The sequence below is a fragment of the Tenacibaculum sediminilitoris genome (assembly GCF_964513795.1).
In the GTDB taxonomy this organism is placed as follows: Bacteria; Bacteroidota; Bacteroidia; order Flavobacteriales; family Flavobacteriaceae; genus Polaribacter; species Polaribacter sediminilitoris.
Map to the genome: position 1 here is coordinate 115344 of NZ_CAZEQR010000011.1, position 57671 is coordinate 173014.

Below are 57671 nucleotides of genomic sequence, written 5' to 3' on the forward strand. Positions count from 1 at the left end.
GTTGTTGCAACTATCGATAACTTACCTATTGGTTATTCTAAAGAAATTTTATATGTTGATGAGTTAACACTAACGGAAGCTGCTGCTGCTGAAGTAAATCCTTATGCGCGTAAACAATTATCTGAAAAAGTACCATATTCTTCTTTTGGTATTAACTTTGGAATCTCTTATAGCTTCGGGAAATAATTTCTTTTTTATAATATAAAACTAAAAGAGCAGCAATTTTTTGCTGCTCTTTTAGTTTTGTTTAAGTTACTGTAAATTTAATTGTAAGCTTTTACATTCCCCATATCTAATGTACCAACCGACATTTCGTGCTTTGTTGGTAATACTGCTCCTGATTCTGTTCTAATCCAATCGCTCCAAGTAGCTTCCATTCCACCAGTTGGGATAATAGACACCCACATTTTATAACTTATAGGCATTCCGGTATCTTCTAAAATCCATAAATAAGAATCTCCTGGAGTTGACCCTCCTGTAGTATAAGTAATTAATAAGGCTTCTTTTCCTTCATACATAACTATTCTTCTTTCAATTCCGCTTTCGAAAACTTTGTATGGTGCTACTAGCCAAAAACTATCATTATTAAAATAATCTATCGCATTTTGAAGTATCTCCTTATTTTCTACTTTTTTTCCATCAACAAGAACAACACTTTTTTCTGGATTCTTAGTGTGCAATGTTACTTTATTAACATTCCAAGATACTTCTACAATATCTTCTTGTTTATCCCATTTATAAAAGTGTTTTCCTCTAAAGCTCCATTCTATAAAGCGTGTGTTTTTATAAGCTTTATAATTTAATGACTTAAGCATTTTTGTCGCTAAATCATCTGCTTTGGGTCCTTGTTTACCCTTAGGTAAACTTTCATTACTCGTAAAATATACTACAGCAAGTGCCACAGCACCAATAAGTAATAATGCTCCTAAAGCTTTGAGTGTTTTTTTCATATTTGAAATATTATTAAATTACATTAAATGGTTAAAAATTTTATTTGTATCAATCAATAAACTCTCCTTTAAGAGCATCAATAATAATTTTATGATCTTCTTCGTCTTTAAGTCCAGAAACTGTTATAACCGCTATCATTCCTGCATCTTTTACAAAAACTGGGATAGCACCTCCTTTAGCAAGGAAGTCTTTTGAATTCAAAGCAAAAGTTTCTTCAAGATTCATGTTTCCGTTAGCTAAGTCATACTTTACACTTAAAGAGCTTTCTTCAAATCGCTTAGCTACATTTGCTTTTCTTCTTAACCAATTTTGGTTGTCTGAAGATAAATTATCATCAACAAATAAAAATACAGTATAATTCAACCTGTCAATAGCTACCGCTATATTTTGATTTCTTTTTTTTGAAAGATTAATTATGGCAAGGGCCATTTTAAATCCTAGTTCATTATTAAACTTATTTAATTCTATCTTTCGTATAGTTTCATTAACCATTTTAAGTCAATTGTTTATTTACTTATTAATTGTTTGATTCCTTTAGCTAATTTATCAGCCGCAGCTGGACAATTTCTAAACCACAATTCAGGTTCTATTAATTCTAACTCTGCAATTGCTAATTTACCATTATTATCAGTAAAAACATCTACTCTAGCATAAATAGGAGGTTCTACACAAGCTTTTACAACATTTTCAGCAAACATAATTTCTTCTTTGGTTGGAGTGTAGTTGTGAACCGAGCCTCCAAAATCATCTTGTACCCTAAAATCTCCTGACTTAGCTTTTTTTAAAACGGAATGTGTAAATTTACCATTTATAACCATTAACGAAATTTCTCCTTTCTCAACGATATTGTATTGGAATGGCTGTATAATCATTGCCTCATTAATTATTAATTTTGAAAAAATAGCTTCATACTCGATAATGCTTTCTAAATGAATTTTATATGTATGCCTTGCAGCTCCTGAAATACAGGGCTTTAAAACAAATTCGGTTAAATTGTAATTTTTCGAAATTTCTTTTAATGTGGTTTGAGTTCCTTTTTCTATAAAGTAAGACTCACAAATATACACACCGTTTTGTTGTAAATCTTGTAAATAGTGTTTATCAATATTCCAACGAATAATTTTTTCTGAATTTAATAGTGTTGTTTGTTTACTTATAGTGTTTAGCCATTTGGAAAACTCAAGAAATCGATCAAAATAATCCCAAGTAGTTCTAAACAAAACATAATGTGTTGTAGACCAATCAAAGTTTTGATCATCCCAAGAAAGACGAGCTACTTTTAAACCTTGATTTTCAAGAGCAACCTTTACATAATTATCTTCATCTAATACATTTTGAATATAATTATTAATCACTTTAGGATTTATATACCTTTTATCTGTAAGGATAATAACATCGTGTTTTTTCATCTATGCAATGTAATATTACTTTTATAGCTATAAAATGTTTATTTATGCATGTTATAATACTTAATTACGTGATTTGGTATCTGAAGCCTCTCTTTTAAATCTTTATCAGAAATAGGAGGGAGTGCTATCTGTTTTAGAGGAACCAAGCCCGCCCAAATAGGTAAATTATAATCTTCTGGTTCATCATTTACACCAACATCTCTAACTTTAGCAGAGGCTGTTTCAATAGTCATTTCTACCACTAATGTTCGTTCTAATTCTTCAGGTTTTATAGGTCTAATACCATCCCAACGACCTTTCATCATATGTTCCATAAAGCAATGTAAAGCTGTTTCTTTTTCTTTAGAGGTTTTTATTTCTTTTACTGAACCAAACACTGTAGCAGAACGGTAATTTACTGAATGGTGTAACCCTGAACGAGCTAACACTAAAGCGTCTAAATGCATTACTGTCATACTCATTTCTCCAGCATCTAAAAGCGATAATAACATTCTATTGGCTTGCGAACTGTGTAAGTATATTTTATCACCATTCCTTCCATAGGCCATAGGTAAAGAGATGGCTTTTTCTTCATATATATAACTTACAAAACCTATAAAACCTGCATCTAAAATGGTGTTGATTTTTTCAACGTCATATACAGCTCTATTATGACCTCTTTTAACTCTGTTTAATTTTGATTTTTGATACTCTTTCATTTGTTATCTGTTTTTAGGTAAAACATCTTTAAACTTCAAGCGTTTTTCTTTTGTTTTATCTATATTCTTTGGGGCATAAACTTTTTTTGTAGATGTGGGATGTCTATCTATAAATTTTTTAGGTCTAATAGGTCTAGGAACAAAATTACCAGAGCATGTTGGACATACATTTTCGAATAGATTTATAGCGCAATCTTTACAGTAAGTACATTCGAAACTACAAATCATTGCTTCGGTAGAAGTATTTGGTAAATCTTTACCGCAATGTTCACAATTAGGTCTAATCTCTAACATTTTAAGTTTTTTATTCAGGCTTATCTTGTAAAGGTTATAAGTAACGCTCTTTAATAATATCCATATGCCAAACACTATGACCTAATAAGATAAAAGCACAAGCTCTTGCTGAAGCAGGAGAATTGTTTGCTACTCCAACATTGCATAAATTTTCATTGGAGATACTGTTTAATAAGTTAATTGAATATGAGCGGGTGGTCTTAAACTCTTCCAATAAAGCTTCTATTGTTTTACTATCAGCTCCTGATGGTTTTATATAAATATCTTGATCAAAACCTTCAATAGGAGTCATATCTTTTCTAGCAATTCGTAGTATACGATACATAAAAACACGTTCAGTATCAATTATGTGTTGTAATACTTCTTTTATACTCCATTTTTCTGGTTGATAACGATATTCTAGCTTGTCTTTTGAAATAGAAGAGAAAAAATTTATTACCTCTTCTTTGTCTTTTTTAAACCCTTCTTTTAAAGTTGTACTATCTAATACTTTAGATAAATATCCTGCATAATAGTCGTTATACTCTGTGGGTTTTAATTCTTGTCTTTTCATCATTTAAGTTATTGTTTTTTCAAATATATTATATTTATGGTCTATAATATTAATCCAGATTTTAAATAATTAGTAGTCCAGATGTTTCCTTATAAAACCTCATTAAAATTTAACAAAAGCATTAAAGAACCTTTATACTTACAATTAGCAAATCAATTTATTCTACTAATTAGAGAAGGAAAGATTATACCAGGAACAAAACTAGTAGGTTCTAGAACTTTGGCTGACTTGCTAAAAGTACATAGAAAAACTATCGTTGCTTGTTATGAAGAATTATTACTACAAGGTTGGGTAGAAAGCGTTCCTAAAAAAGGAACCTTTGTAAATAAAAAGCTACCTATTATTCAAAAAATTACATTAACAAATGCAACTAAAGCTTTTAAAAGACAAAATTCAGGGTTTAGTTTTTATGAAAATAACCATCTTTTAAAGAAAATTACAGAGAAAAGAAATGGATTTATGTATGTTAACGATGGTACCTCAGACACACGACTTACTCCAACAGAAGAAATTGCTAGAATTTATAGGAAAATAGCTTCTAAAAAGAATATTTATACTTTTTTAGATTATAACTCTACACACGGAAATATAAAATTGAGAGAAGTACTAGCTATGTATTTAAATAATTCTCGCGGTTTAAAAATAACCAAGGAAAACATTTTAATCACTCGAGGTAGTCAAATGGGAATGTGGTTATCTTCTCAATTACTCTTGAAAGAAAATGACATTATAGTTGTTGGAGAGACAAATTATTCTTCTGCTGATATAACTTTTCAATATCAAAAGGCACAAATTAAAAGGGTTTCAGTTGATGAAAACGGACTTGTAATTGACCAACTTGAAAAATTCTGTAAAAAACAATCTATAAAAGCAGTTTATATTACTTCTCACCATCATCATCCTACAACTGTTACTTTATCTGCTGAAAGAAGAATTCACTTATTAAATCTAGCTCAGAAATACAATTTTGCCATTATTGAAGATGATTATGACTATGATTTTAATTACAATCATGCTCCAATTTTACCCTTAGCAAGTCACAATATTTCTGGAAATGTAATTTATATAGGTTCTGTTTGTAAAACCGTTGCTCCTGTATTTAGAGTTGGATATTTAGTAGCTTCGGAAAATTTTGTAAATGAAGCAGCTAAACTAAGAGGTTATATTGATAGGCAAGGAGATGCTTTACTTGAACTAACTTTTGCTGAATTTATTAAATCTGGTGATTTAGATAGGCACATACGTAAGTTGATGAAAATATATCTACAACGCCGAGACCTGTTTTGCAAGTTGCTAAAAGAAGAATTAAGTGATTATTTTCAGTTTAATGTACCTAAAGGAGGAATGGCTGTATGGCTGCGTTTGAATAAACAATACTCTTGGACACAGGTGTCAGAAGAGGCAATAAAACATAAGTTAGTAATAGGGGAGTGGCAACGTTACGATCTAGCGAACAAGAAACACAATGGCATACGAATTGGTTTTGCCAGTTATACTAAAGAAGAAATAATACAGTTCATAGAGCGATTAACAGCTACATGTAAAAGCATAAAAAAAGCGCTGTGAAGCACTTTTAATACTATATTTTACAAAATTAGTAGTACCATAGCTTTTAACATGTTAAGTTTATACATGAGTTTTGATAATAAATTGAAGTGTCGAAATAAGGGGAAAAATAAAAATTGATTTCTCTTTTATAGAAATAAATGCATCATTTATTTCGACACTATCATTAGAAAAACATCAAACTCTTATGTTACCCCAATAATTGCTTATTCTTTTTATGGAATATGTTTACCATACCAACATTAGTTTCTTTACTATCTGCTACTATGTGAACAATAAGGTCTTTAGAACCAGAAAGAAAAACAAAATGTGTTTGTTCTTCCAAACTAAAATTTAGGTTTAAGATTTCTTTATTTTCTAGATTATCAATATAATTTAATCCTCTTGTAATCTGTCTCAAAACCTCTACTTGAAAAGAAGCTGCTAATTGGTTGTCTATATTTTGGTCTGTACTAAAATAATCAACCACCATACCATCATCTGCAGTAATTACTGAAATTGATATAATACCAGAAAGTTCTTCGCCAATTGTTTGTGAGTATTTTTTTATATCATCTAAGTTCATAATTTTTTGTTTTTTATTTAATAATTTTTATTCTATTTCTACCAAGAACTAACATCTACTCCTTGATCAGATAGTATTTTTTTAATAAATGAAACGTAGTCTCCTCCTTTGTCAGCTACATATTCATTTAAATACTTTTCACTTTCTTCAATACCTCCTGAAGTTTCAAGTTCAATCAGTTTTTCATATAAAGGCGTGATGGTCTCTACAACTGCATCAGGCACTGAGCTTCTTGCTCCTAGGAAAGAAGTTGGTGTTCCTGAAGAATCTTTGAAGATATCGAAGTTTGTTACAATCCAATAATATTTACCTGTCTTTGTAAGGTTCTTTACCACTGCGTTAAAATTGTTTCCTTTTTTCAGATTATCCCACAGGGTTTTGAATATTACTTTAGGCATATCAGGATGCCTTAGTATGTTATGGGGCTGTCCCATAAGTTCCTCTTTATTGTACTCGCTTACATCAATAAAAACATTATTAACATAATTAATGGTACCTACTTCATCGGTTTTACTTTTGATGATTTTAGTTTTGTCCCAAGCTTTTTCTTCATTGATTGGTACTGGTCTTGTGTTACTCATAATTTACTAATTATTAGGGGGTTAAACATTTAATTTCACAAAATTAGAAGCGAAATAAGGTAACAAAAAAATGTATGAGGAAAATAGTTGCTAAATTTTTGCGACCAAAATTCTCTGCTTAATCTTATTTTTTGAACAATGGTTAAAAGAAACTTCTCATTAAATCTCCCATAGTGCCATATTAGTTGAATAGTCTATTGAAAAGAGATTTTTTATTTTTTCTTTCAGAGGGTACTATATCTGCTTCAGAAAATCTATATTTTCTAAATTCTTTTAGAATTTTGTTTAGGTGTTTTTTCAAAGGTTTATCTATAGATAAATGATTGGTGTTTTTCATAATAAGGTATTTTTTTATAAAGCATTTTTTAACTATACTTTATATTTGTTTAACAAGGCTTAAGTCATACTTAAACTAGCTTTTTTTGAGTCTATGGCTAAATAAATAAAATAAGTACCGCTAGGGGGCTACATTAATAATGTGAAACTGACTTGACAGGTAATTGTAATATCTTGGATTTCTTCAGTCGAGTTCAAAGCTTCAATTGCTTTTAATTTAGCTTTTACAATTTCTAGATTATAAGCTGAAGCTAAACTAGGATCAAAATTTTCATCCGTCGTAAACGAATCAAATGTTTCTCTGGAGCTAACATCTGTAACCGATACAGCAATAAACCTGAGAATGTTGTTTTAAGTTTTTTATAAGATCTTTAAGAATTTCTTTCATAGTAAAAAGTCATAATTAATAAAAAGATTTTGTGTCTTATTGAAGTACTATTTTCCGTAATGATAGTTTTATCATTGCCGCTTTAGAAATGTCATTTGTTAGTAAACAAACAATATGATCGTCATCTAATTTATTTATTATAGCTAATCCCTCATCTGAAGTTAAAACTACTTGCTTCAGGCTTTCTGTCGCTAAGGTATCCTGAAAAAATTCATTAGACATGGTTACAATGACATTTGCCATTGCTGCGGCGTTATTATCCCTAGTCATTCCGTAAGAGTCTATGACATAACCTTCGGAATTAAATATAAGGCCTTTTTCTGCTTTGGTTTCTTGTATAAGTCCTTGTAAATCTGTTTTTTTCATTGACAATGGGGGTTGTTATGTATTTATAGATTTATAATTTAATTTTTAGCTTTTCAATAATACTTCTGGTTGTGATGCATTAATTTTAATGAAAATCTTAATCAAAATTTCAATAGAAATAATTATAATAAATCTGGTAGGTCTTGTAACAAACATATGAAAAAAAAAGGGATAAAAAAAAAGGATAAAAAAATAATGTCGTTTTATTTAAAAATAGTTTTTATCATTCTGTCATTACCGAATAAGTCTTTTTGTAGTTTAACTTGTGTAAAACCCTTGTTTTTAAGCATTTTAACAGTTTCTTTTCCTAGATATTGATTAATTTCAAAGAATAGCATTCCTTTTTCTTTCAAATGAACCTTGGCTAAATAAGCTATTTTTTCATAAAAAACTAAAGGATTATCATTTTCAACGAACAATGCCAAGTGTGGTTCATTATCTAATACATTCTTTTTTATTGCTGCTTTTTCTAATTCACATACATAAGGTGGATTGGAAACAATAACATCGAATTTATCGTTTAACTCTTCAGCTGTTAGAATATCTTGTTGTATGAAAGATATATCAACGTTATTTAGTATTGCATTTTTTTTGGCAACCGTTAGTGCTTCTTTTGAAATGTCAATTGCACTAATAGTTGCATTTGGCAGATGTTTTTTTAAGCTGATAGAAATACAACCCGTACCTGTACCTATATCTAAAATATTAAGTTTGTCATTTATATTGGTCTCTTCTAGAATCCATTCAACAAGTTCTTCAGTTTCAGGGCGAGGAATCAATGTACTTTCATTAACCTCAAAAGGAAGTCCATAAAACTCTGTTTTACCCAGTATATATTGAACAGGTTCTTCTTTTTTTAATTGAACTAAAATTGTATCTAATAATGTTTTCTTCTCAGAAGAAATTTCAAAATCAGGTCGTAATGTAATATCTATACGTTTGAGGTTTACATATTCTTCTATTAATAAATAGAAAAACGAATCAATTTCTGTTTGAGGATAAATTGATTTTAACTGCTCAGAAAAATATGATTTGTATTGTTTTAATTGCATTGTATAATCTTGTTTCTGTAAAATAATTTTACAAATCTTTTAGCATCCATACATTACAAGAGTAATGCCCTGTATTACCTAACGGTTCTTCTAAATCAATAAAACCATTTTTTCTATATAGAGTTGTGGCTGCTTTCATGTATGGTAAAGTTTCTAAATAGCACTGTTTAAATCCTTGTTTTTTAGCTTTATTCATACAAAAATTTATTAGTTTACTACCAATACCTTTACCTCTAGCTATTGGTAAAAAATACATTTTTTGTAGCTCACAAATATTTCCTTCAAAATTATCTAATTGAGCAAAACCTGCACCACCAACAATTATACCTTGATATTCAACAACAAAATATCCTGCTTTATCTTTTTGGTAGTTCTCATACATTGCATCGGTGGCTTTATCTTCATAAGCTGTACCTACTTTAGGAGCGCCAAGTTCAATTAATACCTCCCGAATTACATTAGCCATTTCGGTATTATCTTGTAGTTTTATTTCTCTAATAATAAAATCAGAAGGAGTCATAGGAATATAGTACTTTTGCAGGAGCAAAGTACCCAAAAAACACGAATTTTCATGAAGAAAATCATTTATTTTTTACCTTTTTTATTATTAATAATTAGTTGCTCAGTAAAACAAAAGCCAATCTTTTTAAAAGTTGATGATATTAAACTTTTATCGGCTTCTACTGATACTATAAGAATGGGTGCTAACGCTTATTTTAAAAATCCAAACGATATAGGTGGTAAAATTGCGACTGATAAAATAAAAGTGTTAATTGATGAAGTAGAAGTAGCGCAAGTTTCTTCAAAAGAATTTAAAGTTCCAGCTCGTAAAGAATTTCATATTCCGTTAAAAGTGGTAATTCCTGCTAAAAAAGTATTTGAAAATAATAAAAACGGAATTTTAGGAGGGTTGTTAAACTCGTTGATAAATCAGCGTCTAAAAATTCATTTCAAAGGAGCTTTAAAATATAAATTTTTAGGTTTTTCACATGTATACCCTATTGATAAAGTAGAGGATATAAAAATTAAATTTTAAAGTTGTGAATCACGAAGTTTATATAGTACGTTGTTTAGAGTTAGCTAAAAAAGGAATAGGAACCACAAGGCCAAATCCTTCTGTTGGAGCAGTGATTGTACATAAAAACAAAATAATTGGAGAAGGTTTTACCTCTCCTTATAGTGGATCGCATGCAGAAGTAAATGCTATCAACTCAGTTCAAAATCATGAATTACTAAAAGAGGCAACTATTTATGTTACACTAGAACCTTGTTCACATCATGGAAAAACACCTCCTTGTGCAGATTTAATAATAGAGAAAGGGATACCTAACGTTGTTATAGGTTGTGTAGATACCAATAACTTGGTGGCAGGTAAAGGTATCGAGCGACTTAAACAAGCTGGTAGAAATGTGGTAGTTGGTGTTTGTGAAGAGGCTTGTAAAAAACATCATAAACGTTTTTTTACCGTTCAAAATAAAAAACGCCCATATATCATTTTAAAATGGGCCGAAACTAAAGACGGATTTATAGCTCCACTTACAAAAAATGAACAAAAGCCTGTATGGATTTCTAATAAATATTCTCAACAGCTAGTGCACAAATGGCGTAGTGAGGAGCATGCTATTTTAGTGGGAACTAATACGGTAATTGCAGATAACCCGTCATTGACAGTTCGTAGTTGGAAAGGAAATAATCCTATAAGAGTTGTTATTGATAAAAGCTTAAGAATACCTACAAAATCAACTGTTTTTGATGGAAATATTCAAACAATAGTTGTTACAGAAGTAGAGAAGGAGGCAGATGTCATTTCGAACGATAGTGAGAAATCTCACGCACTCATTTACGAACAAATCGATTTTTCTTCTCGAGTAGCAGAACAAATCTGTGAGGTACTACATAAACACCAAATACAATCGGTAATTATAGAAGGTGGTGCTAAAACATTACAAACATTTATCGATGCAAATTTATGGGATGAAGCTAGGGTTTTTATTGGTGATGTAGTTTTGAGAGGAGGAGTAAAGCATCCAATTTTTAACGCTAGGCTATCTTCAGAAGAAAAAATAGATAACGATATTTTAAGAATATATAGGAATGATTAAAAACATCATTTTTGATTTTGGTGATGTATTCATCAATTTAGACAAAGAAGCAACATATAAAGAATTAGCAAAGTTAGGAGTTACTGAAATTTCTGAAGAGATGATACAGCAATATTATCAGTATGAAATGGGATTAATTTCAACCGATAATTTTGTGTCTTTTTTTCATGATAAATTCAATATTTCAAAAAAAGATTTAATCCGTTCGTGGAATGCAATATTATTAGATTTTCCTAAGCATCGATTGAGCTTTTTGAAAGAATTAGCTACTAGTAATCGATACAGGTTGTTTTTATTGAGTAACACTAACGACTTACATATTTCATGGATTCAGAATGATTGGGGTAAAGAATTATATGATGAATTTAAAAATTGTTTTGAAAAATTCTACTTATCACACGAAATTAACCTTAGAAAACCCAATACAAATATCTTTGAATTTGTATTACAAAAAAACGATTTACAACCTTCTGAAACTTTTTTTATAGATGACACCAAAGAAAATACAGAGGCTGCAAAACAGTTAGGAATTCATGTATGGAATAATTGTCCGAAAACAGAAGATGTAGTTAATTTATTGACTAAAGAAGCTTTTAATTAGTATGGTATACTTACTCCTTAGTGTTTTTTTTTCTACCTCGTTGTTTGTTATTTTTAAATACTTTGAAAAGTATAAAGTAAACACCTTACAGGCTATAGTAGTAAATTATCTTGTAGCATTCGGTTTAGGAATGTTTTCTGCCAACACCTTTAATAAACTAGCAACAATTCCCTCTCAACAATGGGTTTATGGGGCTATGCTTTTGGGGTTGCTCTTTATATTAATTTTCTTTGTTATGGCAATTACTGCTCAAAAAAATGGAGTAGCTGTAGCCTCTGTTGCAGGAAAAATGTCTGTAGTAGTTCCTATTATATTTGGTATTGTATTATACAAAGAAAGTGTTACTACACTTAAAGTTATTGGAATTATTATAGCATTGGTAGCAGTCTATTTATCTTCAGTAAAAGAAGAAAAAGAAAAAACAAGCGCAGGTTTATTATTTCCTACATTACTATTTTTAGGATCTGGAATTATAGATACTACGATAAAATATGTAGAAACCAATTTTGTAAAAGTTAATGATGTAGATTTTTTCTCAGGAAGCTTATTTGGGTTTGCAGCAATTTTTGGAATACTAATTTTATTAGCACAACAATTCTCATCACCTCAAAAATTGGAGTTTAAAAATGTATTAGCAGGTATTGCTTTAGGTATTCCTAATTATTATTCAATAGTATTTTTAATAAAAGCCTTACAAAATAAAGGTATCGAAAGTTCTACTCTATTTACAATTAATAATGTAGGAGTTGTGGTAGTTTCTACCATTGTAGGCTTCTTTTTATTCAAAGAATATTTTAGCATAAAAAATAAAATAGGAGTTGCCTTAGCTATTCTCGGAATTATTTTGGTTACTATTGCATGATGAGTGAAATTAAAGACACCTATAAAACAATAACAAAACCTTCAGAAGAAACCTTATTTAAAGACCGAAATAGTAAATTTTTCGGGTATGCTTTTCCTGTTTTTTCTGAAGAAGATATTAAAGAACGTTTAGAAGAACTTCGAAAACAACATCATACAGCACGTCATCATTGCTATGCATGGCAATTAGGAACTGAAAAAATCCGATTTAGAGCGAATGACGATGGTGAGCCTAGCAATTCTGCAGGTCAGCCAATTTATGGACAAATACAATCTTTTGAGGTTACCAATATTTTAATTGTTTCGGTACGCTATTTTGGTGGAACAAAACTAGGAGTGGGAGGATTAATTAATGCCTATCGATCTTCAGCTCAACTAGCTTTAGAAGCTTCAGAAATTATTGAGAAAACTATAGATATTCACTATAAGTTAAGGTTTGGATATGATATGATGAACAAAGTGCAACGTATTATTAAAGAACGAAATCTAGATATTATCAATCAAAAATTAGAATTAGACTGCGAATACACCATCTCGGTACGAAAAAAAGAAGCTGAGAGTATTTTTGAAGTTTTTGATACCTTGTTTAAGGTAGAAATAAAAGAAGAGGAATAATGTTTAGTTTATCCTTAATTTTTGAATTACTAACCTCACTATCTTGATTATAATATGATTTAATTAAAAAAGAATAATATTTTTTTCTTCGATAGGTACCAATACTTAAGTGATATCTTAAATTCCTTTAACCCTCTAAAAACCAAAACATTTTAGGTTACTTCAAGAATTATTCGTAAATTTGCACGCCTTTTTACGAGTACAGATTTAAAAAGGGTAGAAAATAATATTTATTAAGTTTAATTTCTCTTGGCGTTAGTGTCGTTAAAAATCTGATTAACAAAAAGATACAAATATTTATTTCAGACATGTCTGAAGAAACAAAGAACACAGCAGAAGCTGTAAATCCAGCACAATTTTTAGCAACTTTTAACTGGCATAAATACGAAGAAGGTATTGACGAAGTTGATGAGTCTAAATTACAAGAATTTGAAAAAGCCTTAGAAGGTACTGTAGGGTTCGTAAACGAGCGTGATGTTATCGAAGGTGAAGTAGTACGTATCACAGATCGTGATGCTATTATCGACATCAACTCTAAGTCTGAAGGTGTAATTTCGTTAAACGAATTCCGTTACAACCCAAATTTAGCTGTTGGAGACAAAGTAGAAGTATTAGTTGACAAAAGAGAAGATTCTTCAGGTCAATTAGTATTATCTCACAAAAAAGCACGTGTAATCAAAGCTTGGGATCGTGTTAACAACGCACACGAAACTGGTGAAATTGTTAACGGTTTTGTGAAGTGTAGAACTCGTGGAGGTATGATCGTTGATGTATTTGGTATTGAAGCATTCTTACCAGGTTCTCAAATTGATGTGAAGCCTATCCGTGACTACGATCAATATGTAGAGAAAACTATGGAATTCAAAGTTGTGAAAATCAACCACGAATTTAAAAACGTAGTAGTATCTCATAAAGCGTTAATTGAAGCTGATTTAGAAGATCAAAAACGTGAAATTATCGGTCAATTAGAAAAAGGACAAGTACTAGAAGGTATTGTTAAAAACATTACTTCTTATGGTGTATTTGTTGACTTAGGAGGTGTTGACGGATTAGTTCATATTACTGATTTATCTTGGTCTCGTATCAACCACCCGAACGAAGTTGTAGAGCTAGATCAAAAATTAAACGTTGTAATCTTAGACTTTGACGATAACAAATCTAGAATTCAATTAGGATTAAAACAATTATCTGCTCACCCTTGGGAAGCTTTAAACTCTGAATTAAAAGTAGGAGATAAGGTAAAAGGTAAAGTAGTTGTTTTAGCTGATTATGGTGCGTTTGTAGAGGTTGAAGAAGGAGTAGAAGGATTAATTCACGTATCTGAAATGTCATGGTCAACACACTTACGTTCTGCACAAGATTTCGTAAAAGTTGGTGATGAAGTAGAAGCTCAAATCTTAACATTAGATCGTGAGGAGCGTAAAATGTCTTTAGGTATGAAGCAATTACACCCAGATCCATGGACAGATATTACCACTAAATACCCAGTAGGTTCTAAACACACTGGTACGGTACGTAACTACACTAACTTTGGTGTATTCGTAGAGTTAGAAGAAGGTATTGATGGATTAGTATATATCTCTGATTTATCTTGGACTAAGAAAATTAAGCACCCATCAGATTTCGTAACTGTTGGTGATCAATTAGAAGTTCAAGTATTAGAATTAGACGTAGAGAACCGTAAATTAAACTTAGGTCATAAGCAAACTCAAGATAACCCTTGGGATGCTCATGAAGCTACGTACAAAATCGGATCTATGCACGAAGGTACTATTAAAGAGAAGAATGATAAAGGTGCAACTGTAGTATTTGCTGATGGTGTTGAAGCTTTCGCTCCAACTCGTTTCTTAGAAAAAGAAGACGGAGGTAAATTAGCTAAAGGTGACGAAGCTAAATTTCAGGTAACTGAATTTAGTAAAGAATACCGTAGAATTGTTGTTTCTCATACTTCTATCTTTAGAGAAGAAGAACAAAAGAACATTAAAGCTGCTGCTGCTAAAGCTCAAGATGTAGAAAAAACTACTTTAGGAGATATCGGTGGATTGGCTGAATTAAAGAAGAAAATGGAAGGAAAATAATCCCTTACAACTTCTTAAAAATTAAAAACCGTTAAGCTGTAAAGTTTAACGGTTTTTTTTATGAATTAAAAGCATAATAATCAACTAGTAAAACACAGAGGTTATGTATAAAATGAATTAGCATAGGTAACCATAAAGAATCATGTTTAAACCTTAAATAGCCTAAAAACAAACCAAAAGGAAAAATCCAAATTAAGGATATAAATGAAAAATGTACCAAAGCAAATAACAAAGAAGTTGCTATTATTGTTGATTTAACCGATGTTACTTCGGTTAATAAATTAAATAAAAAACCTCTAAAAGCAAGTTCTTCAAATATCGGTGGAAGTATCGCTATAAACATTAAAGCCCATAAAAATTGGTAATCTAAATATAAATAACTTTCATAAGAATTTAAAGAAACATCATTAATTAAACTATTAACAAACTCAACCCCATAATAAACTAAAAAAGAATTGACTATAGTTACTAAAATATACAGAGATAAAAGGCTCTTATTAATTTTAGGAAATTTATATAATTGTAACATCTCCTTCTTCCTTACTAAAGAAAAACCAATAACTAAAGAGATAAATAAACTCTCTATTAGAATTTCAACCCAAATATTTTCTTTATAACCATCATAAACAAAAAAAGAAACCCCTATAAATACAATTACAGATACATAAAAGGCTATAATAAAATCTATTACATTACTTTTCTTTTCTAACAATTGATTTCCACAAGTAGAACAAAAATTTACATTAGTTTTATATCTTTTTTTACAATTTCTACATTGGTTCATTCTACAAGTTAGAGTTTGCAGTTTTAACCTTTTGTAAATCAAAGGCTGAATATAATCCTTTACCTATGTAAGAAATAATAAGAAATTTCCAAAGTATTCCCTTAACTATTGATGTAGGGTCAATAATAGCTGAAATTATTATTAGTGTTAGGTACAATAATAGTCCTGATAATAAAGCAATGAAAGGTTTTTTTTCAGACCAAAAGGCTAAGGCTAAATAAATTAAAGCTACAAAAAAATTCACTCCTAAATCAAGAATACTTTTTGTAGAAAAATAATAAATAAAACCATATACAATCATAATTCCGCATAGAACAAATAAGGTATTCCTAGCAGACTTAATTTTTTCGCCAGCACCAATATTCTTGCTTTTTTCCATTGCTCTTTTTGCAAAAAACTGAGCTCTCTCTTTGTCTGTCCCATTTTCTGGATGTCCACAATTTGAACAAAAAACAACATCTTTTTCAATTTGCTCTTTACAAAAAGAGCAATTCATAACATCTTTTTCAATTTTATTTTCCATAATACATTTTTATATAACGCTACAAATATATCTTTTTGAAATTAATATTTTGAAGGTATTTAAAAGTTCTTAGCAATCAAGTGAATCATAAATTTTATATTTGCTGTCTAATAAAAAATTAATATGACACTTATTAAATCGATATCAGGTATTAGAGGTACCATAGGCGGAAATACAGGTGATAATTTAACCCCGATAGACGCTGTTAAATTCGCAGCAGCTTACGGAACATTTATAAAAAAGAAAAACTCCGAAGAAGAAAAAATAACTATTGTAATTGGTAGAGATGCTCGTATATCGGGCAAGATGATAAGTAACTTAGTTGCAAATACCTTGGTTGGTTTAGGAATTAATGTAATTGATTTAGGCTTATCTACAACACCTACTGTTGAAGTTGCTGTTCCTTTAGAGAAAGCTGATGGAGGTATTATTTTAACTGCATCACACAACCCAAAGCAATGGAATGCTTTAAAACTTTTAAACAATAAAGGAGAGTTTTTAAATGGTATAGACGGAGCAGAAATTTTACAAATAGCTGAAAATGATACAACTATTGAGTTTGCTGAAGTTGATGATTTAGGATACTATAAGAAAAAGAAAAACTATATAAAGAAACATATTAAAGAAGTTTTAAAACTAGATTTAGTTGATAAAAAAGCTATTAAAAAAGCGAAATTTAAAGTAGTGGTTGATGGAGTTAACTCTACCGGAGGTATTGCTATTCCAGCCTTGCTAAAAGAATTAGGGGTAAAGTGTATTGAATTATATTGTGAGCCTAACGGACACTTTCCACACAATCCAGAACCTTTAAAAGAGCACTTAACAGACATCTCTGAATTAGTAGTGAAGAAAAAAGCCGATTTAGGTATTGTGGTAGATCCAGATGTAGATCGTTTAGCTTTAATTTCGGAAGATGGATCTATGTTTGGAGAAGAATACACTTTAGTAGCTTGTGCCGATTATGTATTGGAACAGTTAGGCGGTGGAAATACAGTTTCTAATCTTTCATCTTCAAGAGCATTACGTGATGTTACTGAAAAACATGGAGGTACATACACAGCGAGTGCAGTAGGAGAGGTGAACGTGGTACAAATGATGAAAGATACCAATACGGTAATCGGAGGAGAAGGAAATGGAGGAATCATTTATCCTGAGTCTCATTATGGAAGAGACTCATTAGTAGGAGTCGCTTTATTTTTATCACATTTAGCACATAAAAAAACATCATGTAAAGAGTTAAGAGATTCGTATCCTAGCTACTTTATGAGTAAAAATAAAATCCAGTTAACACCACAAATTGATGTTGATAAGATTTTAGAAACCATGGCTGCCAACTACAAAAATGAAGATGTAAATACTATTGATGGAGTAAAAATTGATTTTGCTGAAGAGTGGGTGCACTTACGTAAATCTAATACTGAACCAATCATCAGAATTTATACAGAAAGCACTAGTCAAGAAAATGCAGATGCTTTAGCCAAAAGATTTATTACTGAAATACAACAAATAATACAATAGTTCTTTGAAATTAAAAATAGTAAGTTTATTAATGCTGATGGTTTCAGTATCAATAATAGCGCAGGAGAGAAACGAAGAAATCGTTCAAAAGAAAAAAGTAACTAACAAAGGAAAACTCTTCGTTTATTGGGGATGGAACTGGGCTAGTTATTCTAATTCAGATATTCGCTTTAAAGGAGCAAATTACGATTTTACATTGCAAAATGTAAAAGCTCAAGACAGACAAACAAAGTTTTCATTTAATGATTATTTTAATCCAGGAAGAGTAACTATTCCTCAAACTAACTATAGAATAGGATATTTTTTCAAGGAAAACTATACTGTTTCTATTGGAGTAGATCATATGAAATATGTAATGATAGCTGATCAAGATGTAAAAATTAATGGAAACATTAATATAGGAAACGCGAAGTATGATGGAGTATATAATAATGAAACGATCAATTTAGCAGCAGATTTTTTACGTTTTGAACACACTGATGGACTAAATTACCTTAATGTAGAAGTAAAACGGTTTGATGATGTAAGCCACTGGTTTGGTTTAAACTTAGAAAACTTACAAATAAATTTAACAGAAGGAGTAGGGCTTGGTGTTTTATATCCAAGAACAAATACTACTTTATTAGGTATGGAACGACATGATGATTTTCATTTATCAGGATATGGAGCTTCAATTGGAGCTGGTTTGAACATCGCTTTTTTTAAACATTTTTTTATTCAAGCTGATTTAAAAGGAGGAAATATTTATATGCCTAATGTTAAAACTACTAATAATTCTGCCGATAAAGCCTCACAAAGTTTCTATTTTTTTGAAAACACCTTTTTAATAGGTGGTAAGTTTAAACTTTAATAACAAAGTGTTATAAATACGTTAATATTTATAACTATTTTAGGCTAGCTAGTAGCATACTACTAACTTTACGTAACACAACAAACAACAAGAGATTTTTAACTATGGATTTAGAACAATATTTTGATAAGTTCAGGAAAAATATAGTAGGCATAGACCAAACATTTCAAACACCATATGGTGAAAAGAAAATGATTTATACAGATTGGACTGCAAGCGGAAGATTATATCGACCTATAGAAGAACAACTTTTAAATAAGTTTGGGCCTTTTGTAGCCAATACTCATACAGAAACTTCAACTTCAGGAGCAGCTATGACCTTAGCATATCATGAAGCACGAAATATTATCAAACGTCACGTAAATGCATCGACAAATGATGTGTTAATTACGGAAGGATCTGGTATGACGGGAATTGTTAATAAATTTCAGCGTATTTTAGGATTAAAAATAAGTGAAAATTTAAAAGAAAACACACAGGTTCCAGATGAAAAAAGACCTATTGTCTTTGTAAGTCATATGGAGCACCACTCAAACCAAACATCTTGGATTGAAACCATAGCAGATGTTGAAGTTGTTCCTTGTAATGATGAAGGATTAGTGTGTTTAGATAAGTTTGAAGAAACTATAAAAAAACACTTAGATAGACCTATTAAAATTGCCTCTATAGTAGCAGGATCAAATGTAACAGGAATAAAGACAAATTATCATAAAGTAGCTTCATTAATTCATAAATATGGAGGTTTGTGCTTTGTTGATTTTGCCTGTTCTGCACCTTATGTTGATATTGATATGCATCCTGAAAAAGAAGATGAATATTTAGATGCTATTTTCTTTTCTCCACATAAGTTTTTAGGAGGTCCAGGAAGTTCTGGAGTGTTAATTTTTAATAAAAAATTGTATAAAAATATGGTTCCTGATAACCCTGGAGGAGGAACGGTTAGTTATACAAACCCATGGGGGCAACACGATTATTTTGACGATGTAGAAACGCGTGAAGATGGAGGTACACCAGCTTTTTTACAAACAATTAAAATAGCTTTATGTATTCAGATAAAAGATCAAATGGGTACAGATAAAATAAAGGAACGTGAAGATGAAATCAATCCAACTATCTTTAACTGTTTAGAAAATTTAAAAGGAGTTAAAATATTAGCACCAGATCATAAAGATCGTTTGAGTATTTTTTCTTTCTATTTTGAAAAATATCACTTCAACCTTGTTGTAAAATTATTAAACGACCGATTTGGAATTCAAACTAGGGGAGGATGTTCTTGTGCAGGAACCTATGGACACTTCTTATTAAATGTAGATCAAATAAGATCAAATGAGATTAAAGGTCAAATATTAGAAGGGTGTAATACAGAAAAACCAGGTTGGGTGCGTTTATCAGTACACCCAACAATTACAAATGAAGAAGTACAATTTATTTGTGAGTCGTTACAAGCATTAGCTGAAAACATAGAAGAATGGTCTAAAGACTATGAGTACGACATTATTAAAAATGATTATGTACACAAAACTGTTGAACCCATTGAAAAACAGTTGGTAACTGATTGGTTTTCGTTATAATATGACACACTTAAGCAGCTCTTTTTTAGAAGACAATTATTTAAAAATTAAAGAAGACTCTATATCTGGAAGATGGATAACATTATCAGATATAGAGCCTTTATATTTTGGCTTACAAAATTCAGAAATTCAAACAAAAATTATTGGAGAATCAGAAGAAGGGAGAGCCATTTACCAATTAAAGTTGGGAAAAGGGAAAAAAAGGATTCTTATTTGGAGTCAAATGCATGGAAACGAAAGTACAGGAACTAAAGCTGTATTTGACTTTTTAAACTTTATTCAACGCTTTGCTACCCATGAAATAACTAAATCTATTTTAAGCAATTGCAGTATTACGATTATTCCTATGCTAAATCCAGACGGAGCACAAGCCTATACACGCGTCAATGCTAATAATGTTGACTTAAATAGAGATGCAGTAGAGTTAGAGGCCAAAGAAAGTAAGTTTTTACGTAGTATTTTAGAAGAAGTGAATCCTCAATTTTGCTTCAATTTACATGATCAAAGAACTATTTTTGGTGTTGAAGGAACTAAAAATCCAGCAACAATTTCATTTTTAGCACCTTCAGAAGAAGAAAAAAGAACAATTACAGAAGGAAGAAAAGAAACTATGAATGTAATTGTAGCTATGAATGATTTGTTACAAGAAATTATACCTAATCATGTTGGTCGTTATACAGATGAATTTTATTCAACTGCTACAGGAGATAATTTTCAAAAGTTAGGACACAATACAATATTAATTGAAGCTGGTCATTTTCCGAATGATTACGACAGGGAAGAGGTTAGAAAATTCAATTTTTATGCGCTATTACAGGGAATATATCACATTTCTTCAGAAGAAAACTTTAAAGAATTTGAAAAATATTTAGCTATTCCTAACAATATCAAGAACTTCTACGATGTGATTTATCGATCAAAAAATAATAAAAAAGATGTTGCATATCAGTATGTAGAAAGTATAGAAAATGATAAATTTGCACTCGTTTTAACAAAAGAAAAAGAAGGGGAATTATCTATGTATTTAGCCCATAAAGAATTCATAAAGAATTCATAAAGAATTCACAAAGAACAGTTAAAAATTCTTTTTCTTTCAAACAAAACTTATTTTTTTTAGAAAAAAACTATATTTTAGCAATATTATTTGAAGAAAGCAAAAAAAATGAAGAAGTTCATACTAGATGAGATTGATCATCAAATTTTAGACATTTTAATAGAGAATGCTCGCACACCTTTTACAGACATCGCAAAAAAGCTATTAGTATCTGCAGGTACTATACATGTACGTGTAAAGAAAATGGAAGACGAAGGAATTATTCAAGGGTCTACATTGACCTTGAATTATGAAAAAATGGGATATTCGTTTATTGCTCATGTTGGAATTTTTTTAGAGAAAACATCCATGACTCAACATGTGCTTGATAACTTACGTTTAATTCCAAACGTAACGGTTGCTTACGTAACTGCAGGGAAGTATAATATTTTCTGTAAAGTACGTGCTAAAAATACTAATGATGCAAAAGATATTATTTATAAAATAGATGATGTGCATGGTGTTAATAGAACAGAAACAATGATTGCTCTAGAAGAAAGCATCAATGATAAAAAACGTTTAATGCATGCTATATTTAAAGATATTTAAAAATATTTTATAAAAGTAAAAGAAAGGGTAGCAAATATTTGCTACCCTTTCTTTTACTTAATCAATTAAACCAAAGCAAACATTTTACTTCCAACTATCATCTATGTAATTATTATATAACTAAATACAATAGAGTAGAGGAGAGTTTTTTTTATAATTTCCAATTAAACTTTTCAAAAACAACTAACCAATCTTTAGGTAAATTAGTTTTTATTAAAAGATTTTTATTTAAGTAAGGATGAACAAATGCTAAGGAGTATGCATGTAAGAAAAGGTTTTCACAATTAAAATTCTCTATAAACATTATATTATGATTTTTATCACCATATTTTGGGTCTCCAATTAGTGGGTGGCTAATTTTGTTCATATGAATTCGCAATTGATGTAGTCTTCCTGTTTTAGGAAGTAATTTAACCAAACTATACCTTGAGCTATTATAAGGTTTTACAGGTATATTTAGAGTAACTGTTCTTATAGTAGATAAATGTGTTTCTGCTTCCTTATGTACATTAGCGTCTCTTCCTTTAACAGGAGAATCTATAATTTTAGTTTCAGGTGCATGACCTCTAACAATACCATAATATGTCTTTTGTATTTCGTTTTTGGTAAATAATTCTTGAAACTTGGCGACAAACTTTGTTTCTTTTGCTAAGAGTATAATTCCTGATGTTTTTCTATCAAGCCTATGCAAAGGATACACTTTACACCCCAATTGTTCTTCTATGATTTGTAATAAAGAATCTTCATCGGCAACATTTCTTGAATGATGTGCATGGTGTACAACTACATTATTAGGTTTTGACACACAAAGTATATACTCATCTTCGTAAAGTACATCAATCATTGAATTATTCGTTTACAGGTGTTAGTTTCGTGAAATTTAACAGTAGCAAAGATAAGATTCCGCAGACAAAAAAACCTATGAAAAGTGGGAGTGTAGTAGTAGCAACATAATAACCAATAAAAGTAGCTATCGGTACTGCCATTATCGTAGATACAAACCCATTAATTGCAGCTCCAATTCCAGCAATATGACCAACAGGTTGCATTGCTAAAGCACGAAGATTTCCAAATAAAAAACCAATTGAAAAAAACTGTAATGCAAAAAACAGCAATAGTACAGCAATACTAGGGTTTTCTTTCTGATAAAAAAGTACTATGTATATAATAGGAACAATTGAAAAAATAATAAGGAAAAAAGACACTAATTTGTGCATACCAAATCTCATTACAAACGAGCCATTTAAGAAGGTTGCAAAGCCTACTGAAATAGCTAAACCTGCAAAAATGTAAGGAAATTCGTCTACTAATAAATATTGTTCTTGAAAAATTTGCTGTGATGCACTTAAATATACCATAAACGATCCAGTAATGAATCCAGAAATTAGAGTAAATATAATGGCTTGTCTATATTTCACAAATTCTTTTAAGCCGTTTGAAAATAAGTTAAACGAAAACTTAATTCTATTTTCTTTTTTAAGTGTTTCTGGTTGCCGTTTCCATAACCAGAACATAACTAAAGCACCATAAATTAATTGACTATAAAAAATTGACTTCCATCCATAAATATCTAACATTATTTTACCAATAGCAGGAGCAACAACAGGAACTAAAATAAATATCACTACAATAAATGACATTATTTTAGCCATATAATTTCCGCTAAAACTATCGCGAACCATGGCTATACTAATAGTTCTTGGGGCTGAAAGTCCTATTCCTTGTAAAATTCTTCCAAAAACCATCATTTCTATACTGGCAGCATTAACACATATAAAACTAGCAATAACAAAGAGTAAAAAACCTACATAAATAATGGGCTTTCTTCCTAAGCTATCAGAAATTGGTCCAGATATTAACTGTCCAAAACCTAAGCCTAAAAAAATCATTGTAACTAATAACTGATTATTTGACTCTTCATTAATATGAATACTAAATCCAATTTGTTCTAGTGCAGGAAGTATAGCATCTATAGATAAGGCTACTAACGACATTAAAGACGCCATTAATACAATAAATTCTAATTTTGATTGATCTTTTTTTGATTGATCCTTTTTTTGCATTCAGCAAAAGTAGTGTCTTTATTTCGGATTAAAGAGCATATTATATTTAAAAAAGGCGCTGTTAAGAATAGATTAGGATTGTTGAATAAATAATAAAAAGTGAAGGGGTCAGATTCTATAACAGCGCCACTATACTCTCGTGTTTACATTGAATAAAACAGCTATGTTTAGATTAACCCTACTTTTTTTGTTAATTTTTTTTTAAATTTTACTTTTTATAGCCAAAACATTACTCTTTTCACTTCTAAATTACCATGTTTTTTCATTTAAATTCATGTATTTCGTTGTGTAAGTATCCTGTTAATTTACCTTTTTAAGATTGTTTTATAAAACATAATTTGTAATGGTAAAAGAGAAAGTGTATGTAGCTCTAGAGTTTGTTTTAATATTTAGGTTTTAAACACTCTATTTAACATAATGTTAATTATAGTACAAATATCTCATTTTAGTATTTTACAGTGATTTCGCTATTTGATAGCTATAATTCCATATTATGTAAAATATCCCAGAATGTTTAGATATCTAAAGAAACATCCTGCTTGGGTCATTAAACTAATAAGCGGTTTGCTTCGCAGAGTTTAAAAACATTTGTATCTATAATTAGCCGTTATGTAAAATAGCCGCTACCAATCGCTCGATTGTTTTATAAAATCAAATTGCTCTGGCAATTTATTTTACACACAATTATCCATCGCTTGCCAACGCCAAAATAAAAGCTAACCTTTTTTCTCTTATTAAAAATCGCGTATTCGATAAAATGTACGTCATAAAAAATTTTAGACGATTACTCACGTCTTTTATATTGTTTTAGACATGTTCGTGAATGCTTCGCATTTCTCGTAAGCTTGCCACAAGAGCATAAATTTTAAGAAAAATAAAATTCTATGCACTTGTTATATCTAGAACTTCAATTAATCTTCTTTTTCGTGTTTCATTATCTTTTGTCTTGAAACAAAAGAAACAAAAATTCAAGGCTGCATATAATTTTGGAAACAATTAACGGCTCATTCTCTATATTTTAGGAAACATTGGAACTGATTTACATTACTTTGAAATCCCTTGTATAATTGTAACTCTTAATAAAAGGTATAACTAAATCCCTAAAATATGGACGCTCATTTCACCTTATTGTTTTACCAAAATTTTATGAGGCCAAGTTTAATATCGAGATTCTATTTTACATAATATTTAGAGCGTAAATTTGAAGGCTTTCATTGTAATTACCATTATATTCTTTTCCAATAGCCTTAAATCCAAGATTAATAAGCAATTTAACCATATATGGATTTCCAGTTGTAGCATATATATTTCCGTCTTTGACTTTTGAAATCAATTCAGAATTCAATTTGAAATTATAACCTTTACCTCTATGTTTTTTGTGAGTTACAGCATACCCTAACTCAAAAGAATAATGATTTGCTTTATCTTTTATATTCCCATTATTGAATACTCTATTTTTATAATTATCATTAGGAATCTTAAGAGATGTTACTGCAATTAATTTGTCATCAACATAACCCAAAGCTAATAGTTTCGCTTTTTTAAGTCTAGTCATAAGTGTTTCCTTATTAACTTGTCCTCCAACCCTTCACTAACTCATAAAAATCATTTATTTCTTTTTCTGTAAACTTATTTGGTTCTTGAACTTTAATTATCATTTTATAAAATTTAACTTATGTCAATCACATTTTTATCACCAAATAAGGTTTTCGCAAACTCAATTGATGTATCGGATGGTTTATGATATAAAACTATTAAGTTCTTTTTTGCTCTTGTACAACAAACATAAAATATTTTCCTAGTCCTTTCTAAAACAGATGCTTTGTCGGTTCTATTTTCGAATAAATATTTAAAATTATATTGAGACCAGTTTCCATTATCCAATACTAAAAAAACATTATCGAATTCGGCTCCTTTAATGTTATGCTGTGTTGAAAATAAAGTATATCCTTCAACATAATCGAATAAGTTAATTATCTCTTGATATTTAAGTTTCTTAACCCTATTGTAAACATAAGTTTTGTTTGTAATAAAATCAATATAATCATCATCATTGCTTTTAATAATATTATTTTCATTAGAAAATTTGATTACTTCTTCAATAGAAGAATTATTCATATTGTTTAAATTCTCAATGGCTTCTTTTAATATTTTTTTGTGACTCGCTTTAGTAATTCTATAATCGGTTTTATTAATGAAAGCATTAAATTCTTTTGTTTGATATAATTTAATACATTCTTGAATTTTCATTAAATGAGAAATTAATGGGTCAATTTTGTAACCCTTCTTTTTGGCATCCTCACTATTTATCTTTTTACTACTAATTAGCTGTTCTTTGTCTAAATAAATTTTTCTTACTTGGTCATATGGATAATTAAGTGCTTCTGTGAACAAGTCTGGGTTCTCTAAAATGAAATTAAACTGACCTTGAGTAGGAATCAATTTCTTCAAAACATTTCCGTAAGGTTTAACAATTAAATTTAAAACCTTCGTATAAGTTTTATCTGGGTCAGAAGTATCGACATCACTTTCTAACTTTTCTAAAATCTCAGTAAAGGTTAATTTAGCTTCGGTTATTGTATTAATTAACTCATTAATCACTTCCTCAAAGCTTAATTCCGTAAAATCAGTAGTAATGTCATTATCATTAATATATTTAGTTATACGGCGTTTAAATTCATCACCTGAAAATATTTTATCCTTATTATATATTTTCATAAGTCCTGGAAACCCAGCTTTAGGTGCAATAAGTGGATTTGTTAAATAGAGTTCTTTATTTTCTTTAGGCTCATTGAAATCAAATTCATCAAAGTATTTAAGCTTCATTATTTTTTCAAAATCCAACTCATCTTTTAATGAGTATAAAAATTTAATACTTCCTTCAATAACATCTCCATTAGCGTTGCGGTTTGGAGGTTTCTCTTGTTTGTCAGCAGGTATTTGTATTAAACCATCATTTCTAATTTCATTAGCTAAATCAATTATTAATTGTGGATTTCTTCTATTTGCAGTTTTTTCAACTTCCTTAACAGCTTTATCATCTCCAAGATATTCATCTATATCTCCAACAGCACCCAAGCTTTCATAAATTGATTGAATTTTATCACCAAAAAAACCTAGAATGTTTTTTTTCTTTGAATTGGGCAAATATTCTAAAAGAATTTTTATTACACTTTTATTAGTATCCTGATATTCATCAATCAATAAGTATTCATACTTGTCTTTTAAGATGTCTTGTAATAATGAATATTTTGAAAACATATATTCTGCAATAATTATAACTTCATCGTGAGAAATAATACCTTTCTCAAGTTTCTTAATTTCACGATATTGAATTTTATCTATTTTTTCAAAATAATCTGAATCCAATTTCAAGTTTCCGCCGTACCTAATTCCTGTTTTCTCCTCTTCTTTTTCTTTTTCTATTAATTCTACAAGGCATTTTTTTAGATTTTCTTGGTAAATTTTAATAATATCCCAAAGAAAATCGTGAATTGTAGAAACTCTTAAATTTTCATACGGAGCGCGCTCCTTTATTTCTGCGACAGCAACATTTGTATAAGTAATACAAGCTATTTTTGCGATTGGTTCTTTTTCATAAATGGATTTTATAACTTCAATTAATGAATACGTTTTTCCACTTCCAGCACCTCCACTTAATAGAAAATTGTTGCCTTCTTCAATATGGTCAAGAATTTGTTCTAGTTCTGTAGCCATAATAATCCTTCTTTAATATATTCTGGAATAAACCAATCCTCAAATTTGTCATCACTATAATAAAGAATATCTAGTGCAAATACTGTTTTGCCTTTTAAACAATTTTCAGCGATTTCATAAAAGTTATTCTCATTTAGTTTTTTCTTCTTCTGTAAACTTTTAAAAACCTTTTTGTTACTTTTAAGAAAATATAAATTCAAATTAATAAATGCATCTTCAAAACTTCTAGCATTATAGCCATATTCGTCAATTTGATATATTACTGATAGATTACCTTCTTTATTTTCGACCCATTCTTTAGTCTTCCCTTTTTTAGTTATAACTTTATTGAAGGTTTTATTTTCGAATTGTTTTTTTTGTAAATCTGATATCGAAGGTTTACCATAAAAGTAGTTTAATGTTGAATTGGTTGTCTCTTGACCTATATCCACTGGACATTTTTGTAGTTTCTCTTTATCCTTTCCCTTTTTAGTTTGTAGGACTTTCCCTCCTTTTAGAACTTTAACTTTTTTACAAGAGTCTATATCAGTTATAATTAAGCTCTTAACACCAAGAAAATCAATGAATTTTTCAAAAATATTAGCATATGCACCTCCAACTTCTATGACAGAAATATTTTGAGATAATAAAGGCACAATACCATTTGCTTTATTCCAATCCTTTCTTTCTATGTCAAGCTTTTTCATCATAGCAGGAAGTAACAACCTTTCAGTATCTCCTTCGATAAAAACAGCTTTTTCAGAAAAAAACAGTTCTGCTCTATTAAGTGTAAGGTATTTTTTAAGAAAATTAAAATTCTCAATTTCTCCATTATTTTTATAATCCTTTTCAAGTTCCTTCAAACTTCTTATTTTAACTTCATAGGGATTTTGTTTAAATAAATATTTAATATCGTTAAAATCACTTTCTGCAACAATATGAGAAGAATGTGTGCTAATAACTGTTTGTAAATTAATATTCGCCCCTCCTTTTGTTAAAGTTCCTTCTATTAGAACATCTTTTATATTCTTAATAAATACATACTGCATTTGAGGATGGGTATGAGCTTCAGGCTCTTCAATAAATAGTAAATTAATGTCAGCTGGAATTTCCTGTACTTTATTAGTTTGCTTTTCCTTTTTGAAATCATACAAAATAACTTCTATTTCAAAAATCATTGCAATAAGATTCATATAACCTAGACCATTATAATCCTCTGGTAAAAGCTGTTTACCATTATGCCTATACATAACAGATGTGTTCTCCTTTAAAATATTTTTTTCTTCTAAAGTAGATTTAACTTCTATTATAGAATCTCCTTTAACTAATCCTCCAAATCTTCCAACTTTATCTACTATTCTTTGAAAAACTTTTTCATAAACAATATTTAATTTTTCGTCAGTCTCATTAAGTTTTTTCTTTAATTCTTTGGTATTATCTTCGTCATCTTCTGAATTTGAAATTTTATCATAATATCTAGATGACATTTTTGAAAGTGTTCTATCAGATTTACTGGTTTCCCCTCCTTCATTCTTAACATCTCTTTTTGCTCCAATACGTTGAAAATTAATGATTCTCCTAATTAAGTTTTTGTCAGATATTAATTCCGTATTATCCGTATTATCAAAATCAACTGCTTTCTTCTGTATTTGAAAGTAACCGTTTTTGTGATTCTTCATTAAGAAATATGTTATATCATCTCTCCCTCCTTCTTTTACAAATAATTTAAAGTCTTTTTTGAGTCTTACAAAACCTTCATATTCCATAGCGTAATGAAAAGCTAACACAACAACATTGGTGTCAGGCTCTAGGTTAAGCATAATAGAAGAAATGTTTGTAAGATCATCATTTTCATCATAATGTATTTCAAGAGTCATGTTCAAGCCATAATAAAAGTCTTCAGGTGTATCTGGATCTTTTATAAGAGTCTTTAATTCCTGTTGATATTCGATGTTAAAATCATCAAAAGAAAAGCTATTTTCATCCTTAATTAAAAACCTTTCTAATATTGAAAGAAATGATGTTTTACCACAATTATTTTTACCAATTACTAAAGAAAGTTCATCCTCCAAATCGATTTTAAAACTCTTTAATAATCTATAATTTTCAACTTTAATATTCTTTATTTTCATAGAAAAATCATTACTTAAGACTGAGAGTTAAATCTACGTAAATTTGTAGGGTTTTATTTGATTAAAATCATAAATATTAGAAGTTTAGTTAATTTAAATTCATTCCACACACATTACGCTTCCCTCCTACGTCGTCGCATAAAGAGTGTTTCATTAACATTGTAGAAGAAACTTTTGAGAATAAATTTTTTAAAGAAACTGTAGTTACAACTTTCGCTTTTAACCAAAGCTCAAGTTACATAACGCAGAACATTATAGTACACTTTTAATATTGGATTATCCAGTGGATGATTCAATATTAAAACAACATTTAGTTATAGATTTAATATGTGTTATTATCTAGCTATAATTAGCCGTTATGTAAAATATCCCAGAATGTTCTCGTTTGTTAATAATATGTAGTAATAGGGTCATTAAACATCCGTGGTTGGCTTTTCGTATAATTTTAATATTCTGTACAATCCTTTAAATTCAAAACAAATCTTAAAACCTTCTAAAAAAAGAATGAATATTCATTTTTATCTGTATCTTTGTATCCTAAAACAAAATATCGTGGCAAAACTTCAAAAAAGCATAGACAAACGTAACGCACTTATAAAAGCAACCATAAAATTAGTGAACAACAGTGGTTTTCATGCAACCCCAATGAGTAAAATTGCTAAAATGGCAAATGTTTCACCTGCAACTATTTATTTATATTTTGAAAATAAACAAGACTTGGTAAACCAAACATATTTAGAAGTAAAAACAAAATACACAGATTTTGTTTTTAAGACCTACCATGAAAACACGATGGTTAAAACTGGTTTTGAACTCATATGGAAACGTATTGCAGAATTTAATAGTAATGAATGTGAATATTCATTTTTTTTAAACCAATGTAATAACACGCCAATGATTGATGAACCTAGTAGACAAGAAGGTATTAAGTACTTACAACCCCTACTCGACCTATGGGAACGTGGTAAAAAAGAAGGAGTTGTTAAGCCTTTTTCAAACCATATTTTATATGCGTATTCCATAAACCCGTTATCATTTTTAATGATGGCGCAAAAACAAGGTGAATTTCAATTAACTAAAAAACACATTGAAGAAGCATTTATAACAGCTTGGGATAGTATTAAACGCTAAAAAATGAAAAAAACAGTAATCATATTGGGCGCAACTGGTTTAACAGGTTCTATTCTTTTGGAAAAACTACTAAAAGATGATCGATATAAAACAATTAAATTGTTTTCCAGAAAAGAAATTGATGGGATGCCTTCAAAGGTTAAACAATTTGTTGGAGATATTTTAGAGTTAGAAAATTTTAAAAAAGATTTTACTGCAGATGAAGTATTTTGTTGCATTGGTACAACAGCCAAAAAAGCACCTAATAAACAACTATACAAAAAGATAGATTTTGGAATTCCGGTTGCTGCCGCAAAACTTTCAAAAGCAAATGGAATACCTACTTTTTTAGTAGTTTCTGCATTAGGTGCCAATGTGAAAAGCTCCATTTTTTACAGCAAAACAAAAGGTGAAATGGAACAAGCTGTGCTTTCAGAAAAAATTGAAAAAACACACATTCTACAACCTTCTATTATTGGTGGTGACAGACAAGAAAAACGTATTGGAGAAAAAATTGGGTTGATTGTTATTAAACTGCTACAACCTTTATTCTTCGGAAAATTAAAAAAGTATAAAATTACCGAAGCTGAATACATTGCGCAGACTATGATCAACTTGGCAAATTCAAATTCAACTAAAAAAATAATAACATCTGCAAGTATCAACTTACTTGCAAAAGTAAAACCTACTCAAAGATAAAACATTATGGAAAAAAAATTAAATAAAACAAGTACCATTCAAAACATATTGAGAATCTTGTTAGGTGCTTTTATGCTCTATGCAGGAATAGGACATCTAACGTTCCTCAGGACAGAATTTCAAGCACAAGTTCCCACATGGATTACAACAGATACTGTCTTCATAGACTTTGTAGTGTTAGCGTCTGGTGTTATAGAAATTATTTTAGGAATACTAATGATTGTCGGGGGCAAATCAAAAATAAAAACAGGTATTGCATTAACAATATTCTACATCCTTATTTTTCCTGGAAATATCAACCAATTTGTAAACCAAATTGATTCTTTTGGATTAAATACAGATAGGCAAAGGTTAATAAGATTAATTTTTCAGCCCATTTTAATTATTTGGGCTTTGTGGTCAACAGGAGCATTTAAGTATTTAATATCAAAGAAAAATAATAGTACTAAATAAAAAACAATAAAATGGAATTACTAAACAAGTTAAACTGGAGATATGCTGCAAAAGCAATGAATGGAGAAAAAGTAGCTCAAGATAAAATAGACAATATTATTGAAGCTGCTCGTTTAGCACCAACCTCAAGTGGTTTACAGCCTTTTGAAATTATTGTGATAACAAATCAAGAAGTTAAAGAAAAAATTAGACCCATAGCCTGGAATCAATCTGTAATCACAGACTGCTCTCACCTACTCGTTTTTGCTGCTTGGGATACTTACACGGAAGATAGAATTAATTATATGTTCGATTTAACCAACGAGATTCGTGGGGTAAAAAACGAAGGTTGGGAAAATTACCGTCAAAAGTTATTGCAAATGTATCCGCAACAAGATGCAGAAGTGAATTATAATCACGCTGCTAAACAAGCATACATTGCCTTTTCACAAGCCATTACAGCTGCTGCCTATGAAGGTGTAGATGCAACTCCTTTAGAAGGTTTTGATGCAGATAAGTTAGATGAAATATTAGACTTAAGAGCCAAAGGTTTACGCAGTGCAGTAATGCTACCTATAGGGTATCGAGATGCCGATAGTGATTGGTTGGTAAATCTTGTAAAGGTTAGAAAAAGTACAGAAGATTTGGTTACAGTCATAGAATAATGAAATGGTAGAAAAGGAATTATAAATATTGTATAAGAATTAATAAAAGAAATAAGATGAACAATTTTGAATTTAAAAACCCAACCAAGATTATTTTTGGAAAGGACACTATAAAGAAACTAAACGAAGAAATTTCTGCTGATGCTAAAGTATTATTACTTTATGGTGGAGGGAGTATTAAAAAGAATGGTATTTACGACCAAGTAAAAACGGCTTTAGCAAATGTTGATGTAACTGAGTTTGGTGGAATACCTGCAAATCCTGAATACGCAATATTAATGGAGGCTTTAAAAATAATTAAAGATAAAAAAATAACCTATTTATTAGCTGTTGGTGGTGGTTCTGTAATTGACGGTACTAAATTTTTATCAGCAGCAGCAGTATACAATGGAGACACACCTTGGGAAATTTTAGCTAAAAACATTAGAACCAAAAAGGGAATGCCTTTTGGAACGGTTTTAACATTACCCGCAACAGGTTCTGAAATGAATTCTGGAGCTGTAATTACACGTAAAGAAACCAAGGAAAAGCTTGCCATGGGCGGACCTGGTTTATTTCCTCAGTTTTCAATTCTAGATCCTGAAGTCGTAAAATCAATTCCACAACGTCAATTAGCAAATGGTTTAGCTGATGCTTTTACCCATGTTTTAGAACAATATATCACTTATTCAGTAGACGCTAAATTACAAGATCGTTTTGCAGAAAGTATTTTACAAACCTTAATTGAAATTGCACCAGATGTGTTGAAAGATGTGTTTGACTATAAAGCAGCTTCTAATTTTATGTGGAGTTGTACTATGGCTCTTAACGGATTAATTCAAAAAGGAGTACCTACCGATTGGGCTATTCATGCAATGGGACACGAATTAACAGCTTTATACGGTATAGATCATGCACGAACATTAGCCATTATAACTAAAAGTCATTACAAATATAATTTTGAAGCTAAAAAAGAAAAATTAGCACAATATGGCGAACGTGTTTGGAATATTACTGATGGTAGCGTTACAGATAAAGCTTATGCCGCTATCGAAAAAACAACGGCATTTTTCAAATCTTTGGGAATCGATACTAAACTGTCTGATTATACCAAGGATTACGAAGGAACCGCAGAAGAAATTGCAAAACGCTTTACAAACCGTCATTGGTTAGGATTAGGAGAGCATCAGTCATTATCACCAGAAAAGGTTGAGGAAATTGTGAAAATGGCGTATTGATTTTAATTATGAAAACATTAAAAACTGTCGCATTACTACTAACTGTTCTTACAGCATCAAGTTGTAAAGACATAAAAAAAAAACACCCTCTGAAAAAGTTTCAGAAGTAAAAGTTGAACCACAAAAAATAACAAAAATGAAAATATTATTTGTATTAACATCTCACGATAAATTGGGAGATACAGGAAAAAAAACAGGGTTTTGGGTTGAAGAATTTGCAAACCCTTATTATACTTTATTAGATAAAGGAGCAACAATTACAATTGCAACACCAAAAGGAGGAGCAGCACCAATAGACCCGAGTAGCGATTCACCTGAGGCAGCAACTGAAGCTACAAAGCGTTTTAATAATGATGCTGAAGCAAAAGAAAGAATAGCAAATACAAACGTATTGGCAGATATGAATCCCGACGATTTTGATGCTGTCTTTTATCCGGGTGGACACGGTCCTTTATGGGATTTAGCAAACGATAAAATTTCTATTGCTTTAATTGAAAAGTTTAATATTCAAGGAAAGCCTATTGGTTTTGTATGTCATGCACCAGCAGCTTTAAAAAATGTAAAAAATATAAATGGTGCTCCTTTGGTAAAAGGTAAAAAAGTAACAGGGTTTACGAATAGCGAAGAAGCTGCAGTTGGCCTTACAAATGTTGTACCTTTTTTAGTGGAAGACATGATGAATGAAAATGGTGGTATTTATTCCAAAAAAGACGACTGGCAAGCATATGCTATACAAGATGGAAATTTAATTACTGGTCAAAACCCAGCTTCATCTGAATTAGTGGCAGAAAAACTATTAGAAAGTTTAAAATAACTACATTGTTTTAAATATATAAAGGTAGTAGTAAAGTTTAAAATATCGAGGTTTACAATCCTCGATATTTTTTTTAATTTTAATTTTTCTTTATAAAACCAAACTCTAATACCTATTGATTACAAATTTACGTTCTTAAAATTTTTCTTGCTTTTTTTTTTCTTCTTTTTTCTGGGAAGTTTATCCTTTATACGTTCTATATGCTCTTTTACAGTTCGCATATAGTCACTGTTATACGTATATTTTTTAGCAATTTTTAAAGTTTGTAATGATTTTTTATACACTTCTTTCTGTTCGTATAATTGAGCTTTTCCTATGTATAAAATAGCTTTATCGGAACCTTTTATGGTTAATGCAAAATCAATGAATCGTTCAACCTCTTCATAGTCTTCATTCCATAATAACACATTAATGTAATGTGGATATACGTTAAAAGCATACATGTTTTCTGCTAAAGCCTCTGTATAATACAGTTTTGCTTTTTCAAAATCACCTAAATGCTCTGCATAAATGCGTCCCATTAAGCACAATGCCACCACATTTTTTTCTTCATAAGCTAAAGCATACGTCAATGCCTCCATGGCCTCTTCTAATTCATAAGGAAAAGCATCTAATGCTTTAAATATATAATTGTTTGCTAATGTTTTCATCTTATTCTAATTGTTTACGCAAATCGATTTTTTAATTGATTACGTGCTGTTTTGTATCTTTTATTGTTGTTTTGAACTTTAAAAATCAGTACCAACAAACACTTGTACTAAATTTCTTCTTTCTACCTCTAAATGGCTTTCCATTCTATGATTCGCTATCAAGGTCTTTAAACGTTGTATTGCTATCTTTTTATTTTGATGCTGTGAGCTACTTTCTAAAACCAATACTTGAATTTTTGTTGTGCTATGTTTTGCTCGTAACTAATGCATTTTAATTTCAACAGGCATTTTTAAACCTTCAGCAACTTTACCCCAAATCGTATTTCCTTGATATTTTTCTGGAAAACCTATACGGAAGTGTGTAGCATAAAAAAATCCGAAACGTTATTGAGGCTTCGGATTTTTCATATATAAATTCTTGTTATCTCTATGTATGAAGAAAATCACGAAGCATGTGTACACAAGAACCTAGTTCTTTTACTGTACTTATGTTTAATTGATATTTGAACATGTTTACTTCGTTTTTAAAAAATTATTATTTTGTTGTTTAGTATGTTTATACTTCAATTGTTATCGGTATAAAAATTACTGGTGCAAAGATGTGAGCCTTTTTTGAATTACACAAATTTAAATTGAATTCATTTCACTAAAAATCAAACACTTACATTAAATCAAGGATGTAAACAGCCTATCCGAATTTCTTCAGACCAGTAACCTATTGGTTGTAAGCTATGTAGTATTTTACATGTAACTTTCAAAGACTTGAAATTTAGTACAAAAAAACGTCCAAATTATATAATTTGGACGCTCTTAGTGATTTTATACTACAATAACTTTATTGATAACTCCATAAAAATCGCTTTTGAGCGCCCAATATGTGTATAAATTGCATTAGCATAGGTTATATTTTGTTTTTATTTGATTAATAATTAGAGGCAAATATGATATTTTTAGTTGATTTCAACTATTAGATTGATTTTTATTCTTTTAACTACAACAAAAAAGCGGACTTTTAATCCGCTTATATTATTTAGTATTGTTAATCACCAGAAGGACAACCATCTGGTAAATGGCAACACCAATCGGTACTAGGATCTGCACTAAATTCGCATTCTCTAATACCTCCACCTCCGTTAATAGCTTTTTGTGCTGTTTTGCTAAGAGAGGTACCTAAATTTGTAATATTTTGTAACATCATATAAAGTTTTAAGTTTCTCAAATTTAAACAACTATAAATAAGAAGAAGTGTTACAAACCATAATAGAATTACGGTAAAACCGTAATTTTTTAATTTTAATTGCAGAACTTATGATAAAAAAACAATAAATACTTTTAAAAACCTACTACATTTATTAGTTAATACGTTGATTTACAAAATATAAAAGCTGTTATGTTTTTATTTATACTTGAAAATTCGTAAATTTGTAAGGATCATGTTCTTGCACTTGTTTAAGTAAGTGTAATTTGAAATAACAAAAGTAATAACTCTACCCTCTTCGTTTTATTAACTTTTTCTTTAAACACACCATAACGTATTATAATACTATAGCCATGAATAGATTTACAATCCTTTTCGGCATTTTGGGTATATTCTTACTTGCTGGAATCCGTATAATTTTTGAATATAAAAGAGCAATTAAATTTAGGTTTGGTAAATATGTTAAAACTTTAAATCCTGGGTTTAGATGGATTATTCCATTTATTGAAACCATTCAAATTGTTGATATTAGAGTGATTACTTTTAATATAGATTCTCAGGAAGTGATGACTGAAGATAATGTGCCTTGTAGTATCGATGGAGTCGTTTTCTTTAAAATTAATGACCCTGAACGTGCCGTTTTAGAGGTAGAAGAATACAAGTTTGCAATTACACAATTAGCACAAGCAGCACTTAGGGATGTTTGTGGTAAAGTTGAATTAGATACCATACTTTCTAAGCGAGAAGAAATGGGAAAAAACATTAAGGAAATTGTAGAATTGGAAACCAAAGAATGGGGAATTGAAATAAATGATGTTAAAATTAAAGACATTCAATTACCTGAAAATATGCGTCGTATGATGGCAAATCAGGCAGAAGCAGAACGCTCTAGAAGAGCACGCATTATTCTTGCATTGGCAGAAGAACAGGCAGCTGCAAAGCTTTTGGAGGCTGGTAAACTTATAGATCAATCACCCTCGGCTATTAAACTACGTTTATACCAAACACTATCGAATATTGCAGCAGAGAAAAACTCAACAATCCTATTCCCTTTTCCTGAAGAAATGTTACCAAATCAAGAGCCCGCATAATGGTATCAACAGGTTTAATAGTTTTAAAATAAGATGCCCTTACTTCAGCACTTTTTCAATCATCGATATTCGTTAACAATAATCGAGTTCTAATCACATCCTCGATACTTGAACCAGCTTTTTTTTAACGCCAGTTTAATAATTTCTATGCATTGTGAGTGTTTAAAAATTTTCTCGTATCATGTGTCATTCTCTCACTAATACGTTTAAGTCTGTTATCTAATGCTTTATATCCAATCTCTTTCCTTTTTTACAATTAGTTTAAAAAATATTGGTTGTTTAATTATTAAAATCTGTATTTCACAAACTTTACTTTTTTTGGTTGTTTTTGCTTTTCTCTGTACTGTTCTTCATAAAAAAATGTCCCACTAAAATTGTAAAACTTTAATGGAACATATTCAAAAAATAGCCAGCTAATACTATTGTTCTTCCGCTATCAATTCTTTTTTAATTAAAACGATTTCTTTGCTATTTACGATTTCAAATAAATCATGAAGAAGGTATTGCAACGAACTAGGAGTTACTTCTTTTAAATAGTGTAATAAATCCTTCGTTGTAGCATATCTATTCGTAGTTGCTTTTATTTTTCCGTTGTAGGTATTCCAATCTTCAATAAATCGTTGTAATGCCAAATTCACCTTATCCTCTCCAATCTTATCTTGTAAGATATACATTGCCAAAGCACCTTTGTTGTAATATACATAGTCTTGATTTCCTACCAATGCTAAAGAAGGTTCTTTAATTTTAGTTTTCTTTCGTTCTCTATTATAGGTTTCTTCTTGATATGCTAAAAACTGTGTTACTTTTTCCTTCGGATAATTATTTTTTAACACCATTAAGGCTCCGTATTGTGCTAAGGTTTCTAAAATCATGTGTTTTCCTTGCACATTAGCAGCTTCTACCTGCATTCCCCACCATTGATGTGCTACTTCATGTGCCGTTACATAAAAAGCCATATCTACGTCTTTCTCATCATCAATATCCAACACAAAACCAATCGCTTCAGAAAACGGAATCGTACCCGGAAAAGACTGTGCAAACTCTGCATACCTAGGAAATTCCATAATGCGTAGTTGTTTATATTGATACGGACTGAAATGAGTACTAAAATAATCGAGCGATTTTTTCATAGAAAGCATCATTCTATCTAGATTGTAATTGTGTTTTTTGTGGTGATAAATTTCTAAATCGACCGCGTTGTTATCTTTATACAGCCATTTATCTTTTACAGTAGTATATTTAGCGGAAACAACGCTATAAAAATTAATCATTGGCTGGTTCATTTTATAATGAAAATAGTTGCGTTCTCCTTCTTTCCATTGCTTGATTAAATTTCCAGGAACCACCGCTGTTTGATCTGAAGCTGTCCCAATAATCATTTCGAAGTATATTCCGTCAGAATCACTTCCTGACCGTGCGTTTACTAGTTCATTTGTATCTTCCCTCTTAACCTTATTCAATCTTGGTTTTAGCTGAAATTTAGCTCGTTCGTCTGTATCTCGAAGCTCATACTTTCTATTGTAACCTATTGTAGGAAATTCCTCATTGTTAAAAAACGTTCCGTTGTGTACTATATGCGTTTTTTGGTTTTCATCACTAAACCCTTTTGGTGTATAGGTTTGTTTAAAACTCATCTTTATAGAATCGTTAGGTTGTAATCCATCTGATAAGGTGTAAACGGTATATTCAAATGGATTGTACGGAGTATTTTTTGTCGTAGTACCATCAAAGGTTACAGAATCTAATTGTACATGTGATGCTATTAATTTTTGGATATGAATTTCATTGATAGGTTTATCAAACGTATTTTTCAGCATATAATAACCTTCAACGCTATAAGCTCTTGTTTTAGGATACAGTTCTACTTTTAAGTTTACTGCTGTAATTTTTGGTTGTGGAAGGTATTCAAAAGGTTTTAAGGTCTTTTCGTAGTTAACTCTAAAGGCTATTTGTTCAGAATTGGTCCAATAATCATTAAGAACATTGGTATTGTAAAATATATAGCTTCCTATACCTATGAAAAGCATTCCTGCAACAATTAAATATTGTTTCAATGGCTTTGTTATACGGTATTTTAAAGCTTTAAAGCGTGTTATAATACGAGTTTCTGTTCCTCTTGTTATTAATAATGCACTAATGATTAACAACATGATACCAAATACCAACCAGTAGGTTTTAATCCACAAATAAGGTTGTAAAAAATGACCATAACCATTCATTGCTGAATACGTACCTAAAGTCTTACCACCAAATTTGTATAAACTGTGTTGAAACCCTAGGTGTTCTGAAGTAATATTCGCGATGAAAAATAGTAGGACTAAAAAGATACCCACAAACTTATGATTACTAATTGCTTGGAAGAAAAAGGCTACAAAGGTGTATAGTATTAGGAAAGGTAGAATTTCTACAAAGAATCCGTAAAAATAAATAGCTAATTCAAACTGATAGTATCCATTAGCCACCTGAAACAAGATTCCTGTAGCAATCAAACTCAACATTAATACCATATAAATAACAATAAGAGCAATAAATTTACTGGTAAAAGCAACCACATCTGAAATGGAGGTAGCATCGTATATCAAATTCAGTTTAACAGTGCGTTCTTTCCAAATAAGTTCTCCTGAATAAAATATAAGAATGATGATAAAAAAATACATCGACATTTCTTGTAATTCTTCTACTATAAAATAGGTTGCAGGATAACTATCTACATCGTAAACAGTTCCTAAATTCACAGAATTAATTAAAATGATGATGATTCCACAAATCACAATTGCCCAAAATGATGTTTCTTTCAATAATGATTTTACATAAAATTGAGAAAGCTTTAGCAGCTGTATACACTGAGTTTTAAAACTATGATTGATGTTTATGTTAGGAATTAGATAATTTGTTTTTGTAGAATTCTTTGACTTTTTCTCTAACTCTACTCTTTTTCGTTTTGGTATTTTAGTTAATAAGCTAAACGAAAATTTACGGTAACCAATAAATAAGATAGCTACTCCTAATAAACTCCAAAACAATTTATTATACAACACCACCCCACTAAATGATATTTCAAAAACATTGCGTTCTACGGCCGATAAATCTTTAGCTATTTGTGTTAAAGTAGTTAACGAAAAAGGATCTAAAATAGCTTGTAAAAATTCATTTGTTACCGCTTTAGTTAGTAAGAAGACAACAAATAAAATGATTCCTTGTGTGTAAACAACTAACAATTTTCTACTCAACATTCCAGAAACAAAAAATAAGCTAGCTCCAAAAAACAGTATGGGAAAGACTATAATTATAAACGATTGTATATAGGTAACTGCATTAAAGGGTAACATATTTTTATGCCAAGGCATATACTCACCTACCATCATACCAAACAACACTCCACTAAAAATGATAAATAATACAGTAAAGGAACCTAAAAATCGTCCTACTAAATAATCTCTTTTTTTAATGGGATTTGTAAACAGCAAAGCTTCTATATTATACTGATAATCGCGAAGTACAGGAACTCCCATAATCATAGATGCCATAATCATAAAAATGCCTGTAATTGCTCCCATGGTTTTAGCAATGATTAATGGACTATTTTTCTTCATCAATCCAATTTCTACCCCTTGAAAAACAAAATCGACGCCAACGATTGAAAACAAAAAGAGAAATACAAAAAACACATATGTTTCTGGGCGTTTAGCTCTATATTTTAGTTCAAACTTGAATATTTCGTACCACATAATTTTACCTGTTTTAATAGTTATTAATTTGTGAGAAATACACATCTTCTAATCCGGCAGACATTGGTGTGAATCCATTCTTTGGATCAGATTCACTTACAATATTTATAATGGGTTTTCCTAGAAATAACTTTTCATTAATAACCCTATACTCTTCTTTATACTGCTCTAATTCTTGTTTTTTAATTGTTTTTTGGTATACTTTTCCTTCTAAGTTTTCTATTAGTTTTAAAGGACTTCCTTTTAATACTACTTGCCCTTGATTGATGATGGCCATATTGGTGCATAATTCTTTAACATCCTCTACAATATGTGTTGATAAAATGACAATCGTATTTTCACCAACTTCACTTAACAAGTTGTAAAACCTATTACGTTCAGCAGGATCTAATCCCGCAGTAGGCTCATCAACTATAAGTAATTTAGGGCTATTAAGTAGCGCCTGTGCAATACCAAAACGCTGCTTCATTCCTCCCGAATAACCATCTAAATTTCGTTTTCTAGCTTCATACAAATTTGTTTTGTGTAATAATACTTTTACCAGTTCATCTCGCTCCTTTTTATTGGTAATTCCTTTTAATACTGCCAAATGATTTAATAACGCTTCAGCAGATACTTTTGGATATACTCCAAACTGTTGTGGTAAATAACCGAGTACTCTTCTCACAGCATTCTTATTGTTTGTAACATTTAGGTTATCAAGTAATACAGACCCTTCATCAGCATCTTGTAAAGTGGCAATGGTTCGCATTAACGTTGATTTTCCTGCTCCGTTAGGACCTAGTAAACCAAACATTCCTTTAGGAATTTCTAAGGATACATTTTGTAGTGCTTTTACACCATTTGCATAAGTTTTACTTAAATTTTTAACGGTTAAACTGTTCATTTCTTAATTGTTTAATTGATATTGAACAAACCTAACCTTACCCTTTTTACTATTAAAAGTTATGTGATGAACCTACAGTGCTAGGGGATACAAATAGTACCGCAGGCTATAAAAGTATTTTATCACCGTTAACCACATTCTTATCCCTACAAAAGCAATGTTTGTCAACTAATTTGTGAGGCGTATTTTATTTGACTAATATTGACTTATGAATTTTAGAATTACGGATAGAAAGAAGGCTATTATAAAGCGTGCTTATAGAATATCTCTTGTATTAATAGGTGTTATCATTGTTGTTTTTAATGACACTTTTGGTAAGCTAGAAGGCTTTGTAGAGTTTATAACACTCTATTTTTTAGCGTTATTCTTTACTTTTTTTTATTGGTTGTTTAAACAAATAAAATCGATTATTCGTTTAAAAAATGAAAAAACGAAAACTGAGTTGATGCATCTAAAAAGTCAGGTCAATCCTCATTTCTTTTTTAATACACTTAACAACCTTTATGGTTTGGTAGGTAAAGATGCTAAAAAAGCGCAAGAGCTTATTTTAAAGCTTTCCGATATGATGCGTTACAGTGTTTATGATGGTGAAAAAGACACGGTTTTACTTTCTGAAGAAGTAACCTATCTACAAAACTATATCGAACTTCACAAAATGCGTTATCATAAAGCTATTGATATACAATTCAACATTGATATAGCAGATAACGATTACAAAGTAATGCCCCTGCTTTTTATTATTCTTTTAGAGAATGCTTTTAAGCATGGAGTAGAAAACTTGAGAAAGAACGCTTATGTACATTTAAATTTAACTGCTCACCAAAATGCGATAAATTTTGAAATTGAGAATAATTTTGATGCTACAGAAGAAAGTCTAGAAGAAGGCATCGGTTTACAAAACTTAAAGCGAAGATTAGAGTTAATGTATCCTAAAAATCATACATTAACTACTTCTAAAACTGATGGTATCTATCACGCTAAACTAAATATTACAAACCTATGATTAAGTACATTATTGTAGACGATGAGCATATTGCCCATGATATTATTAAAGGCTATTGCGATTTATTACCCACTATGGAATTTAAAAAGCATTGTTATGATGCTATTGAAGCTTTAGAGTATTTAAACAAACATCAGGTAGATTTAATTTTCCTTGACCTAAATATGCCTAAACTAAAAGGATTTGAGTTTTTAAAAACATTAACCTCTCCTCCTAAGGTAATAGTTACTACAGCCTACAAGGAATTTGCCCTTGAAGGTTACGAGCTTAACATCGTTGATTATCTACTTAAACCCTTTGGTTTTGAACGTTTTTTAAAAGCTGTAAATAAAGTAATTGGTACTCCACAAAATACTCAAATACAAAACGTCCAAAAAAATAATACTGAAAACACCAGTAGTATTTTTCTTCGTAGCAATAAAAAGTATATTCAAGTTACACTTGATACCATTCAATATATAGAAGCTGCCGGAAACTATACAAAAATAGTTACCACTAATAATACGGTTACTATAAGAGAAAAGATATCCGATGTATTACAATCGCTACCAGAAAATGATTTTTTACAAGTACATAAATCATTTGCTGTAACCAAAAGGTATATTAATAGTATAGAAGGCAATAGAATTTTTATAGGAGAGCATGTTATTCCTATTGGAAAAATGTATAAAATGAATATTGATAAATTATTGAGTTAAAACTTAAAGAAAGTTTTATTCCGTTTTACCTATTCTATTAGCTCACTTACTCTTCGTTTTTCATAAGATAAATTAGTATTATAATCGCTTAACAAAACTTTAACAACTATAAAAATAGTTTTATTACTATAATTATAGTTGTGTTTACGAAATAATCCTATATTTGCCCTATGAATGAACTAACAAAAGCCGAAGAACAAGTAATGCAGTATGTATGGAAGTTAAACAAAGCCTTCCTTAAAGATATTGTAGAACAATTTCCTGAACCTAAACCTGCTTATACAACTATATCAACTGTAGTACGTGTTTTGGTTAGAAAAGAATTTTTAAAGTTTGACACTTTTGGTAAGGTGCGACAATACTATCCTGCCATAACTAAAGAAAACTATTTTAAAAAACATTTTAGAAATGTTATTGGAAGTTTTTTTAGTGGTTCGAAAAGTAAGTTCGCTTTGTTTTTCACAGAAAATGAAGACTTTGACCTTACAGAGCTAGAGGAAATAAAAAGTCTTATCGAAAATAAAATAGAAACATTAAAAGAAGAGAATGACTAATTTTTTAATTTATTTGGTTCAAAGTAGCTTTGTGTTTTCTTGTTTGTATCTACTTTATATCGTAGTGGGTAGCCGAGTAACCTTTCATCATATTAACCGATTTTCATTGCTATTAATTCCTGTTGTAGCTTTGTTAGCTCCCCTATTTTACTTGCTAACATTTGAAATTCCATCAACTATAATTCAAATTCCTCAGTTCAATGAATTTGTAGCAAATACCGAAACTGTATTAATAGACACTGTTGAAGAAACAAGTACACAAACATATGATTTTAAAACCCTTATTTTCGGTTTGTATTTGTTAGGCTGCTCGTTGGTATTCTTTCGTATGTTGCATTCACTTTGGTTACTCTTTCAGTTAAAAAAGCAATCAGAAGTTACATTTAATAACAACCTTCAACTCATACATACCAATCATACCAGTACTTTTTCTTTTTTTAATTGGATCTTTATTTCTAAAGATATTGACCCTACACAAAGTACGTTAATAATAGCACACGAAAAAGCACATGTACGATTAAAACATTCTATAGATGTGCTACTTACTGAAGCCTATGTTATCTTTTTTTGGTTTAATCCGCTAGTGTATATGTATCGAAAATCGCTAAAATCTATACACGAATACCAAGCTGATAACTGGGTGTTAAACGGAACCATTAAAACATCTAACTACTTAAAAGTTCTTTTACAAAGTATCGAAAATGAAACCACAACTTCAAATAACTTATACAGTTATTTTAATCAACCAGTAATCAAAAAGCGAATAGATATGATCACAAAAAAGCCTACGGCTAAGGTGTACAAATTAACCTACTCAGTATTCATTATAAGTTCAGTATGCATTTGTTTGGCATTTACGAAGGCAAACACAACTGAAAAACTCTTACCTAGTACTGCACCTCAATCAATTAAGGAATTTGTTCTTAATCCTCCCACTCTTTTTCCTGTACAAGGGAAAAGTAAAAAAGACATCACTAGTACTTATGGAAAGAGAAAAAACCCATTAAAAAAAGGAAAAAAAATGATGCATAATGGTATTGACATTAAAGCTCCTATAGGAACACCTGTTGTTGCTACTGCCAATGGAGTTATTGCCAAAGCTGCTGACCAAGACAAATGGGGGAACTTAATTATAATTGAACATAGCGATGGGTACCAAACATGGTATGCTCATCTACAAAAATTCAACGTTACCAAAAATCAATCTGTCAAAAAGGGAGATATTATTGGATATGTTGGTAATACAGGTGCATCTTTAGGCGCACACTTACATTATGAAGTACATTATAAAGAAGCACAAGTAAACCCTATAAACTTCATCAAAGAATAATCTACAAACTCTTTTTTTGAAAGCAATTCTCCCATAAGATTAATGGGAGAATTTTGTTTAACAACATCTTTAATATAACAATGACACAATGATTAAAAACATATTACAAACTAAGTTTTTATTTATACTACTAACTATTTTCCTCCACAACTCTTTTGCGCAGTCTGTCAGTTTTACTTTTGATGATGGTACTTTAGGTGACAGACCTGGCTATTCATTTGAAAAATGGAACGCTATGTTGCTTAAAAAGTTAAAAGACAATAATGTAAAAGCTACCTTGTTTGTTACAGGAAGAGGTAAAGACAGTGAACGAGGAAAACATTTATTAGAGTCTTGGAATAATGACGGACACAGTATTGCCAACCATACGTATACACATCCAAATTATAATAGTCCAAAAACAACTCTTGAACAGTTTAAAAATGAATTGCTGAAAAATGATAGTCTCATTAAACAGTATTCTAATTATCAAAAATACTTTCGATTTCCATATCTTAAGGAAGGCAATACAAAAGAAAAAGTTGAAGCTTTTCGTAATTTCTTAAAAGAACAACATTATAAAAACGGATACGTAACCATAGATGCTTCTGATTGGTATATTGATAGTCGTTTAATCAAAAAACTACGTGCTGATCCTACTTTAGATCTTAACAAGTATAAAGAATTTTACCTTGAACATTTGTGGAGTCGTGCTCAATTTTATGAAAAAATAGCCTTTGAACTTACAGGTCGACATATTAAACATAACCTGTTACTGCATCATAATTTTGCTGCTGCTTTATTTATGGATGATCTAATTCAGCTGTTTAGAAAGAAAGGTTGGAAGGTTATTTCAACACAAGAAGCCTATACAGATCCTATTTATAATGAATCTCCAAATAACGCTGGAGAGAGCTTAATATACGCGTTGGCTAAAGATTCTAAAAAATACAAAGGTAAATTACGCTATCCTGCTGAAGATAGTAGATATGAAAAGAAGAAAATGGATGCACTAGGATTGTAATAAAAATACCCCTTAAATAAAAAAAGCTGCTTAAACGATTTAATGTTTAAGCAGCTTTATAAAAGGATACCTTTATAGTATCACTTTTTTAAAGCAAATTATATTTTAGCAAATATAGTATCCAGTTGATGGTTGATAACAGCATACCTTTATTCCATCTTGATAAATAAAAGAACCATCTCCTCCACATCTTGTTGGTATTCTTACTCCTCCATTAATACTTTTTAGAGTTTCTTTCGTTAATTTTTCTGATCCGTTTACACTTAAAATTGTTTTTTTCATTTTGAAAATTTTAGGTTAATTATAATAAGTTTAGGTTTACAAGGTAATTTTTAAAAAATAGTTCTTTAGTGAAAAAACCATACTTTTAATAAGGAAAAACCATCTTTTTATTCTTCTAAATACCCAAACTTTCCATTGTTAAAGTCTTGAAATGCTTCTATCAATTCTTGTTTGGTATTCATAACAAACGGACCATGTGCGGCAATTGGTTCATTTAAAGGCTCTCCACTTAACACCAAAACTACTGTATCTTCCAAAGCTTCAATAGTAAAGGTATCTCCATCATTTTTGAATAATGCAAAGTGGTCTTCTAAAACATTTGTTGAATCATTAACTTTAACACTTCCTTCAATTGATAAAATGGATGTTGTATAATTTTCTGGAAAGGTCAATTGAGTTTTTACTCCTTTTTTTAATTTTACATTAAACATGTTAATAGGTGAAAATGTTGAAGCGGGACCTTTCTTTTTCTGATATTCCCCTGCAATAACTTCTACTTCTCCTCCTCCATCAGGTAATAGAGTTTTGGCCATTTCAGCATTAGCTATTGCTTGATATTTTGGTGGACTCATTTTATCTTTAGCAGGAAGATTAACCCATAATTGTACCATTTGAAACTCTCCTCCTGTTTTACTCCATTCGGTTTCATGAAATTCTTTGTGTAACACACCTGATGCTGCTGTCATCCATTGTACATCACCCTCTCCAATAACACCACCACCTCCTGCACTATCTCCGTGCTCTATACGTCCTTTATACGCTATGGTTACCGTTTCAAATCCTCTATGCGGATGAACTCCAACTCCTTTTGGTTTATCAGTTGGTGGAAAGTTATATTTAGAATTATAATCCAACATAATAAACGGATCCATACGTTGCATCGTAGAACTCCCTGGTATAAAATTATGAACTCTAAATCCGTCTCCTACAAAATGTGGAGTTCCTGGTTTTACTATTTTTTCTATACTTCTTGTTTTCATTTTTTTATTCCTTTTAATTATTATAAACTACTGGCTAATTCAATATCAAATGAATTGTCTAAATAGCTACGTTGTAATTCAGGCTTATTTTTAGACCAATATCCATTTTTAACACTTTCAGAAAGTTTAGATATCTCTCTAAATTCTACTAAAATGGTATTAGGAAAAAGCACAGTAATAATCTTCCGTAATTTACTTTTGTTTATCTCTTCTGTTTCTTTTGAAATAGCTAAAACGTTATATGCTTGTTGATATAATTTTTCAATGGCAGTTTCGATATTATTTACAGCTGAAACTTCCCAATTTAAAATTTTAGGCGCTGTTATATTTTTGGTTACAACTAATGTTTTTAAATGTCTCATAATATGTACTTTCTTTTATTACTGTAAAATTACGGCAACAAAAAGAGGTATGCATTGACCTATGGTAAGAACTGTTTTCGAATTATGAGGTAGAAGTTATGGTATTTAAAATTTAATGATTAACTCTCATACGCTAATAATCATCAATCTCAAATCAATTAAATGGTTTGAAGTTTTCCTTTGCAAGAGTTTTACGAACACGACTTAGACTTTCGGGAGTAATGCCTAAATAAGATGCTATCATCCATTGCGGAATACGCAGCATAATATCTGGGTACATCTTTACAAAATCTAAATAACGACTTTTTGCAGAAGCACCTAACAACTGGCTAATACGTTTATATAATTGACGGATATGTTTTTGCAGTAATTGCTCATTTTTCCTTCTAAAATCAGTATTTATTTTTGATACTTGGTTGATAAATTCTTCATCTAACATTACAACTAATGTATCTTCTACCGCATCAATATAATATGTTGAGGGTTGTTGGAAATAAACACTTCCCCGATCGCTAACAATCCAATTTTCTGTAGCAAACTGTAAAATATTTTCTTTTCCTTCTTCATTTAAAGCATATAAACGCAATAAACCTTGTTCTACAAAAAAGAAATGCGAACAAATATCTCCTTGCTTTAATAAAAAATCACCTTTAGAAATTTTTTTAGTAGTAATAAATATTTTTATCTGAAAATAATCCTCTTCAGACAAACCTCCTTTTTCGATAAGATGCTTTTTTAAATTATTTAGCTCCATACATAGTCTTAAAAACTACTAAAAGTACCATATTATTTATTATTTCTAGTTTTATTTTCTTTTGAAGTTTTATTTAGCACCCTACCTCTATATCTAATTGGACTTTTATGAGAGCTGTTTACATATATTGTAGTAGATAAACTTGGGTATACTTGAACAGTTACATTATAATTTTCTGATGGAGATTCCTTATCATTTATACTAAACTTAATCTTATAACTATTGGCTTTACTTTCAGTTACGTTCATCTTTTTAGGAACTCCTTTAAACTTAACACCAATATCTGTACCTCCATAAGAACCTCCCATTTGTCTTTCTCCAAAAAAGGGAAGTGATGCAGAAACAGTATCTCCTTCCATTTTTAAAAAATTATTATTCCCTGTTAAGTTTATACTGCCTACATTACTACCTACTGGTAGCATACCTGCATTGGCTATTTGTATCATGCTGTTTGTTACTTGTGGTTCTGCCCATTCTGATACTATTTCAAAAGATTTACCTTGAATAAGAGCATTTAAATTATCTATCTCTGCCTGCGTTACTTTTTTGGAAGAGGCGCAACTAAACAGTACAAAAATCATACTAACAAAAAAAACTAACCTTTTCATATCTTACTGTTTTTAAACCTACTACAAGTTACTCAAATCTCATGAGACTTTCAAGAAAATAAGACTATTTAACGTTTGTTTTACTCTTTATCAGGTACTGAAAATAAAGCTGGTTTTGCTCCTTTAATATCTCTGTAAAAGTTATAAATATGGTTCATGTCTGCACTCATATCATCTGTCAAATAATACGGTGGAGCTACTATAATTTGTTTATTTTCAAAATCGAATCCAAACATTACTAAAGGCACATTAGCCCCTTTGGCTATGTAATAAAAACCAGTTTTCCATTCAGTTACTTTAGCACGAGTTCCTTCTGGAGATAAGGCCAAACGAAATTCTTCATGCTGATTAAAAACAGCTATAATGGCATCAACTTTATTTGTGCTTTTACTTCTATCAACAGGAGCACCCCCTAAAGCTCTAAAAATAAACCCAAAAGGAGGTTTGAATAACGATGCTTTTCCTATAAAATTGACTCTCACACCAATAGTATTCCTTGCTAAAATAGCAATTGGAAAGTCTTTCCAGCTCGTATGAGGAGCTCCAATAACAACATATTTTTTTAAGTCTCTTGGAAAATCTCCAACTACCTTCCAGCCTAAAACTTTGTGAAATATAAATTTAGATATCATTTACTAGGTATAAAGGTCAATGATACGGTTTTCCTTACAAAAATCAAATAAAATTAACCTATCTTGTCATATATTTGTTCACTTAATAAACTTTTATTTATTCTAATGAATACCACTCTTTTACTTATTTTAATTGCTATTAGTACTTTACTAATTGGTTTTGTTATTGGAAACTTACTCTCTAAATTGAAGTTTAAACAACAAGCGTCTGATTTAGAAAAAGAGATTGTAACACTACAAAATCATCAAACTAACTTTGAAATTCAGAAAAGAGAAAAAGAAGAATCATTTTCTCAGCAAAAAGAAGACTTTTTAAAGCGATTAGATGATAAAACTAAGGAGAATAGTGAATTACGTCGTGAAAAAGAGTTTACTGCTCTTGAACTGGCTAGAAAAAATGAAGAATTAAAAAATGTTCAGTTAAAACTTCAAGAAAATAAAGAAGAAGTAGAAAAACTACAAGATAAATTTACCAAAGAGTTTGAAAACTTAGCGAATAAAATTTTAGACGAGAAGTCGAATAAGTTTACTGAGCAAAACAAGAAAAATATTAAAGATATTTTAAATCCACTTCAAGAAAAAATTCAAACCTTTGAAAAGAAAGTTGAAGACACTCAAAAAGAAAGTATTTCAATGCATTCTGCTTTAAAAGAGCAATTGTTAGGGTTAAAAGAGTTAAATGCTCAAATGAGTAAAGAAACCTTAAATCTTACTAAAGCTTTAAAAGGTGATAGCAAAACCCAAGGAAACTGGGGAGAATTAGTGTTAGAACGCGTTTTAGAGAAGTCTGGATTAGAAAAAGACCGTGAGTATTTTGTACAACAATCTTTTACCAATGAAGAAGGCAAACGTATTATGCCCGATGTAGTGATTCATTTACCGGATAATAAAAAAATGATTGTCGATTCTAAAGTATCATTAACTGCTTATGAGCAATATGTAAATAGTGAAGATGATCTTGAAAAGGAACGTTTTGTAAAAGAACATGTAAACTCTTTAAAACGACATGTTGAACAACTTTCAGAAAAGAAATATGAAGATATTTATAAAATAGAATCTCCTGATTTTGTACTCTTGTTTGTACCTATTGAACCTGCTTTTGCTGTAGCTTTAAACGAAGATAATACCTTATACAATAAAGCGTTTGAGAGAAATATCGTTATCGTTACCCCTACTACTCTATTAGCTACCTTACGCACTATTGATTCGATGTGGAATAACGAAAAGCAACAACGTAATGCTTTAGAAATAGCACGACAAGCGGGTGCTTTATATGATAAGTTTCATGGTTTATTAGCCGATTTAATTGGGATTGGCAAACGAATAGATGATTCTAAAAAAGAGTATTCGAATGCTATGAACAAATTATTCGAAGGTCGTGGGAACTTAATTACTAGTGTTGAAAAACTAAAAAAAATGGGAGCGAAAGCTAAAAAAACACTTCCAGAAAAAATTATCGAAAGAGCACAAGAAGAAGATTAACTCATCATTGTTATTTTTCTATCACGTTTAAAGAAATAGAGTTCACCATTTTTTTTAATTTTTTTTCTATAACCAAACAGATGGAGTATTTCTGTAGCTAGAAATCTTGCTGTTTTAGGATTCACTATTAATGTATAAGAATTGTTTTTATAGTTTTTTATACCGGGAAGAATCTTTAATAAAGAATCTAAATGTAATTTTCTAACTATTTTAGAAAGATGCATCCAAAACTTTGAGATTTTTCTTATAATAAAAAAACCATCTTCTCCTTGTTCTTGATATAAAGGCATAAATATGTTACCTTTAAGTTCAGACTTAATAGTGCTTACGTTATTAGTTGCTAAAGTAACACCTAACTTAATTTTTTCAAAGTTTGAAAAACCTTCTAACATTTTAAAAACCTCTCCTTTTTTAATTACATAACGGTACTTAATTTCATAAAATTCTTGGGTTTCATTATACATGGAAAGATACTGCTCATAAAAATTATTTTTTTTAACGTTCTTCTTCGCAACACAACCCGATGTTACAAGAGCTAACCAAATAAATGCTACGCAGTTATCTACTGAAGATTCTTTAAAATGTTGACCAGCTTCAAATCCGATAGAAATATGACCAAACTCATTGATAAATGTAAGCAAAGGTCCTTCCAAAAATTCTTCTATACCTAAAATAGTAGGAATTTTAAAATTAGAAGAAAACTTTCTATTATTCAACGAATCGCTAATCGTAATAAAAGGTATAGAATCTGATGAAGTAGTGTGTAAGTCAATAAAGTAAAAAGGTCCCTTATTGTTTCTTATAATTTCTTTAATTACTTTATAAATGGCTTTTTGTTCTTCAAATTCAGAGATATTATTTTCTTGTTCCTTGTTAATAAGTTCTTTAGACCAAATGCGATTTAAATCCACTTTATTGTAGCGTACATTTTTTTTTATTGCAGCTATGTTACCACAAATAGCATACATATTCCCTTGAAAAGAAATGGCTTCTTTTTTTACAGTAGAAATTACTTTGTTTAGGCCTAAAACACCGGCTATTTCGTTACCATGAATTCCTCCAAAAAAAATAACTGTTGGAGTTTTATCATCTCCTTTAATGCTCCCAAGTACACGTTTTATAGTAATTGTTTCGTTAAAATGTGAGCTATAAATTTGATTTGCTTTCATATAAATTTCCTTATTAACTTTCAATTGAAGATAAATCTTTTTGTGTAAAAATCCCAACCAATTCATTCGCTTCAATTATTAGCACACACGATTTTTTATCTTTATCCATAAGTTTTTTAGCCTTGTTTATTAGTGTTTCTGGTGTTAAAGAAATAAATTCAGTATCCATTATTTTTTTTGCTGTCTTTTGCTTATTTGCAGGTTTTGAAAAATCAAAACCTGTGAGTTGTTCTTTTGAAATTACTCCTACAATTTTGTTTTTATTATTTACAACAGGCATGTGATTTACTTTATTCCATTTCATCACTCTTAAAACTAACTCTACTAAGTCATGCTCATTTACCACAAAAAGCTCAGACGACATTATTTTGTAAAGTTTGTCTTTTTTAGTTGAAATATAAGACTTTGATAAATCAACATCACCCCATTTAGAAACAGGAATATTCTGTACTTGATTTTTATACATGCTTTCTGTTAAAGCTATTTCAGTATCGAATTTTGATAATTTTTGATTTAACAATCGCTTATTTTTAATTAACCAACTAGCACCTGTACAGTTTTTATTTACTCTTTCTTCAATGATTCCTAATAAATAATCGATTTCTTTTATGTGTATATTCGACTTTATTAAGCCTTTTCTGGCTATTGGTATAAAAAAATCTTTAATAAGTTTTTTTGCCGGAATTCCTTCTCCACACCAATCAAAATAAGTATCAATACCTGTTTTAGCAGCATTCATAAAATTATTTCTTGCATTTTCAAATGGTATCTTGTTCCAAATTTTTTTGTATTCATTTGGCATACCTTGCATAACCCCTACCCAAAAAGCAGTATTTGCTATTTCATCTTTAATACTAGGCCCTGATGGAATATACCTATTTTCTATTCTTAAATGTGCAATATTGTTGTGTACTCCATAACACAAACGATTCCATTTATACAACGTACCGTTATGTAAGTTTAAAGCTTCTAGTTTAGGCATAATTCCCTTTTTTAACAGCGCCAAAGAGTTTTCTTCAAAATTGGATGTAACTATGGGCGCATGTCTTGAAATATCATCTGTAAAAATTTCTAAAACTGAGTTTTTAATCCATCTATTACCAAAAGAAACTCTAGGTTGTTGTTCTCGCATTAAATAAGAAGGGTTTCTTAAATCTACACTTTGTTGAAAAAGAGCTATTCTCGTTTCTTTCCATAATTCTCTACCTAAGAGTAAAGGTGAGTTAGACATTACAGATAGCATTGGCCCCGCAATGGCTTGAGACCAGTTATACATATCAATAGCATTGTCAATATCTATTTGTAAGTGTGCTTGAAAACTAGTATTACAAGCTTCAAAAAGTATAGAATTATGTTTTAAAATTAAGTCTTCTACACCTTGAATGTGTAGTTTAAAGTCGTCTCCTCTTAAGTCTTTAATAACTTTATTTAAAGTTTTATACCGTTGGAAAGGTGTCATACTTTTAAACACCAAATCTTTTCGCTTTAAAGTTGGTAAAATACCCGTTAAAACAACTTTATTTTCATTTATTTCGTTAGCTGCTCTATGTACCTTATTCAACAAATCTTCTAATTGATGTTCTAATTTAGAAAAGCAATTGTTTTTAAGTTCGAATGGATCTAGATTAATTTCTAAATTAAACAAAGCCAACTCAGTTGTTAAATGAGGGTCATCTACTTTTTTTAATATCTCTAAGGCATTTAATGAAGGTCTAAAGTGTTTATCTACTAAACACAACTCTTGTTCAGCTCCAACTCTTTGAATTCCTTTTTCAAATAAATCTTCTTGAATCATATTTTCAAAAGCATCTACATCTTTTAATAAATGATAAACAAAGTTTTTTCTTTCTTTTTGCGTTGTAATAGCTTTGACAGATTGAGATCCCATAAGTACTTTTTTCTTGCATACTAAGTTAATCAATTCAGGGACTGATTAAAATGACAAAAATCATGTATAAATAACAAAAGCGACTCATATTGAGCCGCTTTTGTTATTTATATTATTTTTAAAGTACTTTTTATTACATAACAAATAAACGTCGATTATGCATTAAGTTATATACCTTCTCTCCTACTGTTTCTAGTACTTTTTCATTCTCTACATTCATTAATACTTCATCAATTAAGTCTACTACAACTTCCATATCTTCTTCTTTTAAACCTCGAGTAGTAACTGCTGCAGTACCTACACGAATACCAGAAGTAACAAATGGTGATTCAGTATCAAAAGGAACCATGTTTTTGTTAACTGTAATTTCTGCTTTACCTAAAGCATCTTCAGCTACTTTTCCTGTAATTTTTTTATTACGTAAATCAATTAACATACAATGGTTGTCTGTACCTCCAGAAATAATTTCATATCCTTTTGCTACAAATGCTTTTGCCATTGCTTGTGCATTTTCTTTTACTTGAATTTGATAATCTAGGAATTCATCTGTCAACGCCTCTCCAAAAGCAACCGCTTTTGCAGCAATAACGTGCTCTAATGGGCCTCCTTGATTTCCTGGGAATACTGCAGAATTAATCAACGTAGACATTTTCTTTAATTTTCCTGATTTTAATTTTAATCCAAATGGATTTTCAAAATCTTTTCCAATCATAATCATTCCACCACGAGGTCCACGCAATGTTTTGTGAGTCGTTGTTGTTACTATATGACAATGTGGAAGTGGGTCAGATAAGATTCCTTTTGCTATTAATCCTGCTGGATGTGAAATATCAGCCATTAAAATAGCCCCTACACTATCAGCAATTTCTCTAAACTTTTTAAAATCAATATCACGTGAATATGCTGAAGCTCCTGCAATAATTAATTTAGGTTTATGCTCTTTTGCTTGTTGTTCTAAATGGTTATAATCAATATGTCCAGTTTCTTTAACTACTCCATAAAATACCGGATTGTATAATTTTCCTGAAAAGTTTACTGGTGAACCATGAGTTAAGTGACCACCATGAGATAAATCAAATCCTAAAATAGTGTCTCCTGGTTGTAAACAAGCTGCAAAAACAGCCGTATTTGCTTGACTTCCAGAATGTGGTTGTACATTTACATACTCAGCTCCAAATAATTCTTTAGCCCTGTCAATAGCAATCTGCTCTACGACATCTACTACTTCACACCCTCCATAGTAACGTTTACCAGGGTATCCTTCAGCATATTTATTTGTTAAAACTGATCCTTGTGCTTCCATTACTTGGTCGCTTACAAAATTTTCAGAAGCAATCAACTCTAAACCGTGTAATTGACGCTCTTTTTCTTCTTGAATTAAATCAAATATTTGATGATCTTTTTGCATGTTGTGTGTTGTTACATAAAGCAGCCAAAAGTACTAATTTTATTCTTCAATTTTTATGGATTTAAAAAGAAGTATCTACAAAAACACTTTCGCATTTTTTTTCTTCATCTTATTGGGGTAAATTGAAAAAAATATGTAGGTTTGATGAAAAATATAACAAAACGATAAATGGAAATAACTGCTAATAACCCGAATAGAAAATCTTGGTTAACTGTAGCTGAAAACTCAGATTTCCCTATTCAAAACATACCTTTTGGTGTTTTTCTGACCAAAGATGATATTATAACGATTGGTACTAGAATTGGTGACTATGCGATTGATTTAGGTGCCTTACACCAATTAGGATATTTTGATGGAATCCCGTTAACAGACGATATTTTCTTACAAGATACCTTAAATGATTTTATAGCCGACGGACGTAAAACTTGGCGTTTAGTACGTAATAGAGTTGCTGATGTTTTTGATGTGAAAAACAATAAGTTACGTGATAATGCTGAACACAAAGACAAAATTATCTTTAGAATGGATGAAGTTGAAATGCAACTTCCTGTTTCTGTAGGAGATTATACCGACTTTTATGCGAGTAAAGAACATGCAACTAATGTAGGAAGCTTATTTAGAGATCCTGAAAATGCTTTATTACCAAACTGGTTACATATTCCTATTGGTTACCACGGAAGAAGTTCTTCAATTGTACCATCAGGAACTCCTATTAGACGTCCTGTTGGACAGCAGCGTCCTGCTGAAGGAGAAAAAACGCCTAATTTCGGACCTTCAAAATTATTAGATTTTGAACTAGAAATGGCTTTTATTACTACCGTTGCTAATGATTTAGGAGATAGGATTCCTATTGAAGAAGCTGAAGAGTATATTTTCGGATTAGTTTTATTTAATGACTGGTCTGCTCGAGACATTCAAGCTTGGGAATATGTGCCTTTAGGCCCTTTCTTAGGAAAGAGTTTTGCTTCAACAATTTCACCTTGGATCGTAACTTTAGATGCTTTAGAGCCTTTTAGAGTAGACAACCCGGAACAAGTATACGAACCTTTACCTTACTTAAAGAAAGAAGGAAAAGATAGTTATGACATTAATCTACAAATGGCAATTCAGCCAGAAGGCAAAGAAGAAACTGTAGTTTGTAACTCTAATTTCAAGTATATGTACTGGACAATGGTACAACAATTAACGCATCACACGGTAAATGGATGTCCTGTAAACGCAGGTGACATGATG

58 protein-coding genes (2 of these 58 cut by a window edge) are annotated in these 57671 nt (G+C 30.3%); 27 read left to right on the forward strand and 31 right to left on the reverse strand.

Annotation, left to right across the window (positions count from 1 at the left end; genetic code table 11):
* Window positions 1-186: the end of an outer membrane beta-barrel protein gene (locus tag ACKTSW_RS04315; protein ID WP_408024047.1), read on the forward strand. Its footprint begins 681 nt before the window's first position; the window shows 186 of its 867 coding nt (coding positions 682-867); its start codon lies off the left edge, out of view; the stop codon is at window positions 184-186.
* Window positions 187-263: 77 nt separating this feature from the next.
* On the opposite strand, the gene ACKTSW_RS04320 is transcribed toward ACKTSW_RS04315, so the two are convergent.
* The 6 genes from ACKTSW_RS04320 to ACKTSW_RS04345 are packed head-to-tail and all read right to left on the reverse strand — an operon-like array spanning window position 264 to window position 3908.
* Complete coding sequence (locus ACKTSW_RS04320; RefSeq protein ID WP_408024048.1) at window positions 264-950, reverse strand: hypothetical protein; 687 nt, start codon at window positions 948-950, stop codon at window positions 264-266.
* Between the two features lie 49 nt (window positions 951-999).
* Window positions 1000-1443 carry a heme-binding protein gene (locus ACKTSW_RS04325; RefSeq protein WP_408024049.1) on the reverse strand — a complete coding sequence of 148 codons (444 nt, stop codon included), beginning with the start codon at window positions 1441-1443 and terminating at the stop codon, window positions 1000-1002.
* A gap of 14 nt (window positions 1444-1457) precedes the next feature.
* Window positions 1458-2360: an ATP-grasp domain-containing protein gene (locus tag ACKTSW_RS04330; protein ID WP_408024050.1), complete on the reverse strand. Its 903-nt coding sequence runs from the start codon at window positions 2358-2360 to the stop codon at window positions 1458-1460.
* Between the two features lie 38 nt (window positions 2361-2398).
* A complete protein-coding gene (locus tag ACKTSW_RS04335; RefSeq protein WP_408024051.1) occupies window positions 2399-3058 on the reverse strand; it encodes a pyridoxamine 5'-phosphate oxidase family protein in 660 nt (219 codons plus the stop codon).
* Window positions 3059-3061: 3 nt separating this feature from the next.
* Window positions 3062-3352: a DUF1272 domain-containing protein gene (locus ACKTSW_RS04340; protein ID WP_408024052.1), complete on the reverse strand. Its 291-nt coding sequence runs from the start codon at window positions 3350-3352 to the stop codon at window positions 3062-3064.
* A gap of 34 nt (window positions 3353-3386) precedes the next feature.
* Window positions 3387-3908: a DinB family protein gene (locus tag ACKTSW_RS04345; protein ID WP_408024053.1), complete on the reverse strand. Its 522-nt coding sequence runs from the start codon at window positions 3906-3908 to the stop codon at window positions 3387-3389.
* Between the two features lie 78 nt (window positions 3909-3986).
* On the opposite strand from ACKTSW_RS04345, the gene pdxR reads away from it, so the two are divergent.
* A complete protein-coding gene (pdxR, locus tag ACKTSW_RS04350) occupies window positions 3987-5471 on the forward strand; it encodes a MocR-like pyridoxine biosynthesis transcription factor PdxR (protein WP_408024054.1) in 1485 nt (494 codons plus the stop codon).
* Window positions 5472-5661: 190 nt separating this feature from the next.
* Here the strand turns inward: pdxR and ACKTSW_RS04355 are convergent, their stop codons facing one another.
* From ACKTSW_RS04355 to ACKTSW_RS04375, 5 genes are all read right to left on the reverse strand, one after another.
* Complete coding sequence (locus tag ACKTSW_RS04355) at window positions 5662-6036, reverse strand: hypothetical protein (protein WP_408024055.1); 375 nt, start codon at window positions 6034-6036, stop codon at window positions 5662-5664.
* 38 nt (window positions 6037-6074) lie between these two features.
* On the reverse strand, window positions 6075-6617 hold the full coding sequence (locus tag ACKTSW_RS04360; RefSeq protein ID WP_408024056.1) for a PAS domain-containing protein: 543 nt from the start codon (window positions 6615-6617) through the stop codon (window positions 6075-6077).
* A gap of 760 nt (window positions 6618-7377) precedes the next feature.
* Window positions 7378-7707: a roadblock/LC7 domain-containing protein gene (locus tag ACKTSW_RS04365; RefSeq protein ID WP_408024057.1), complete on the reverse strand. Its 330-nt coding sequence runs from the start codon at window positions 7705-7707 to the stop codon at window positions 7378-7380.
* A gap of 203 nt (window positions 7708-7910) precedes the next feature.
* Window positions 7911-8759 carry a peptide chain release factor N(5)-glutamine methyltransferase gene (gene prmC, locus ACKTSW_RS04370; RefSeq protein ID WP_408024058.1) on the reverse strand — a complete coding sequence of 283 codons (849 nt, stop codon included), beginning with the start codon at window positions 8757-8759 and terminating at the stop codon, window positions 7911-7913.
* A 28-nt stretch (window positions 8760-8787) separates the two neighbouring features.
* Entirely contained in the window at window positions 8788-9279 is a 492-nt protein-coding gene (locus tag ACKTSW_RS04375; protein WP_408024272.1) for a GNAT family N-acetyltransferase, read from the reverse strand.
* A gap of 51 nt (window positions 9280-9330) precedes the next feature.
* Between ACKTSW_RS04375 and ACKTSW_RS04380 the strand changes: the two genes are divergently transcribed.
* From ACKTSW_RS04380 to rpsA, 6 genes are all read left to right on the forward strand, one after another.
* Window positions 9331-9795 (forward strand): LEA type 2 family protein, encoded by a 465-nt coding sequence (locus tag ACKTSW_RS04380; RefSeq protein WP_408024059.1) that lies wholly within the window; start codon window positions 9331-9333, stop codon window positions 9793-9795.
* Between the two features lie 4 nt (window positions 9796-9799).
* Entirely contained in the window at window positions 9800-10861 is a 1062-nt protein-coding gene (ribD, locus tag ACKTSW_RS04385) for a bifunctional diaminohydroxyphosphoribosylaminopyrimidine deaminase/5-amino-6-(5-phosphoribosylamino)uracil reductase RibD (RefSeq protein WP_408024060.1), read from the forward strand.
* Window positions 10854-11462 carry an HAD-IA family hydrolase gene (locus tag ACKTSW_RS04390; RefSeq protein ID WP_408024061.1) on the forward strand — a complete coding sequence of 203 codons (609 nt, stop codon included), beginning with the start codon at window positions 10854-10856 and terminating at the stop codon, window positions 11460-11462. Before ribD ends, ACKTSW_RS04390 begins: the two co-directional genes overlap by 8 nt.
* A gap of 1 nt (window position 11463) precedes the next feature.
* The gene (locus ACKTSW_RS04395) at window positions 11464-12324 is read left to right on the forward strand and encodes a GRP family sugar transporter (RefSeq protein WP_408024062.1); all 861 of its coding nucleotides are present in this window, start codon (window positions 11464-11466) and stop codon (window positions 12322-12324) included.
* Window positions 12324-12938: an IMPACT family protein gene (locus ACKTSW_RS04400; RefSeq protein WP_408024063.1), complete on the forward strand. Its 615-nt coding sequence runs from the start codon at window positions 12324-12326 to the stop codon at window positions 12936-12938. The genes ACKTSW_RS04395 and ACKTSW_RS04400 overlap by 1 nt, the downstream gene beginning before the upstream one ends.
* Window positions 12939-13246: 308 nt before the next feature.
* Complete coding sequence (gene rpsA / locus ACKTSW_RS04405) at window positions 13247-15016, forward strand: 30S ribosomal protein S1 (protein WP_408024064.1); 1770 nt, start codon at window positions 13247-13249, stop codon at window positions 15014-15016.
* 58 nt (window positions 15017-15074) lie between these two features.
* On the opposite strand, the gene ACKTSW_RS04410 is transcribed toward rpsA, so the two are convergent.
* Together ACKTSW_RS04410 and ACKTSW_RS04415 are read right to left on the reverse strand one after the other, a co-directional pair.
* Window positions 15075-15800 (reverse strand): CPBP family intramembrane glutamic endopeptidase, encoded by a 726-nt coding sequence (locus ACKTSW_RS04410; RefSeq protein WP_408024065.1) that lies wholly within the window; start codon window positions 15798-15800, stop codon window positions 15075-15077.
* 1 nt (window position 15801) lies between these two features.
* Window positions 15802-16323 carry a hypothetical protein gene (locus tag ACKTSW_RS04415; RefSeq protein WP_408024066.1) on the reverse strand — a complete coding sequence of 174 codons (522 nt, stop codon included), beginning with the start codon at window positions 16321-16323 and terminating at the stop codon, window positions 15802-15804.
* A gap of 123 nt (window positions 16324-16446) precedes the next feature.
* Here ACKTSW_RS04415 and glmM point away from each other — a divergent pair, with 123 nt between their 5' ends.
* The 5 genes from glmM (at window position 16447) to ACKTSW_RS04440 (ending at window position 21904) form a co-directional block, all read left to right on the forward strand.
* Window positions 16447-17841, forward strand: coding sequence for a phosphoglucosamine mutase (gene glmM, locus ACKTSW_RS04420; RefSeq protein WP_408024067.1), 1395 nt, complete (start codon window positions 16447-16449; stop codon window positions 17839-17841).
* Window positions 17842-17845: 4 nt separating this feature from the next.
* A complete protein-coding gene (locus ACKTSW_RS04425) occupies window positions 17846-18691 on the forward strand; it encodes a hypothetical protein (RefSeq protein WP_408024068.1) in 846 nt (281 codons plus the stop codon).
* A 104-nt stretch (window positions 18692-18795) separates the two neighbouring features.
* Complete coding sequence (locus tag ACKTSW_RS04430; protein ID WP_408024069.1) at window positions 18796-20262, forward strand: aminotransferase class V-fold PLP-dependent enzyme; 1467 nt, start codon at window positions 18796-18798, stop codon at window positions 20260-20262.
* A 1-nt stretch (window position 20263) separates the two neighbouring features.
* Entirely contained in the window at window positions 20264-21319 is a 1056-nt protein-coding gene (locus ACKTSW_RS04435; protein WP_408024070.1) for a M14 family zinc carboxypeptidase, read from the forward strand.
* A gap of 105 nt (window positions 21320-21424) precedes the next feature.
* Window positions 21425-21904, forward strand: coding sequence for an Lrp/AsnC family transcriptional regulator (locus ACKTSW_RS04440; protein ID WP_115901299.1), 480 nt, complete (start codon window positions 21425-21427; stop codon window positions 21902-21904).
* Window positions 21905-22055: 151 nt separating this feature from the next.
* On the opposite strand, the gene ACKTSW_RS04445 is transcribed toward ACKTSW_RS04440, so the two are convergent.
* The 5 genes from ACKTSW_RS04445 to ACKTSW_RS04465 form a co-directional block, all read right to left on the reverse strand.
* Window positions 22056-22748, reverse strand: a complete 693-nt coding sequence (locus ACKTSW_RS04445; protein ID WP_408024071.1) for a pseudouridine synthase — start codon at window positions 22746-22748, stop codon at window positions 22056-22058.
* 4 nt (window positions 22749-22752) lie between these two features.
* Complete coding sequence (locus tag ACKTSW_RS04450) at window positions 22753-23967, reverse strand: multidrug effflux MFS transporter (RefSeq protein WP_408024072.1); 1215 nt, start codon at window positions 23965-23967, stop codon at window positions 22753-22755.
* A gap of 1177 nt (window positions 23968-25144) precedes the next feature.
* Entirely contained in the window at window positions 25145-25522 is a 378-nt protein-coding gene (locus tag ACKTSW_RS04455; RefSeq protein ID WP_408024073.1) for a hypothetical protein, read from the reverse strand.
* Window positions 25523-25635: 113 nt separating this feature from the next.
* The gene (locus tag ACKTSW_RS04460) at window positions 25636-27684 is read right to left on the reverse strand and encodes a UvrD-helicase domain-containing protein (protein ID WP_408024074.1); all 2049 of its coding nucleotides are present in this window, start codon (window positions 27682-27684) and stop codon (window positions 25636-25638) included.
* Complete coding sequence (locus tag ACKTSW_RS04465) at window positions 27669-29795, reverse strand: ATP-dependent nuclease (protein ID WP_408024075.1); 2127 nt, start codon at window positions 29793-29795, stop codon at window positions 27669-27671. Before ACKTSW_RS04465 ends, ACKTSW_RS04460 begins: the two co-directional genes overlap by 16 nt.
* Before the next feature lie 552 nt (window positions 29796-30347).
* Here ACKTSW_RS04465 and ACKTSW_RS04470 point away from each other — a divergent pair.
* The 6 genes from ACKTSW_RS04470 to ACKTSW_RS04495 all read left to right on the forward strand — a co-directional run bounded on the left by ACKTSW_RS04470 (window position 30348) and on the right by ACKTSW_RS04495 (window position 34732).
* Window positions 30348-30926 carry a TetR/AcrR family transcriptional regulator gene (locus ACKTSW_RS04470; RefSeq protein ID WP_408024076.1) on the forward strand — a complete coding sequence of 193 codons (579 nt, stop codon included), beginning with the start codon at window positions 30348-30350 and terminating at the stop codon, window positions 30924-30926.
* Between the two features lie 3 nt (window positions 30927-30929).
* The gene (locus ACKTSW_RS04475) at window positions 30930-31604 is read left to right on the forward strand and encodes an NAD(P)H-binding protein (RefSeq protein ID WP_408024077.1); all 675 of its coding nucleotides are present in this window, start codon (window positions 30930-30932) and stop codon (window positions 31602-31604) included.
* Window positions 31605-31610: 6 nt separating this feature from the next.
* Window positions 31611-32057, forward strand: coding sequence for a DoxX family protein (locus ACKTSW_RS04480; protein WP_408024078.1), 447 nt, complete (start codon window positions 31611-31613; stop codon window positions 32055-32057).
* 11 nt (window positions 32058-32068) lie between these two features.
* Window positions 32069-32701: an NAD(P)H-dependent oxidoreductase gene (locus ACKTSW_RS04485; RefSeq protein WP_408024079.1), complete on the forward strand. Its 633-nt coding sequence runs from the start codon at window positions 32069-32071 to the stop codon at window positions 32699-32701.
* A 56-nt stretch (window positions 32702-32757) separates the two neighbouring features.
* Window positions 32758-33918 carry an iron-containing alcohol dehydrogenase gene (locus ACKTSW_RS04490; protein WP_408024080.1) on the forward strand — a complete coding sequence of 387 codons (1161 nt, stop codon included), beginning with the start codon at window positions 32758-32760 and terminating at the stop codon, window positions 33916-33918.
* 136 nt (window positions 33919-34054) lie between these two features.
* Complete coding sequence (locus ACKTSW_RS04495) at window positions 34055-34732, forward strand: type 1 glutamine amidotransferase domain-containing protein (RefSeq protein ID WP_408024081.1); 678 nt, start codon at window positions 34055-34057, stop codon at window positions 34730-34732.
* Window positions 34733-34851: 119 nt separating this feature from the next.
* On the opposite strand, the gene ACKTSW_RS04500 is transcribed toward ACKTSW_RS04495, so the two are convergent.
* Together ACKTSW_RS04500 and ACKTSW_RS04505 are read right to left on the reverse strand one after the other, a co-directional pair.
* On the reverse strand, window positions 34852-35382 hold the full coding sequence (locus ACKTSW_RS04500) for a tetratricopeptide repeat protein (protein ID WP_408024082.1): 531 nt from the start codon (window positions 35380-35382) through the stop codon (window positions 34852-34854).
* A 1039-nt stretch (window positions 35383-36421) separates the two neighbouring features.
* Window positions 36422-36577 carry a hypothetical protein gene (locus tag ACKTSW_RS04505; RefSeq protein WP_408024083.1) on the reverse strand — a complete coding sequence of 52 codons (156 nt, stop codon included), beginning with the start codon at window positions 36575-36577 and terminating at the stop codon, window positions 36422-36424.
* Window positions 36578-36933: 356 nt separating this feature from the next.
* Between ACKTSW_RS04505 and ACKTSW_RS04510 the strand changes: the two genes are divergently transcribed.
* Entirely contained in the window at window positions 36934-37671 is a 738-nt protein-coding gene (locus ACKTSW_RS04510) for a slipin family protein (RefSeq protein ID WP_408024084.1), read from the forward strand.
* 419 nt (window positions 37672-38090) lie between these two features.
* On the opposite strand, the gene ACKTSW_RS04515 is transcribed toward ACKTSW_RS04510, so the two are convergent.
* The gene (locus ACKTSW_RS04515; protein ID WP_408024085.1) at window positions 38091-41399 is read right to left on the reverse strand and encodes a M1 family aminopeptidase; all 3309 of its coding nucleotides are present in this window, start codon (window positions 41397-41399) and stop codon (window positions 38091-38093) included.
* Between the two features lie 13 nt (window positions 41400-41412).
* A complete protein-coding gene (locus ACKTSW_RS04520; protein WP_408024086.1) occupies window positions 41413-42285 on the reverse strand; it encodes an ABC transporter ATP-binding protein in 873 nt (290 codons plus the stop codon).
* Between the two features lie 208 nt (window positions 42286-42493).
* Between ACKTSW_RS04520 and ACKTSW_RS04525 the strand changes: the two genes are divergently transcribed.
* The 5 genes from ACKTSW_RS04525 (at window position 42494) to ACKTSW_RS04545 (ending at window position 46873) form a co-directional block, all read left to right on the forward strand.
* A complete protein-coding gene (locus tag ACKTSW_RS04525) occupies window positions 42494-43288 on the forward strand; it encodes a sensor histidine kinase (RefSeq protein WP_408024087.1) in 795 nt (264 codons plus the stop codon).
* On the forward strand, window positions 43285-43986 hold the full coding sequence (locus ACKTSW_RS04530) for a LytR/AlgR family response regulator transcription factor (RefSeq protein WP_408024088.1): 702 nt from the start codon (window positions 43285-43287) through the stop codon (window positions 43984-43986). The genes ACKTSW_RS04525 and ACKTSW_RS04530 overlap by 4 nt, the downstream gene beginning before the upstream one ends.
* A gap of 170 nt (window positions 43987-44156) precedes the next feature.
* Window positions 44157-44540 carry a BlaI/MecI/CopY family transcriptional regulator gene (locus tag ACKTSW_RS04535; RefSeq protein WP_408024089.1) on the forward strand — a complete coding sequence of 128 codons (384 nt, stop codon included), beginning with the start codon at window positions 44157-44159 and terminating at the stop codon, window positions 44538-44540.
* The gene (locus ACKTSW_RS04540) at window positions 44533-45870 is read left to right on the forward strand and encodes a M23/M56 family metallopeptidase (protein WP_408024090.1); all 1338 of its coding nucleotides are present in this window, start codon (window positions 44533-44535) and stop codon (window positions 45868-45870) included. Before ACKTSW_RS04535 ends, ACKTSW_RS04540 begins: the two co-directional genes overlap by 8 nt.
* An 88-nt stretch (window positions 45871-45958) precedes the next feature.
* Complete coding sequence (locus ACKTSW_RS04545) at window positions 45959-46873, forward strand: polysaccharide deacetylase family protein (protein WP_408024091.1); 915 nt, start codon at window positions 45959-45961, stop codon at window positions 46871-46873.
* 105 nt (window positions 46874-46978) lie between these two features.
* On the opposite strand, the gene ACKTSW_RS04550 is transcribed toward ACKTSW_RS04545, so the two are convergent.
* From ACKTSW_RS04550 to ACKTSW_RS04575, 6 genes are all read right to left on the reverse strand, one after another.
* A complete protein-coding gene (locus ACKTSW_RS04550) occupies window positions 46979-47155 on the reverse strand; it encodes a hypothetical protein (protein WP_408024092.1) in 177 nt (58 codons plus the stop codon).
* A gap of 107 nt (window positions 47156-47262) precedes the next feature.
* Complete coding sequence (locus tag ACKTSW_RS04555) at window positions 47263-48135, reverse strand: pirin family protein (RefSeq protein WP_408024093.1); 873 nt, start codon at window positions 48133-48135, stop codon at window positions 47263-47265.
* 20 nt (window positions 48136-48155) lie between these two features.
* Complete coding sequence (locus tag ACKTSW_RS04560; protein WP_408024094.1) at window positions 48156-48497, reverse strand: hypothetical protein; 342 nt, start codon at window positions 48495-48497, stop codon at window positions 48156-48158.
* Between the two features lie 154 nt (window positions 48498-48651).
* The gene (locus tag ACKTSW_RS04565) at window positions 48652-49251 is read right to left on the reverse strand and encodes a Crp/Fnr family transcriptional regulator (RefSeq protein WP_408024095.1); all 600 of its coding nucleotides are present in this window, start codon (window positions 49249-49251) and stop codon (window positions 48652-48654) included.
* Between the two features lie 32 nt (window positions 49252-49283).
* Window positions 49284-49859, reverse strand: a complete 576-nt coding sequence (locus tag ACKTSW_RS04570; RefSeq protein ID WP_408024096.1) for a DUF4251 domain-containing protein — start codon at window positions 49857-49859, stop codon at window positions 49284-49286.
* Window positions 49860-49939: 80 nt separating this feature from the next.
* A complete protein-coding gene (locus ACKTSW_RS04575; RefSeq protein ID WP_408024097.1) occupies window positions 49940-50491 on the reverse strand; it encodes a 1-acyl-sn-glycerol-3-phosphate acyltransferase in 552 nt (183 codons plus the stop codon).
* A 105-nt stretch (window positions 50492-50596) separates the two neighbouring features.
* Between ACKTSW_RS04575 and rmuC the strand changes: the two genes are divergently transcribed.
* On the forward strand, window positions 50597-51973 hold the full coding sequence (gene rmuC / locus ACKTSW_RS04580; RefSeq protein ID WP_408024098.1) for a DNA recombination protein RmuC: 1377 nt from the start codon (window positions 50597-50599) through the stop codon (window positions 51971-51973).
* Here rmuC and ACKTSW_RS04585 read toward each other — a convergent pair.
* The 3 genes from ACKTSW_RS04585 to glyA all read right to left on the reverse strand — a co-directional run bounded on the left by ACKTSW_RS04585 (window position 51970) and on the right by glyA (window position 56438).
* On the reverse strand, window positions 51970-53142 hold the full coding sequence (locus ACKTSW_RS04585; protein ID WP_408024099.1) for a succinylglutamate desuccinylase/aspartoacylase domain-containing protein: 1173 nt from the start codon (window positions 53140-53142) through the stop codon (window positions 51970-51972). The genes rmuC and ACKTSW_RS04585 overlap by 4 nt on opposite strands.
* Window positions 53143-53155: 13 nt before the next feature.
* The gene (locus tag ACKTSW_RS04590) at window positions 53156-55030 is read right to left on the reverse strand and encodes a CBS domain-containing protein (RefSeq protein ID WP_408024100.1); all 1875 of its coding nucleotides are present in this window, start codon (window positions 55028-55030) and stop codon (window positions 53156-53158) included.
* Between the two features lie 133 nt (window positions 55031-55163).
* Entirely contained in the window at window positions 55164-56438 is a 1275-nt protein-coding gene (gene glyA / locus ACKTSW_RS04595) for a serine hydroxymethyltransferase (protein WP_408024101.1), read from the reverse strand.
* A 168-nt stretch (window positions 56439-56606) separates the two neighbouring features.
* Between glyA and fahA the strand changes: the two genes are divergently transcribed.
* Window positions 56607-57671: the 5' portion of a fumarylacetoacetase gene (fahA, locus tag ACKTSW_RS04600; protein WP_408024102.1), read on the forward strand. Its footprint extends 213 nt past the window's final position; only the first 1065 of its 1278 coding nucleotides appear in the window; the start codon lies at window positions 56607-56609; its stop codon lies beyond the right edge, outside the window.

What these genes read in the sequence shown, in the direction of transcription:
- ACKTSW_RS04585 (WP_408024099.1), bottom strand. Translation starts at nt 53,142, where the DNA reads ATGAAAGCAAATCAAATTTATAGCTCACATTTTAACGAAACAATTACT.
- prmC (WP_408024058.1), bottom strand. Translation starts at nt 8,759, where the DNA reads ATGCAATTAAAACAATACAAATCATATTTTTCTGAGCAGTTAAAATCA.
- ACKTSW_RS04355 (WP_408024055.1), bottom strand. Translation starts at nt 6,036, where the DNA reads ATGAACTTAGATGATATAAAAAAATACTCACAAACAATTGGCGAAGAA.
- ACKTSW_RS04475 (WP_408024077.1), top strand. Translation starts at nt 30,930, where the DNA reads ATGAAAAAAACAGTAATCATATTGGGCGCAACTGGTTTAACAGGTTCT.
- ACKTSW_RS04560 (WP_408024094.1), bottom strand. Translation starts at nt 48,497, where the DNA reads ATGAGACATTTAAAAACATTAGTTGTAACCAAAAATATAACAGCGCCT.
- ACKTSW_RS04375 (WP_408024272.1), bottom strand. Translation starts at nt 9,279, where the DNA reads ATGACTCCTTCTGATTTTATTATTAGAGAAATAAAACTACAAGATAAT.
- ACKTSW_RS04545 (WP_408024091.1), top strand. Translation starts at nt 45,959, where the DNA reads ATGATTAAAAACATATTACAAACTAAGTTTTTATTTATACTACTAACT.
- ACKTSW_RS04335 (WP_408024051.1), bottom strand. Translation starts at nt 3,058, where the DNA reads ATGAAAGAGTATCAAAAATCAAAATTAAACAGAGTTAAAAGAGGTCAT.
- ACKTSW_RS04365 (WP_408024057.1), bottom strand. Translation starts at nt 7,707, where the DNA reads ATGAAAAAAACAGATTTACAAGGACTTATACAAGAAACCAAAGCAGAA.
- ACKTSW_RS04570 (WP_408024096.1), bottom strand. Translation starts at nt 49,859, where the DNA reads ATGAAAAGGTTAGTTTTTTTTGTTAGTATGATTTTTGTACTGTTTAGT.
- ACKTSW_RS04480 (WP_408024078.1), top strand. Translation starts at nt 31,611, where the DNA reads ATGGAAAAAAAATTAAATAAAACAAGTACCATTCAAAACATATTGAGA.
- ACKTSW_RS04525 (WP_408024087.1), top strand. Translation starts at nt 42,494, where the DNA reads ATGAATTTTAGAATTACGGATAGAAAGAAGGCTATTATAAAGCGTGCT.
- ACKTSW_RS04330 (WP_408024050.1), bottom strand. Translation starts at nt 2,360, where the DNA reads ATGAAAAAACACGATGTTATTATCCTTACAGATAAAAGGTATATAAAT.
- ACKTSW_RS04565 (WP_408024095.1), bottom strand. Translation starts at nt 49,251, where the DNA reads ATGGAGCTAAATAATTTAAAAAAGCATCTTATCGAAAAAGGAGGTTTG.
- ACKTSW_RS04430 (WP_408024069.1), top strand. Translation starts at nt 18,796, where the DNA reads ATGGATTTAGAACAATATTTTGATAAGTTCAGGAAAAATATAGTAGGC.
- rpsA (WP_408024064.1), top strand. Translation starts at nt 13,247, where the DNA reads ATGTCTGAAGAAACAAAGAACACAGCAGAAGCTGTAAATCCAGCACAA.
- ACKTSW_RS04380 (WP_408024059.1), top strand. Translation starts at nt 9,331, where the DNA reads ATGAAGAAAATCATTTATTTTTTACCTTTTTTATTATTAATAATTAGT.
- rmuC (WP_408024098.1), top strand. Translation starts at nt 50,597, where the DNA reads ATGAATACCACTCTTTTACTTATTTTAATTGCTATTAGTACTTTACTA.
- ACKTSW_RS04340 (WP_408024052.1), bottom strand. Translation starts at nt 3,352, where the DNA reads ATGTTAGAGATTAGACCTAATTGTGAACATTGCGGTAAAGATTTACCA.
- ACKTSW_RS04450 (WP_408024072.1), bottom strand. Translation starts at nt 23,967, where the DNA reads ATGCAAAAAAAGGATCAATCAAAAAAAGATCAATCAAAATTAGAATTT.
- ACKTSW_RS04485 (WP_408024079.1), top strand. Translation starts at nt 32,069, where the DNA reads ATGGAATTACTAAACAAGTTAAACTGGAGATATGCTGCAAAAGCAATG.
- ACKTSW_RS04550 (WP_408024092.1), bottom strand. Translation starts at nt 47,155, where the DNA reads ATGAAAAAAACAATTTTAAGTGTAAACGGATCAGAAAAATTAACGAAA.
- ACKTSW_RS04460 (WP_408024074.1), bottom strand. Translation starts at nt 27,684, where the DNA reads ATGGCTACAGAACTAGAACAAATTCTTGACCATATTGAAGAAGGCAAC.
- ACKTSW_RS04465 (WP_408024075.1), bottom strand. Translation starts at nt 29,795, where the DNA reads ATGAAAATAAAGAATATTAAAGTTGAAAATTATAGATTATTAAAGAGT.
- ACKTSW_RS04325 (WP_408024049.1), bottom strand. Translation starts at nt 1,443, where the DNA reads ATGGTTAATGAAACTATACGAAAGATAGAATTAAATAAGTTTAATAAT.
- ACKTSW_RS04515 (WP_408024085.1), bottom strand. Translation starts at nt 41,399, where the DNA reads ATGTGGTACGAAATATTCAAGTTTGAACTAAAATATAGAGCTAAACGC.
- ACKTSW_RS04320 (WP_408024048.1), bottom strand. Translation starts at nt 950, where the DNA reads ATGAAAAAAACACTCAAAGCTTTAGGAGCATTATTACTTATTGGTGCT.
- ACKTSW_RS04490 (WP_408024080.1), top strand. Translation starts at nt 32,758, where the DNA reads ATGAACAATTTTGAATTTAAAAACCCAACCAAGATTATTTTTGGAAAG.
- ACKTSW_RS04455 (WP_408024073.1), bottom strand. Translation starts at nt 25,522, where the DNA reads ATGACTAGACTTAAAAAAGCGAAACTATTAGCTTTGGGTTATGTTGAT.
- ACKTSW_RS04575 (WP_408024097.1), bottom strand. Translation starts at nt 50,491, where the DNA reads ATGATATCTAAATTTATATTTCACAAAGTTTTAGGCTGGAAGGTAGTT.
- ACKTSW_RS04390 (WP_408024061.1), top strand. Translation starts at nt 10,854, where the DNA reads ATGATTAAAAACATCATTTTTGATTTTGGTGATGTATTCATCAATTTA.
- ACKTSW_RS04510 (WP_408024084.1), top strand. Translation starts at nt 36,934, where the DNA reads ATGAATAGATTTACAATCCTTTTCGGCATTTTGGGTATATTCTTACTT.
- ACKTSW_RS04495 (WP_408024081.1), top strand. Translation starts at nt 34,055, where the DNA reads ATGAAAATATTATTTGTATTAACATCTCACGATAAATTGGGAGATACA.
- ACKTSW_RS04360 (WP_408024056.1), bottom strand. Translation starts at nt 6,617, where the DNA reads ATGAGTAACACAAGACCAGTACCAATCAATGAAGAAAAAGCTTGGGAC.
- glyA (WP_408024101.1), bottom strand. Translation starts at nt 56,438, where the DNA reads ATGCAAAAAGATCATCAAATATTTGATTTAATTCAAGAAGAAAAAGAG.
- ACKTSW_RS04535 (WP_408024089.1), top strand. Translation starts at nt 44,157, where the DNA reads ATGAATGAACTAACAAAAGCCGAAGAACAAGTAATGCAGTATGTATGG.
- ACKTSW_RS04555 (WP_408024093.1), bottom strand. Translation starts at nt 48,135, where the DNA reads ATGAAAACAAGAAGTATAGAAAAAATAGTAAAACCAGGAACTCCACAT.
- ACKTSW_RS04415 (WP_408024066.1), bottom strand. Translation starts at nt 16,323, where the DNA reads ATGGAAAATAAAATTGAAAAAGATGTTATGAATTGCTCTTTTTGTAAA.
- ACKTSW_RS04395 (WP_408024062.1), top strand. Translation starts at nt 11,464, where the DNA reads ATGGTATACTTACTCCTTAGTGTTTTTTTTTCTACCTCGTTGTTTGTT.
- ACKTSW_RS04530 (WP_408024088.1), top strand. Translation starts at nt 43,285, where the DNA reads ATGATTAAGTACATTATTGTAGACGATGAGCATATTGCCCATGATATT.
- ACKTSW_RS04435 (WP_408024070.1), top strand. Translation starts at nt 20,264, where the DNA reads ATGACACACTTAAGCAGCTCTTTTTTAGAAGACAATTATTTAAAAATT.
- ACKTSW_RS04520 (WP_408024086.1), bottom strand. Translation starts at nt 42,285, where the DNA reads ATGAACAGTTTAACCGTTAAAAATTTAAGTAAAACTTATGCAAATGGT.
- ACKTSW_RS04500 (WP_408024082.1), bottom strand. Translation starts at nt 35,382, where the DNA reads ATGAAAACATTAGCAAACAATTATATATTTAAAGCATTAGATGCTTTT.
- ACKTSW_RS04345 (WP_408024053.1), bottom strand. Translation starts at nt 3,908, where the DNA reads ATGATGAAAAGACAAGAATTAAAACCCACAGAGTATAACGACTATTAT.
- ACKTSW_RS04590 (WP_408024100.1), bottom strand. Translation starts at nt 55,030, where the DNA reads ATGGGATCTCAATCTGTCAAAGCTATTACAACGCAAAAAGAAAGAAAA.
- ACKTSW_RS04440 (WP_115901299.1), top strand. Translation starts at nt 21,425, where the DNA reads ATGAAGAAGTTCATACTAGATGAGATTGATCATCAAATTTTAGACATT.
- ACKTSW_RS04540 (WP_408024090.1), top strand. Translation starts at nt 44,533, where the DNA reads ATGACTAATTTTTTAATTTATTTGGTTCAAAGTAGCTTTGTGTTTTCT.
- pdxR (WP_408024054.1), top strand. Translation starts at nt 3,987, where the DNA reads ATGTTTCCTTATAAAACCTCATTAAAATTTAACAAAAGCATTAAAGAA.
- ACKTSW_RS04410 (WP_408024065.1), bottom strand. Translation starts at nt 15,800, where the DNA reads ATGAACCAATGTAGAAATTGTAAAAAAAGATATAAAACTAATGTAAAT.
- ACKTSW_RS04400 (WP_408024063.1), top strand. Translation starts at nt 12,324, where the DNA reads ATGAGTGAAATTAAAGACACCTATAAAACAATAACAAAACCTTCAGAA.
- glmM (WP_408024067.1), top strand. Translation starts at nt 16,447, where the DNA reads ATGACACTTATTAAATCGATATCAGGTATTAGAGGTACCATAGGCGGA.
- ACKTSW_RS04505 (WP_408024083.1), bottom strand. Translation starts at nt 36,577, where the DNA reads ATGTTACAAAATATTACAAATTTAGGTACCTCTCTTAGCAAAACAGCA.
- ACKTSW_RS04445 (WP_408024071.1), bottom strand. Translation starts at nt 22,748, where the DNA reads ATGATTGATGTACTTTACGAAGATGAGTATATACTTTGTGTGTCAAAA.